Source organism: Sphingorhabdus sp. Alg239-R122 (assembly GCF_900537065.1).
Taxonomy (GTDB): Bacteria; Pseudomonadota; Alphaproteobacteria; order Sphingomonadales; family Sphingomonadaceae; genus Alg239-R122.
On sequence record NZ_UNRC01000002.1, the window covers coordinates 1 to 57671 of the forward strand.

General features: G+C 55.5%; 52 protein-coding genes. 24 read left to right on the forward strand and 28 right to left on the reverse strand.

Annotated features, from left to right (window positions below; genetic code table 11):
• Window positions 1-335 precede the first annotated feature (335 nt).
• Together G6Q15_RS01960 and hflK are read right to left on the reverse strand one after the other, a co-directional pair.
• On the reverse strand, window positions 336-1190 hold the full coding sequence (locus tag G6Q15_RS01960; RefSeq protein ID WP_164115112.1) for a protease modulator HflC: 855 nt from the start codon (window positions 1188-1190) through the stop codon (window positions 336-338).
• 2 nt (window positions 1191-1192) lie between these two features.
• Window positions 1193-2311 carry an FtsH protease activity modulator HflK gene (gene hflK / locus G6Q15_RS01965; protein WP_240330703.1) on the reverse strand — a complete coding sequence of 373 codons (1119 nt, stop codon included), beginning with the start codon at window positions 2309-2311 and terminating at the stop codon, window positions 1193-1195.
• A 133-nt stretch (window positions 2312-2444) separates the two neighbouring features.
• Between hflK and G6Q15_RS01970 the strand changes: the two genes are divergently transcribed.
• The 4 genes from G6Q15_RS01970 to G6Q15_RS01985 all read left to right on the forward strand — a co-directional run bounded on the left by G6Q15_RS01970 (window position 2445) and on the right by G6Q15_RS01985 (window position 8444).
• Complete coding sequence (locus G6Q15_RS01970) at window positions 2445-3434, forward strand: Mrp/NBP35 family ATP-binding protein (protein ID WP_164115114.1); 990 nt, start codon at window positions 2445-2447, stop codon at window positions 3432-3434.
• Window positions 3434-5707, forward strand: a complete 2274-nt coding sequence (locus G6Q15_RS01975) for a molybdopterin cofactor-binding domain-containing protein (RefSeq protein ID WP_164115116.1) — start codon at window positions 3434-3436, stop codon at window positions 5705-5707. The genes G6Q15_RS01970 and G6Q15_RS01975 overlap by 1 nt, the downstream gene beginning before the upstream one ends.
• A gap of 47 nt (window positions 5708-5754) precedes the next feature.
• Window positions 5755-6765, forward strand: a complete 1011-nt coding sequence (hemH, locus tag G6Q15_RS01980) for a ferrochelatase (RefSeq protein ID WP_164115811.1) — start codon at window positions 5755-5757, stop codon at window positions 6763-6765.
• A gap of 95 nt (window positions 6766-6860) precedes the next feature.
• Entirely contained in the window at window positions 6861-8444 is a 1584-nt protein-coding gene (locus G6Q15_RS01985; protein WP_164115118.1) for a helicase HerA-like domain-containing protein, read from the forward strand.
• A gap of 109 nt (window positions 8445-8553) precedes the next feature.
• Here the strand turns inward: G6Q15_RS01985 and G6Q15_RS01990 are convergent, their stop codons facing one another.
• The 3 genes from G6Q15_RS01990 to G6Q15_RS02000 form a co-directional block, all read right to left on the reverse strand.
• Window positions 8554-9156: a hypothetical protein gene (locus G6Q15_RS01990; protein WP_164115121.1), complete on the reverse strand. Its 603-nt coding sequence runs from the start codon at window positions 9154-9156 to the stop codon at window positions 8554-8556.
• Between the two features lie 3 nt (window positions 9157-9159).
• The gene (locus G6Q15_RS01995) at window positions 9160-9507 is read right to left on the reverse strand and encodes a TraR/DksA C4-type zinc finger protein (RefSeq protein ID WP_164115122.1); all 348 of its coding nucleotides are present in this window, start codon (window positions 9505-9507) and stop codon (window positions 9160-9162) included.
• A 130-nt stretch (window positions 9508-9637) separates the two neighbouring features.
• Window positions 9638-10186, reverse strand: coding sequence for a DUF3617 domain-containing protein (locus G6Q15_RS02000; RefSeq protein ID WP_164115124.1), 549 nt, complete (start codon window positions 10184-10186; stop codon window positions 9638-9640).
• Window positions 10187-10301: 115 nt separating this feature from the next.
• Here G6Q15_RS02000 and uvrB point away from each other — a divergent pair, with 115 nt between their 5' ends.
• Window positions 10302-12485, forward strand: a complete 2184-nt coding sequence (gene uvrB, locus G6Q15_RS02005) for an excinuclease ABC subunit UvrB (protein ID WP_164115126.1) — start codon at window positions 10302-10304, stop codon at window positions 12483-12485.
• Window positions 12486-12848: 363 nt separating this feature from the next.
• On the forward strand, window positions 12849-13640 hold the full coding sequence (locus G6Q15_RS02010) for a class I SAM-dependent methyltransferase (protein ID WP_164115128.1): 792 nt from the start codon (window positions 12849-12851) through the stop codon (window positions 13638-13640).
• A gap of 308 nt (window positions 13641-13948) precedes the next feature.
• Here the strand turns inward: G6Q15_RS02010 and G6Q15_RS02015 are convergent, their stop codons facing one another.
• The 5 genes from G6Q15_RS02015 to G6Q15_RS02035 all read right to left on the reverse strand — a co-directional run bounded on the left by G6Q15_RS02015 (window position 13949) and on the right by G6Q15_RS02035 (window position 19140).
• Window positions 13949-16096, reverse strand: a complete 2148-nt coding sequence (locus tag G6Q15_RS02015; protein WP_164115130.1) for a protein-disulfide reductase DsbD domain-containing protein — start codon at window positions 16094-16096, stop codon at window positions 13949-13951.
• 89 nt (window positions 16097-16185) lie between these two features.
• On the reverse strand, window positions 16186-17616 hold the full coding sequence (tldD, locus tag G6Q15_RS02020) for a metalloprotease TldD (RefSeq protein WP_164115132.1): 1431 nt from the start codon (window positions 17614-17616) through the stop codon (window positions 16186-16188).
• A 73-nt stretch (window positions 17617-17689) separates the two neighbouring features.
• On the reverse strand, window positions 17690-17887 hold the full coding sequence (locus tag G6Q15_RS02025) for a zinc-finger domain-containing protein (RefSeq protein ID WP_164115134.1): 198 nt from the start codon (window positions 17885-17887) through the stop codon (window positions 17690-17692).
• 84 nt (window positions 17888-17971) lie between these two features.
• Complete coding sequence (locus tag G6Q15_RS02030; protein ID WP_164115136.1) at window positions 17972-18466, reverse strand: DUF4402 domain-containing protein; 495 nt, start codon at window positions 18464-18466, stop codon at window positions 17972-17974.
• A 140-nt stretch (window positions 18467-18606) separates the two neighbouring features.
• Entirely contained in the window at window positions 18607-19140 is a 534-nt protein-coding gene (locus G6Q15_RS02035) for a DUF4402 domain-containing protein (RefSeq protein ID WP_164115138.1), read from the reverse strand.
• Between the two features lie 134 nt (window positions 19141-19274).
• Between G6Q15_RS02035 and G6Q15_RS02040 the strand changes: the two genes are divergently transcribed.
• Both G6Q15_RS02040 and nadB read left to right on the forward strand, forming a co-directional pair.
• A complete protein-coding gene (locus G6Q15_RS02040; protein WP_164115140.1) occupies window positions 19275-20210 on the forward strand; it encodes an ABC transporter ATP-binding protein in 936 nt (311 codons plus the stop codon).
• Window positions 20211-20214: 4 nt separating this feature from the next.
• Window positions 20215-21834, forward strand: coding sequence for an L-aspartate oxidase (gene nadB, locus G6Q15_RS02045; RefSeq protein ID WP_164115142.1), 1620 nt, complete (start codon window positions 20215-20217; stop codon window positions 21832-21834).
• Between the two features lie 5 nt (window positions 21835-21839).
• On the opposite strand, the gene G6Q15_RS02050 is transcribed toward nadB, so the two are convergent.
• Complete coding sequence (locus G6Q15_RS02050; RefSeq protein WP_164115144.1) at window positions 21840-22052, reverse strand: hypothetical protein; 213 nt, start codon at window positions 22050-22052, stop codon at window positions 21840-21842.
• Window positions 22053-22148: 96 nt separating this feature from the next.
• Entirely contained in the window at window positions 22149-22490 is a 342-nt protein-coding gene (locus G6Q15_RS02055; RefSeq protein ID WP_164115147.1) for a hypothetical protein, read from the reverse strand.
• Between the two features lie 219 nt (window positions 22491-22709).
• Here G6Q15_RS02055 and G6Q15_RS02060 point away from each other — a divergent pair, with 219 nt between their 5' ends.
• From G6Q15_RS02060 to G6Q15_RS02105, 10 genes are all read left to right on the forward strand, one after another.
• On the forward strand, window positions 22710-23732 hold the full coding sequence (locus G6Q15_RS02060; protein ID WP_164115150.1) for a metalloregulator ArsR/SmtB family transcription factor: 1023 nt from the start codon (window positions 22710-22712) through the stop codon (window positions 23730-23732).
• Window positions 23729-24661 carry a methylenetetrahydrofolate reductase gene (metF, locus tag G6Q15_RS02065; protein ID WP_164115152.1) on the forward strand — a complete coding sequence of 311 codons (933 nt, stop codon included), beginning with the start codon at window positions 23729-23731 and terminating at the stop codon, window positions 24659-24661. Before G6Q15_RS02060 ends, metF begins: the two co-directional genes overlap by 4 nt.
• Window positions 24658-25704 carry a homocysteine S-methyltransferase family protein gene (locus G6Q15_RS02070; protein WP_164115170.1) on the forward strand — a complete coding sequence of 349 codons (1047 nt, stop codon included), beginning with the start codon at window positions 24658-24660 and terminating at the stop codon, window positions 25702-25704. The genes metF and G6Q15_RS02070 overlap by 4 nt, the downstream gene beginning before the upstream one ends.
• 14 nt (window positions 25705-25718) lie before the next feature.
• Entirely contained in the window at window positions 25719-28322 is a 2604-nt protein-coding gene (metH, locus tag G6Q15_RS02075; RefSeq protein ID WP_164115172.1) for a methionine synthase, read from the forward strand.
• Window positions 28323-28529: 207 nt separating this feature from the next.
• Window positions 28530-29090, forward strand: a complete 561-nt coding sequence (locus G6Q15_RS02080; RefSeq protein ID WP_164115174.1) for a pyridoxamine 5'-phosphate oxidase family protein — start codon at window positions 28530-28532, stop codon at window positions 29088-29090.
• Complete coding sequence (locus G6Q15_RS02085; RefSeq protein ID WP_164115176.1) at window positions 29090-29308, forward strand: DUF2007 domain-containing protein; 219 nt, start codon at window positions 29090-29092, stop codon at window positions 29306-29308. Before G6Q15_RS02080 ends, G6Q15_RS02085 begins: the two co-directional genes overlap by 1 nt.
• A complete protein-coding gene (locus tag G6Q15_RS02090; RefSeq protein WP_164115178.1) occupies window positions 29305-30120 on the forward strand; it encodes a patatin-like phospholipase family protein in 816 nt (271 codons plus the stop codon). Before G6Q15_RS02085 ends, G6Q15_RS02090 begins: the two co-directional genes overlap by 4 nt.
• Window positions 30121-30304: 184 nt before the next feature.
• Entirely contained in the window at window positions 30305-30643 is a 339-nt protein-coding gene (locus tag G6Q15_RS02095; protein WP_164115180.1) for a P-II family nitrogen regulator, read from the forward strand.
• 26 nt (window positions 30644-30669) lie between these two features.
• Complete coding sequence (locus G6Q15_RS02100; RefSeq protein ID WP_164115182.1) at window positions 30670-32001, forward strand: ammonium transporter; 1332 nt, start codon at window positions 30670-30672, stop codon at window positions 31999-32001.
• A 310-nt stretch (window positions 32002-32311) separates the two neighbouring features.
• Window positions 32312-34651: a TonB-dependent receptor gene (locus G6Q15_RS02105; RefSeq protein ID WP_205518073.1), complete on the forward strand. Its 2340-nt coding sequence runs from the start codon at window positions 32312-32314 to the stop codon at window positions 34649-34651.
• Window positions 34652-34806: 155 nt separating this feature from the next.
• Here G6Q15_RS02105 and G6Q15_RS02110 read toward each other — a convergent pair whose 3' ends face one another.
• The 9 genes from G6Q15_RS02110 to G6Q15_RS02150 all read right to left on the reverse strand — a co-directional run bounded on the left by G6Q15_RS02110 (window position 34807) and on the right by G6Q15_RS02150 (window position 43597).
• On the reverse strand, window positions 34807-36402 hold the full coding sequence (locus G6Q15_RS02110) for a GMC family oxidoreductase N-terminal domain-containing protein (RefSeq protein WP_164115187.1): 1596 nt from the start codon (window positions 36400-36402) through the stop codon (window positions 34807-34809).
• Between the two features lie 35 nt (window positions 36403-36437).
• The gene (locus tag G6Q15_RS02115) at window positions 36438-36896 is read right to left on the reverse strand and encodes a GNAT family N-acetyltransferase (RefSeq protein WP_164115189.1); all 459 of its coding nucleotides are present in this window, start codon (window positions 36894-36896) and stop codon (window positions 36438-36440) included.
• 5 nt (window positions 36897-36901) lie between these two features.
• Window positions 36902-37840: a sterol desaturase family protein gene (locus tag G6Q15_RS02120; RefSeq protein ID WP_164115193.1), complete on the reverse strand. Its 939-nt coding sequence runs from the start codon at window positions 37838-37840 to the stop codon at window positions 36902-36904.
• 10 nt (window positions 37841-37850) lie between these two features.
• On the reverse strand, window positions 37851-38231 hold the full coding sequence (locus G6Q15_RS02125) for a hypothetical protein (protein WP_164115195.1): 381 nt from the start codon (window positions 38229-38231) through the stop codon (window positions 37851-37853).
• A 6-nt stretch (window positions 38232-38237) separates the two neighbouring features.
• Window positions 38238-38669, reverse strand: a complete 432-nt coding sequence (locus G6Q15_RS02130) for a TIGR01244 family sulfur transferase (RefSeq protein WP_164115812.1) — start codon at window positions 38667-38669, stop codon at window positions 38238-38240.
• A gap of 107 nt (window positions 38670-38776) precedes the next feature.
• Window positions 38777-39190, reverse strand: coding sequence for a hypothetical protein (locus tag G6Q15_RS02135; protein WP_164115197.1), 414 nt, complete (start codon window positions 39188-39190; stop codon window positions 38777-38779).
• Entirely contained in the window at window positions 39187-40956 is a 1770-nt protein-coding gene (gene recQ / locus G6Q15_RS02140; protein ID WP_164115199.1) for a DNA helicase RecQ, read from the reverse strand. Before recQ ends, G6Q15_RS02135 begins: the two co-directional genes overlap by 4 nt.
• A gap of 95 nt (window positions 40957-41051) precedes the next feature.
• Window positions 41052-42860, reverse strand: coding sequence for an ABC transporter ATP-binding protein/permease (locus G6Q15_RS02145; RefSeq protein WP_164115200.1), 1809 nt, complete (start codon window positions 42858-42860; stop codon window positions 41052-41054).
• Window positions 42861-42913: 53 nt separating this feature from the next.
• Entirely contained in the window at window positions 42914-43597 is a 684-nt protein-coding gene (locus G6Q15_RS02150; protein WP_240330704.1) for an HAD-IB family hydrolase, read from the reverse strand.
• A gap of 159 nt (window positions 43598-43756) precedes the next feature.
• Here G6Q15_RS02150 and G6Q15_RS02155 point away from each other — a divergent pair, with 159 nt between their 5' ends.
• From G6Q15_RS02155 to G6Q15_RS02170, 4 genes are all read left to right on the forward strand, one after another.
• Window positions 43757-44869 carry an MlaE family lipid ABC transporter permease subunit gene (locus tag G6Q15_RS02155; RefSeq protein ID WP_164115202.1) on the forward strand — a complete coding sequence of 371 codons (1113 nt, stop codon included), beginning with the start codon at window positions 43757-43759 and terminating at the stop codon, window positions 44867-44869.
• Between the two features lie 13 nt (window positions 44870-44882).
• Window positions 44883-45722, forward strand: coding sequence for an ABC transporter ATP-binding protein (locus G6Q15_RS02160; RefSeq protein WP_164115204.1), 840 nt, complete (start codon window positions 44883-44885; stop codon window positions 45720-45722).
• Between the two features lie 71 nt (window positions 45723-45793).
• On the forward strand, window positions 45794-46735 hold the full coding sequence (locus G6Q15_RS02165; RefSeq protein ID WP_164115206.1) for an MlaD family protein: 942 nt from the start codon (window positions 45794-45796) through the stop codon (window positions 46733-46735).
• 20 nt (window positions 46736-46755) lie between these two features.
• Window positions 46756-47346: an ABC-type transport auxiliary lipoprotein family protein gene (locus G6Q15_RS02170; RefSeq protein WP_164115208.1), complete on the forward strand. Its 591-nt coding sequence runs from the start codon at window positions 46756-46758 to the stop codon at window positions 47344-47346.
• 16 nt (window positions 47347-47362) lie between these two features.
• Here G6Q15_RS02170 and G6Q15_RS02175 read toward each other — a convergent pair whose 3' ends face one another.
• Both G6Q15_RS02175 and lgt read right to left on the reverse strand, forming a co-directional pair.
• Entirely contained in the window at window positions 47363-48343 is a 981-nt protein-coding gene (locus G6Q15_RS02175) for an SAM-dependent methyltransferase (protein WP_240330705.1), read from the reverse strand.
• Window positions 48344-48420: 77 nt separating this feature from the next.
• Window positions 48421-49281 carry a prolipoprotein diacylglyceryl transferase gene (gene lgt, locus G6Q15_RS02180; protein ID WP_164115212.1) on the reverse strand — a complete coding sequence of 287 codons (861 nt, stop codon included), beginning with the start codon at window positions 49279-49281 and terminating at the stop codon, window positions 48421-48423.
• Between the two features lie 68 nt (window positions 49282-49349).
• Between lgt and G6Q15_RS02185 the strand changes: the two genes are divergently transcribed.
• Complete coding sequence (locus G6Q15_RS02185; RefSeq protein WP_164115214.1) at window positions 49350-51053, forward strand: class I adenylate-forming enzyme family protein; 1704 nt, start codon at window positions 49350-49352, stop codon at window positions 51051-51053.
• A 21-nt stretch (window positions 51054-51074) separates the two neighbouring features.
• Window positions 51075-53837 (forward strand): [protein-PII] uridylyltransferase, encoded by a 2763-nt coding sequence (locus tag G6Q15_RS02190; RefSeq protein ID WP_164115215.1) that lies wholly within the window; start codon window positions 51075-51077, stop codon window positions 53835-53837.
• Between the two features lie 10 nt (window positions 53838-53847).
• On the opposite strand, the gene G6Q15_RS02195 is transcribed toward G6Q15_RS02190, so the two are convergent.
• From G6Q15_RS02195 to rpmG, 5 genes are all read right to left on the reverse strand, one after another.
• The gene (locus tag G6Q15_RS02195) at window positions 53848-54396 is read right to left on the reverse strand and encodes a L,D-transpeptidase family protein (protein ID WP_164115217.1); all 549 of its coding nucleotides are present in this window, start codon (window positions 54394-54396) and stop codon (window positions 53848-53850) included.
• Window positions 54393-55439: a GTP cyclohydrolase II gene (ribA, locus tag G6Q15_RS02200; RefSeq protein WP_164115219.1), complete on the reverse strand. Its 1047-nt coding sequence runs from the start codon at window positions 55437-55439 to the stop codon at window positions 54393-54395. Before ribA ends, G6Q15_RS02195 begins: the two co-directional genes overlap by 4 nt.
• Complete coding sequence (locus tag G6Q15_RS02205) at window positions 55439-56245, reverse strand: exodeoxyribonuclease III (protein WP_164115222.1); 807 nt, start codon at window positions 56243-56245, stop codon at window positions 55439-55441. The genes ribA and G6Q15_RS02205 overlap by 1 nt, the downstream gene beginning before the upstream one ends.
• A gap of 334 nt (window positions 56246-56579) precedes the next feature.
• On the reverse strand, window positions 56580-57230 hold the full coding sequence (locus tag G6Q15_RS02210) for an outer membrane lipoprotein carrier protein LolA (protein WP_164115223.1): 651 nt from the start codon (window positions 57228-57230) through the stop codon (window positions 56580-56582).
• A gap of 151 nt (window positions 57231-57381) precedes the next feature.
• Complete coding sequence (gene rpmG, locus G6Q15_RS02215; RefSeq protein WP_164115225.1) at window positions 57382-57549, reverse strand: 50S ribosomal protein L33; 168 nt, start codon at window positions 57547-57549, stop codon at window positions 57382-57384.
• Between the last annotated feature and the right edge of the window lie 122 nt (window positions 57550-57671).

The following is a 57671-nucleotide window of genomic DNA, read 5'->3' on the forward strand; positions in this document are numbered from 1 at the left end:
CTACACAAGGAGTATAGGCGGCAGCTTCAGATGTGTATACGGGACAGGCTGTGCGCATCGCATTTTCATCATTTTGCGCGACCTGTGCACCGAGTGGCTGCCCCGTGGCAAGCGCCACGGCACTGCCGCCGAGCAAAAGTGCAGATGTTATTCCATAGACATAACGCACGATATTCATCCTTCTCAACTAAACTTGTCATGGACATTCCGTTGGCACGGATGCCCAACATTAAATTTCAGATCGCATTTTTCAAATTCCGGCTGAACAGAAATTGAATGTCACGAGCTGTAAAGCTTACGCACCCCGGGCTTTTCTGCCAAATGGCGACAGCTTTCTACCGGCGTCCACGGAACTGACGCAGATAATCATTGTTGGGTGACAGAATCACCGAAGTGTCTCCATTGCCGTCACCATCATTGTTGAATGTGGTACGGTATGATTCCATGGCGCGGTAAAAATCATAGAAGTCCGGGTCTTTACCATAGCTTTCGGCATAGATGCGTGCCGCCTCGGCATCGGCTTCGGCTCGGATAACTTGGGCTTCCTTGCGACCCTCGGCATCAATAGCCACAGCTTCCTGATTACGCGCACTGCGCATCCGCTCATAGGCGGACGTCAGCGGGGTGCCTTCAGGAAGGTCAGCGCGCTTGATCCGTACATCAATGATTTCCGCGCCATATTTCCGCGCTTCACGGTTCAGAGCTGACTGGATATTATTCATCACCTGTCCGCGTTCGGGGCTTAGCAACGTAGCAAATTCGCGCTTGCCAAGCTCATTTCGCAGCGATGAACCCAAAATGGTGCGCAGCTGTTGTTTCAACCGATCTTCAGTACGGATCGAACGATACATGACCAGCGGATCAGTGACACGAAAGCGCGCAAATGCGTCGACCTGCAGCCGCAGCTGGTCGGTGGACAGCACTTCCTGACGTTCCATTTCCACGCCCAGTATACGCTTGTCGATCCAGGCCACCTGCTCGACAAAAGGGATACGGAAATGCAGACCTGCACCGGTATTGCCGAAAATCTCTTTTTCCTCATAGGCATTCCAGACGCGTTTCGGGTTGCCATAGCTGACAACAATGGCCTGTTTGTCTTCAGGCACGATGGTCATGGTCAGGCTTGCCAGAATGAGCGCTGCGACTGCCAACGCGCCCAGGACAATCGGATTTTTAAAGCTGAATGACATGGTTACTGCCCCCCTTCCTTGGCCTGCGCATTGGCGCGCGAACGCCTCTGTACTTCAGGCAGGGGCAGGTACGTCTGTACGCCGCCCGGCTCGACGATGGTCTTGTCCACCTTGCCCAGCACATTTTCCATTGTATCGTAATACATACGGCGGCGCGTCACTTCGGGGGCAAGCCGGTACTGTTCAAATACCTTGTCGAAAGCGGCGGTATCACCCTGTGCACGTTCAAGCACTTGCTGTGAATAAGCGCGGGCGTTGTTGATATAGCTTTCGCGGCGCTGCTGCGCGGCGTTCACTTCACGGAATGCGTCATTCACTTCCTGAGGCGGGTCGGATTGCCGAATGGCAATGCCCTGCACCGCGATACCGCTATTATACTGGTTCAGAAGCTCCTGCATACGGGTCTGTACCTGCGCTTCAATCTCACTACGCCCAGGGCCGATGGCGGAAATCAGTTCGAAGTTGGCCACTGCTGCGCGCATGGCGCTTTCGGCGACTTCGCGGATGGTTTCTTCAGGGTCCTGAATTTGGAAAAGATAGCGCTCTGGGTCGGAAATATTCCAGCGCACCTCATAAGCCATATCGATAATATTCTGGTCACTGGTCAGCACCAGGTTTTCCTTGCTGGCTTCGGTTGAACCAATTTGCAGTGTACGGATTTCCTGTACATTTACTTTCTGCATCTGCTCAAACGGTGCCGGGAAGGTCCAACGGATGCCGGATTCCACAGTGCGGTTATAGCCGCCGAGCTGTGTCACGACGCCGCGTTCCTGCAGGCCGACGCGGTGAAAGCTGGATAGGACCAGCCATGCGGCCACAACCGCTACAAGAATGATGGGAAGCCAGCTTTTGCCATTGGAGCGTTTGGGTAGGCCGGTAAAACCGCCGCCACCACCGCCGCCTTTGCCGCGACCTTTTTTAAACAGTTCCTCAATATTGGGACCGCTCCGACCGCCAGTGGGTTGCCCTGTAGGTTGCCACGGGTTGCGCGGACCGTTATCCGAACCGCCATTGCCAACACCACCTGAGTCACCGGAATCATCGCCGGATCCACTGCCCCAGGGGCTTTTGCCTGCCATTGCCAATATTCTTTGCGAAAATCGTGTGGTAAAATTCGTCATATTCCTCTTATAGGAATGGTTTTTGAGAAAAACAGTGCTTTTGCACCTGAATCTGCCTGCTAGGCAGAATTTCATGGGCATTTCGCAGAAAAAACCGCTACACAGACGTAAAAATACAGGAACGCATATCCCCATGGCCAGTCCGCCAACCCAATTGGAAATTCTCGTACAGACAAAAATCGCCGATATTGCCGGTAATCGCAGTTCTGCCGTGCGCGTGCAGGATGGTGTGGTATCGATGGTGCTGAATGTCGCTGAACTGGACAGGTCAGCGCGCGATAGGATGGAAGTCGCACTGAGAGGCGACCTGAGGCAAATTGATGGCGTTGAGGATGTGCGCATCGTGATGACAGCGGAAAAGATTCGCCGTCGGATCATAGCAATTGGCAGCGGCAAGGGCGGAGTTGGCAAATCCACATTTTCGGCAAATCTTGCCGTGGCGATGCAGCGGATGGGTCGCAAGGTCGGCCTGGTCGATGCCGATATATATGGCCCGTCACAACCACGTCTGTTTTCATGTGAAGGCGTAAAACCCAAGGTCGAAGAGCAAAAGCTGGTCCCTGTGCCCAATGCCTATGATGTGCCGATGCTGTCCATGGGGCATCTTGCCAAGCCGGGGCAGGCAATTGCCTGGCGCGGACCGATGGCGAGTAATGCGCTGGCGCAGCTGGTCGATGCGCATTGGGACATGGTAACCGATATTATTGTCGACCTGCCGCCCGGTACCGGTGACGTACAGATGTCTATGATGCAGAAGCACAAGCCTGATGGGGCATTGATAATATCGACGCCGCAGGACTTGGCGCTGATGGATGCGACACGCGCGATCAGCCTGTTTGATCAGGGCAAAGTCCCGGTTATCGGCATGGTGGAAAATATGGCGGGCTATCTTTGTCCGCACTGTAATGAGGTGAGCGATCCATTTGGTGTGGGCGGGGCTGAAGCCGCAGCTAAAACGATGAGCCTGCCATTTTTGGGCCGTGTGCCGCTTGACCCCGCGATCCGCAAATCGAGCGATGCGGGAATTCCGTTGGCTGCAGGCGATGGCCCGCAATCCGATGCTTTTGCCGTCATTGCTAAACGTGTGCTGACCTGGGTCGATAACCGTCAGGATTCAACCTGATGGCAGCGTTGACGCGGCGGCATGTACTGGCTGGCGGCGCGGCTGCGGCCGGGCTGGTGGTGGCGTGGCAGTTTATACCGCGCGAATATCCGAACCCCTTGCCGGTGGCAGATGGTGAGCGCGGTTTCGGCGCTTATCTGAAAATCGCAAAAGACGGCTCGGTCACTGTCGCTGTGCCGCAATGCGAAATGGGACAGGGTGTCACCACCGTCATTCCGCAGATAGTCGCGCAGGAACTGGGTGCGGACTGGCGTTCGGTTGCGGTCGAAGCTGCACCGGCAAGCGCTGTTTATGCCAATCACGTGCTAGCGCGTGAATGGGCGCAACTGTTGTGGCCTGCCGGACTGGACAGCATATTTGCAGATGATAATGCCATTGCCGCCCGTTACGGGGACGATGCGCGCTTCATGCTTACGGCGGGCAGTGCGACATTGGCGAATTACGAAATTCCTGCCCGCGAAGCGGGTGCTGCTGCCCGTGCCTTACTGTGCCAGGCAGCAGCGGCCCGGTGGGATGTGGCATGGGAAACGTGCCAAACCCGGGACGGTTTTGTCATCCATGATGACAAAAGGTTGCGCTTTGCCGAACTGGTTGATGAAGCCAAGACATTCGATGTGCCAGACCCTATCCCAGTGCGCGGCAGCATTGCCAGTGCGCTGGCACCAATTAACGAATCAGCGCAAACCCCCTATCCTCGGCTTGACCTGCCGGGCAAAGTTGATGGCAGCGTTACTTTTGCGGGCGATATCCGCCTGCCGGACATGCTTTATGCATCAGTGCGGCAGGGGCCGATTGGCAATAGCCGGCTAAAATCACTGGACCGTGGCAGTGCGGATAGCGTGACCGGCCTGATCGAAATCGTAAAGCATGAACGCTGGGTCGCGGCGGTGGCAAGCAATTGGTGGGCGGCCAATCAGGCGCTGAAGAAAATGAATGTCACATTTGAAACACGCGGGAATCTGGCCGATGACACCCTTGTTGAAAGCGGACTGGAATTGGCTTTTGACAGCGGCGCAGGCAAGCGGCTTTATGCTGTGGGTGATATCGGCCCCGCCTTTGCGGGAGGGACCAGCCATAGCGGGCAATATGATGTTGCTGCCATGCCGCACGCCACCATTGAAACGAGCGTGGCAACGGCGCGCTATGTCGATGGGCAGCTGGAATTATGGCTGGCGACCCAGTCACCCGAAATGGCACGTCGCGCGGCGGCGGGTGCGCTGGGCCTGAGCACGGATAACGTAGTGCTCTATCCGGTGATGGCGGGGGGGTCGTTTGACCGGCGGCTGGAAAATGAGGTTGCCGTGCAGGCGGCATTGCTGGCGCGCCACATGCAGCGGCCGGTGCAGCTTGTCTGGTCACGCGGTGAGGAAATGATTCATGACCCGGTGCGCGCACCGGTGCGCGCCAAACTGGCGGCAGTTACTGATGAGGCAGGCCGTGTGACTGCACTGTCAGTGAAAATCGCTGGGCCTGCCAGCGCCAGGGAATTTGCGCAGCGCCTGTTCGCGTTCAGCAAACCGCATGAAGCGATGCGTGAAGTGTCTGGTGAATATGATTATATGGCTGTGCATGGTGCGTTGGCACCTTATGCGATTGCCAATAAGACAGTCGACCATTATCCGGCAGACATAAGTGTACCCACGGGCTGTAGCCGCGCCAACGCTGATGGCTATACCTGCTTCTTCATCGAATCCTTTATTGACGAGCTGGCGCGCAAAGCGGGCAGCGAACCTTTATCCTATCGCATGCAGATGCTGGGCGGTCAGGCACGGCTGGCACGCTGTCTGAGCAATGCAGCCGTTCTGGGCGGTTGGAATGGCGGGCTCGACAATAGCGGCCAGGGTATAGCCTGTCACAAAATGGATGTAGCGGGGCGCAACGCACATATCGCAATAGTCGCCAATGCGCGGCAGGGGGATGGTGGTATTGAAGTCGAGCGGCTCAGCGCGGTTGTTGACATAGGCCGCATCATCAACCGCGATATCGTCCTGCAACAAATTGAGGGCGGCATGATATTCGGACTGGCAAGTGCGATGGGCTGTGCCACCGGATATGAAGCCGGTCTGACAACCGCGCGGCGGCTGCGCGATATGAACCTGCCGGTTCTTGGCAACACACCGGAAATTGAAATTGAATTGGTGGAAAACAATGAAGACCCAGTTGATCCCGGCGAAATTGGCGTTCCCGCTGTCGCACCCGCAATTGCCAATGCGCTGTTCTCTGCAAGTGGTCTGAGGGCGCGGGCACTGCCGCTGCTGGCAAACGGGTTATAGATATAATGGCGGATACGAAAAAAGAATTTGAAATCTCGCGGGCCAATATGATGCGCCCTGAAGAACACCTGGAGGTCAAGCCGCCACGCGTCGGTGTTCTGCTCACCAACCTGGGCACACCCGATGCGCCTGATCCGACTTCGGTGAAACGCTATCTGAAGGAATTCCTGTCCGACAAACGAGTGGTCGAAATACCGGGCCTTGTCTGGCAACCCATATTGCGCGGGGTGATCCTCAACACCCGTCCGAAAAAATCGGCCCATGCCTATTCGCTTGTATGGATGGAAGAAGGCTCTCCGTTGGCTGTCTATACCGCACGGCAGAGTGATAAGCTGCAGGTACGGCTGGGTGGCGGCGTGATGATCGATTACGCCATGCGCTATGGCAATCCGTCCATCGCCAGCAAGCTGGAAGCGATGAAGGCGGCAGGCTGCGAACGCATATTGCTCGCACCGCTTTATCCGCAATATTCGGGTGCCACGACAGCTACCGCCAATGACCGTGCATATGCAGTATTGCAGGATATGCGCTGGCAACCGGCCATCCGTACATTACCTGCCTATCATGACGACCCGGCCTATATTGATGCACTGGCAGCGCAGATCACGGCTGATATTGCAAAACTCGACTTCACCCCTGATGCACTGGTGGTGAGTTTCCATGGCATGCCCGAGCGGACATTGCATCTGGGAGACCCCTATCATTGCCAGTGCCGTAAGACAGCGCGGCTGCTTTCGGAAAAAATGGCAAAAAAAACCGGATGCGAAATTATCGTGTCGTTCCAGTCGCGCTTTGGCCGCGCCAAATGGCTGGAACCTGCCACTGATGACACGCTGGAGGCGCTGCCGGGCAAGGGTATGAAAAAAGTGGCTATAGTGGCACCCGGGTTTTCGGTTGATTGCCTGGAGACACTGGAAGAGCTGGCCATGCAGGGCCGTGGCCAGTTTATGGATGCAGGCGGAACCGACTTTGCCTATCTGCCCTGCCTGAATGATGGCGATGCGGGCATGGATATGCTGGAAACGCTGGTGCGGCGCGAACTAGGCGGCTGGATATAGCCCTGCCGAGTAACATTTTGTTGCGGGCCATTGACGGCGGTTGTGCGGCTGACCACTATTGATGGTAAGATATTCGAATTTTGAGGGAGCATGAAATGGGTGAAATTTTTCTGGGAAAAGCTGGTAATGAACGGCAGATGCTTGAATTGGGCCTTGCCAACCGCCACGGCTTGATTGCGGGTGCAACCGGCACCGGCAAGACCGTGACGCTACAGGGTATGGCAGAAAGTTTCTCCGCTAATGGTGTGCCGGTTTTTGTGGCAGATGTGAAAGGCGATCTGGCCGGGATTTCGATGGCAGGCTCCTCCACATTCAAACATGCGGACAAATTGGAAGCGCGCGCCAAGGAAATCGGCATGGACGATTATGCCTATAGCGATAATCCGGCAATATTCTGGGACCTGTTCGGTGAGCAAGGGCATCCGATTCGCACCACGATTTCGGAAATGGGGCCGCTCCTGCTCGCGCGGCTTATGGGGCTGAACGACACGCAGGAAGGCGTGCTCAATATCGCTTTCCGTTTTGCCGATGACGAAGGATTGCTGTTGCTTGATCTGGAAGATCTGCAGTCAATGCTTGCCTATACAGCAGAAAATTCCAAATCACTGTCCGCTAAATATGGTAATGTGTCGAAGGCAAGCGTGGGCGCGATCCAGCGGCAATTGCTGCAGCTGGAAAACCAAGGGGCGGACCAGTTTTTCGGCGAACCTGCACTTGAAATTGATGATTTCCTGAAAACCGATGACCAGGGCCGCGGCTATATCAACGTGCTGGCTGCGGACAAGCTGATGCGAAATCCGAAACTCTACGCGACATTCCTGCTCTGGCTGCTCAGCGAAATGTTTGAGACACTGCCTGAAGTGGGCGATCCTGAGAAACCGAAGCTGGTGTTCTTTTTTGATGAAGCACACCTATTGTTCGATGACGCGCCCAAGGCTTTGGAAGAGAAAGTCGAGCAGGTTGTCAAACTGATCCGCTCCAAGGGTGTCGGCGTCTATTTTGTCACGCAAAACCCGATTGATATTCCCGAGGATATTGCCGCACAGCTCGGCAACCGTGTGCAGCATGCCCTGCGTTCCTATACGCCGCGCGATCTGAAAGCGATCAAGGCAACGGCGGAAACGTTCCGGATCAATCCTGATCTTGATGTGGCGCAGGCGATTACTGACCTGAAAGTTGGTGAAGCACTGGTATCCGTCCTGGATGAAGAGGGCGCACCAACGGTTGTGAAGCGCACGCTCATCAAGCCGCCGCGCTCGCGGTTGGGCACGATTACTGCAAAAGAGCGCGCGATCATGCAGTCCATTTCCCCGTTTGAGGGCAAATATGACGACGAAATAGACCGCGAATCTGCCGAGGAAGTGCTGCTGCAGAAAATTGAAGATGCTGCCGAGACAGCCAAGGAAGTCGAGGAAACAAGCAAAGAAGAAGTTGCCAAGCGCCCGCGCAAGTCGACCTCACTCTGGCAAAAAGCAACCAAGGCGGCGGCCAGTGCTGCAGCGGCTTCGGTGGGCACTATACTTGCGGCGAAACTTACGGGGCGCAAGTCGCGCTCCAACCCGACCGCCCGCGCCAGCAGCGCGGCTGCGGGCACTATAGCCACCGAAATCGGCAAGTCGATCGGGGTGCCGGGGCTAGGCCGTTTTGCGCGCAACCTGATGGGCGGGTTGATGCGCTAAGGCGCCGCGCGTCAGTTTTTCCACCTACCCCGGCTTTTGGGTACGGGGTGGTGCCACTGCACCTTCTTGCCTAAAGGACGTTCGCATAGCCAGCACTGCGGTGTATCATTCATCGTTGACGAGCCTTGCTGCCGCGCCACCATGCGGTAATCCTGACGGCTAGCGCCGCCAGCATGACCGCTGTCAATGCCCTGCCTTCCGGATGATAGCCGGGATCTTCATGGAAAATGCGGCCCGCATAGCTGGCGGTAAAGATAAACCAGATATAGTGGATGCCGGTTTTGTGAATCCGCCTCCACCATTTTCCGAACTTCCTCACCGACCAGCTGTTGGACGTCAGCGCCATCACATAAATCATCGCATAGGCAAGGCTGCCTGCGACAAGTGTTTCGGGTTCACGGGGACGATAGAGGAGTATATTCACCAGCAGCGCGCCTAGATGGATGGTATGCGCTAATGCAAAGCCCAGGCCCCATTGCCTCCGTCGTTTCAGGATCGTTTTTGTGAGCGCGCCCGGCCATAGCCGCACCAGGCTGCTCGCCAGATAGGCTATGAGGAATAATGGCAGGGCAGCGCGTGCGGTCCAGCGCGCTGCCAGCAATGCCCGCTCTGATAGGCTATCTGCGAACGCAAAAGCCATGGCAATGGCAAAAAGTCCGGCAAAAAGCCCTGCCAGTATAGGCACCCAGCGATTATCAAGAAGCTTCAGCACCACCTATTTCGCACAGCCGATACACTGCGTTGCCATTGGGTCAATTTCCAGGCGTTTTGATGCAATCGCCTCACCGCAGCTTGCGCACCAGCCATATTCATCTTCGTCGATGCGTTTCAGTGCTGCTTCTATACGCGCCAGATCAGATGTGCGCCTCCGTGCTTCGGCTTCGGCCATTTGCTGTTGCTGCATCGCGTCCATGCGTGACAGGCGGCCTACGCTCTGCTGGTCCAATGTGACCGGTGCGCGCCAGGCGGATGTTTCAGCATCCTGTGCTTTCAGTTCTACCTGCAGCGCAAGCAGCCGGGTTTTCAAACCTACAATTTCTGCATCTGTCAGGCCATCTGCCATAAAGGTGCTCCACTATCCGCATAAAATGCAGTGAAGTTCAGGCTAGGCGCATTCATTGCCGCCCGCAAGCGGACCCAATAAAAAGGGCGGCCAGAAAGCTGGCCGCCCATATTTGCCCATGACCCCGTATTTATGACGGACAGTCACCGATGCGCTTGCCGGTGACTTTGGACGTAATGTTCATATTCATGCCCGTACCCGGCGCGGTCGCGACCATGTTCATATTCATGTCGTAACTGGTTTCGGCATAATCGCCATCCATTTTCATAGTCATCTTGCCTTCACCCTGTCCGGCAGGCGCGGCACAGCTCATTTCAGACTTGATTTTGCCTCCGCTGATATTGAATTCCTTTACATCGCAATTTGCGTCTTTTTGCGCTGCAAAAAATTCTGCTCCGGGATTGGCGGCTTTTTCTTCGGTAATGCATTGCTTGACCGAATTCTTGCGGCCCTTCATCATTTCGGCAATGCCCGCGGGTGCACCTTCGGGAAGGTTTTCGATTTTCACGTCGACAACTTCAACGGTGTTTTCCCACTCACCGGGCTGTAATTTCATTGTGTTCATTTCGGCTGCGACTTCTTCCGTGGAAATTTTGCCGTCGCCGTCTGTATCGGCACCCTTGTCGCTGCACCCGGCAAGCAGGCCGATCGCTGCGGCGGATAAAATAAGTTTCTTCATGGGAAAACCCTCCTGTAAATGATGCGGGTGAGCATACAGGCTCTCGTCGCTAAATCCAGAATATTTCTGACAGGCTGGGGGTGACAGTGCACCATGTACATTCCATATAAGCATTATGTCACAGCTCATCATCCGTCGCGGGCTGGAAGAGCCCGAAACAGATCGGGATTTTGTCCCGCACAAACCGGCGCGTCCGGAAAAGTCCGATGGTGGCCGGCGTTTTGAGCTGGTCAGCGATTATGAGCCGTCGGGGGACCAGCCGGCGGCCATCGCTGAAATTGTTGAAAGCATTGGGGATCAGGATCAGGATCAGGTGCTGCTCGGTGTCACTGGTTCAGGCAAAACATTCACTATGGCCAAGGTGATTGAACAGACCCAGCGTCCCGCGCTGGTGCTTGCGCCCAACAAGATATTGGCAGCACAGCTTTACGGCGAATTCAAAAGCTTTTTCCCGAATAATGCAGTCGAATATTTCGTCAGCTATTATGACTATTACCAGCCCGAAGCTTATGTGCCGCGCAGTGACACCTATATCGAAAAAGAATCGAGCGTGAATGAGGCGATTGACCGGATGCGTCATTCGGCGACACGGTCGCTGCTGGAGCGCGATGATGTGATTATCGTCGCGTCGGTGTCCTGTATTTACGGCATCGGTTCGGTTGAAACCTATTCAGCAATGATTTTCGACCTGAAAAAAGGTGAAAATGTCGACCAGCGCGAACTGATCCGCAAGCTGGTCGCATTGCAGTATAAACGTAATGACACTGCTTTTGCGCGTGGCAATTTCCGGGTGCGTGGTGACAGCCTGGAAATATTTCCTTCGCATTATGACGATATGGCGTGGCGCATTTCGTTTTTTGGCGATGAGGTGGAGGAGATTTCCGAATTCGACCCCCTTACAGGCAAGAAAAGTGGCAATCTGGATCGGATTCGCATCTATGCCAATTCGCACTATGTGACGCCCGGCCCGACCATGAAACAGGCAAGCGAAGCGATAAAGTTTGAACTTGCCGAACGGTTGAAAGAGCTGGAAGCTGAAGGGCGATTGCTCGAAGCGCAAAGGCTGGAGCAGCGCACGCATTTCGACCTGGAGATGATTGCTGCGACGGGCAGTTGTGCGGGGATTGAGAATTATTCACGGTTCCTGACCGGTCGCTTGCCGGGCGAGCCGCCGCCGACACTGTTTGAATATCTACCGGAAAATGCATTGCTGTTCGTCGATGAAAGCCACCAGACAATCCCGCAGATAGGTGCGATGTCAAAAGGCGATCACCGCCGCAAACTGACTTTGGCAGAGCATGGCTTTCGCCTGCCCAGCTGCATCGACAATCGCCCACTGCGTTTCAACGAATGGGATGCGATGCGGCCTCAGACGGTCAGTGTTTCAGCCACGCCCGGTAACTGGGAAATGGAACGTACGGACGGCGTGTTCAGTGAACAGGTAATCCGTCCCACGGGCCTGATTGATCCGCCTGTGGAAATCCGTCCGGTTGAGGAACAGGTTGATGATCTGATCAATGAATGCCGGAAAGTAGCAGAAGCGGGCTATCGTACGCTTGTCACCACGCTGACCAAGCGCATGGCCGAGGACCTGACCGAGTTTATGCATGAGGCGGGCATTAAGGTGCGTTATATGCACAGTGATGTCGAAACGCTGGAGCGGATCGAGCTGATCCGTGATTTGCGCATGGGTGTCTATGATGTGCTGATCGGCATCAACCTGCTGCGCGAAGGCCTTGATATTCCTGAATGCGGGCTAGTGGCGATACTGGACGCTGACAAGGAAGGCTTTCTGCGCAGTGAAACTTCGTTGATCCAGACCATTGGCCGTGCCGCGCGCAATGTCGATGGCCGTGTCATTCTCTACGCGGACCGGATGACAGGCTCGATGGAACGCGCGCTCAATGAAACGGACCGCCGCCGTGAAAAACAGCTCGCCTATAACAAGGAACACGGCATCACGCCCAAAACAATCAAGCGCAATATTGGTGATATTGTTGGCCATGTGACGCAGCGCGATGCCGTCACTGTGGATACAGGCAGTGATGATGCAGAACATATGGTCGGGCATAATCTGCGCGCGCATATTGAGGACCTGGAAAAACGCATGCGCGTCGCCGCAGCGGATCTGGAATTTGAGGAGGCTGGGCGTTTGCGCGACGAGATCCGTAAGCTTGAGGCTGAGGAGCTGGGTTTGCCCGCCGACGAACAGGTGGCCCGCCCAAAGGGCCGCGCCACCGAAGGCAAGCCTGGCACGCGCAAAATGCGCTATGGCCGTACGCAGCGAAAGATAAACTAGTATATACTGCCACTAAGTGCCATGTATTCAAAAGGCTTTATCGCCGCACTGCTTCGGGTCGCACCAACCGAAGGAGTATTATTATGGAAATTTCAGAACTGTCGAACACGCTGCCACCGTCACGCCAGCGGCTTATTCACTTTGGCCATGCTGAGGTCCGCTACGGGTTTAACCCAGATATACCTCTGCTGTAATTCGATCTTTCCGGAGGTTGTGAAAAAGACAAACCTTGTTGATGTTGTAAAAGGCTGGCCAGCTTTTCGACCAAGGCGCATTGTCCTTGGACATACTGGCCGGACTCCTCCTTGCCTTATCTGCACACAGGGCGCAAAATGGGGCGTATATCGCTTAGGGGAGAATATCATGCGTCATTCGATCAGGGCTGCACTGGCCGCAACTGTTTTTACCATCAGCTTGTCTGCGTGCGCCACATATGGTGATTCATCAGATATAGTCGCTGCACCGCCACCCGACTTTACTGCTGCCGTGAACAGCACAGGCCGGGCTGCGGATGATATCAAGCTTGATGAAAGCCGAAAACCGGCGCAAGTGCTAGGATTTTTGGGCCTTGAACGTGGCGACCATGCGCTCGATATTCTTGCCGGTGGCGGGTATTACAGTGAAATCATGGCGCGCGCCGTTGGTTCCGAAGGCAAGGTGACGGCACATAATGTGAAATTTTTTACCGAAGGTGAGAAAAACGAAGCTAAATGGGCTGGCGTGACATCGCGCAACTCCAATATATCGGTCTATCTCAAACCCTATAATGAATTTACGGCACCTGCCGGAAGTTATGATTTTGCGCTGTTCCATATGGTTTATCACGATGCATATTGGGAAAGCGAGCGGTTCAAATTCCCGCGGATGGAGCCCGCCACCCTTCTTGCAAACCTCTATGCTGCCATGAAGCCTGGCGGTATTGTCGGTGTGGTCGACCATGTCGCAGATCCGGGCGATACGCGACAGACAGTTGATAAACTGCACCGGATTGACCCCGCGGTTGTCAAAGCGGACTTTGCTGCGGCGGGATTTGTGCTGGACGATGAAAGCGCATTGCTTGCCAATGCAGACGATGACCACGCAAAGCTTGTCTTTGACCCTGCCGTGCGTGGAAAGACAGACCGGTTTATATTTAAATTCCGGAAGCCGGAGTGATTTTACATATAAATACGCTATAGAATCACATGTTTAAATAACGGCTGGTGCTGCGTCACCAGCCGTTCATCCCAGGTTTAGCTACACGCTCATATATGCCGATGGGCTTTGAGAACAGGCGCCTCTTGCGGGCGCCTTTGTTTTGGCTGCTCCGTTGCAAAGTGGCCGCACATTCTTTCAAGCCGAACAGTTTATGTGTTTCCACCGGAAACCCTCAGGGTCGCAACCGGTTGGATAGGGCGAGGGCAGCCAAGAGCTCCTGCATATAGGTCCTTTCGGGTCGACCTGCCTTCGCCCAACTTCCCTTGCTATTTTGCAAGGCCAGTCAGCATTCCCGGGGTCAGGATTTGCGGTAATATCTGCTGCTCGCCACCTGCGGGATAATAGACATAGAGCGGTACGCCCGACCGGCCATTGGCTTCAAGATAGCGGGTGATTTCGGCATCACGCCGTGTCCAGTCACCTTTCAGCACAGCAATATCGGCGTTTGCAAAGGCTTTTGCGGTTCCTTCGCGTTCTATCGCGGCGGCTTCATTCACTTTGCACGTCACGCACCAGTCAGCGGTGAAATAGGCAAAAACCGGACGGCCTTCAGCGCGCAATTCCGCCAGCCGTGCAGCGCTATAAGGCTCGCTGGGCAAAGTAGCGTCCGCACTTCGGGCCGCGCCAGGCCTGCCCGTATCCGTATCGCCTGCAAGATGTGACATGGCATATATGCCAGCCAGTACCAAACCAGCCAGTGGCACGGTAATCCAGAGTGCTGCGGCTTTGCCTTGACGCTGTCTTTGCCCTGCCCACCACAGGAAAAAGGCCAGTAGCATGGTCGCCATCAGCGCCAACACCAGCGCATTGGAGCCGGAAAGCTGCCCCATCAGCCATAAAAGAGCCAGCACAGTGAGGAACATGGGCAATGACATGATCTTGCGGAATGTTTCCATCCATGTGCCTGGTTTTGGTAACCGGCGCCGTAGCGCCGGGGTAAAGCCAAGTGCAAGGAAAGGTAGTGCCAACCCCAACCCCAACCCGGCAAAGACCAGCATGGCAGCAAGCGGGGGCAGCACCAGCGCACTGCCCATCGCGACTGCCATAAAAGGGCCGGTGCAGGGTGTTGCGACAAAAGCCGCAAGCGCACCAGTCCAAAATGCGCCCGATGTGCCGCCGCCTGCTGCCCGGTCATGCCCAATGGCGAGCGCGCCAATTTCAAATAACCCGGCAAGGTTGAACGCAATTACCGTAACGACCAACAGCAGCACGAACACCACGCGCGGGTCCTGTAACTGGAAAGCCCAGCCAACCTGTTCGCCCGCCGCGCGCAGGCCCAGCATCACTGCGCCCAGGGCCACGCATACCAGCATGATACCGACTGTATAGGCAATGGCCTCGCGCCGCGCGGCGACTTCATCTCCGCCGATTTTGGCGAGGCTTATCGCTTTCAAGCTGAGTATCGGAAAGACGCACGGCATGATGTTGAGCAGCAGTCCGCCCAGCACTGCGCCGCCCAGTGCGGCAACCAACAGGAGCAAGCTGGCTTCGCTGGTTCCGGCTGTGCTTTCGCCAGTATCCGATGTATATAATAGCTCACCGCCAGCAGGGACGCTGCCTTTGTCAGCCACAACGCTGAGCCCGAAACCAGGTGCAATTTTCAGAACGCCCTGAAGCATTTCCAGCTTGCCCAGCTGCGATGCCGGACCTGTATTGGCCTTGGCCTCTACAACAACATTTTGCCCATTGCGGTACACGCGCATGGGCGCGCCATAGTCAATGGCGCCTGTTGTGGCGGGGAAAAAATAGGGTACTTCCAGTTCTCCGCCCTCGGGATAAGGAATCGCAATGCGCACCGTGTTGCCATCAATCGCGAAGCGGCCAGTGCTGCCTAACGGGGCGGGTAACTTCTCGCGGAACGCGTCGAATTGTTCGCTGCGAACTACCCCCTCGCTGCTATCGCCGGTCACGATGCTGGTCTGGAATGTGCCTGTCTCGGGGACACATACTTTATCCGTACAAGCCAACCATTCCAGCTTCACAGCGATATCCAGATACTCGCCTGCGGCGATACTTGCGTCTATTTTCACCGGCACAAGAACAGCGTAATTTTCTTCAAAAACATAGTTCATCAGGCCAAAAGCAACCCAGGGTTTCGGGACCGGATATTGCAGCTCGCCTGCTGTTACGCCTTCTGGCAGGGCCCAGTCGGCCTGCATACCATAACCCGCATCACCCGGATTTTCCCAATATCCATGCCAGCCAGCTTCGGGCTGCATGATAAAGGCGAACATGACAGTTTCACCGGAGCGGACAACATCCATTTCCGGTTGCAACACAACCTTGATATTGGTCTGTTTTCCTGAGGCCGCGATGTGCGGCGCACTTTCGGCCACATTCTGCGTGGATGCGGCATAGGGTGCGCAGAGGATGAGCATGAGAAAAGCGCAGAAACTGTAAAATAGCGGCTTCATTTCAACACACCAGATCCGGTTTTCCCATATTTATCCTGTGCAACCACATGTGCCCATATATCCGGTAGCCCATGCGAAAGGTTACAATATCATGCTGCTGTGCCGCCGACGGTCAGGCCTTCAAGGAGCAGGGTCGGCTGGCCGACACCTGCCGGGACGCTTTGTCCGCCCTTGCCGCACATGCCAATGCCCTCATCGAGCGCCATATCATTGCCGATGCCAGTCACCTGTGTCAGCGCGGTCGGGCCATCACCGATCAGCGTCGCACCTTTAATGGGTGCGCCCAGCTTGCCATTTTCGACCTTGTAAGCCTCTGTACAGGAAAATACGAACTTGCCTGATACGATATCGACCTGCCCGCCGCCAAAGCTCTTGGCGAAAATGCCGTTCTTGACGCGGCTCATCAATTCTTCCGGATCGTCCTTGCCCGCACGCATAAAAGTATTGGTCATGCGCGGCATTGGTGCATGGGCATAGGATTGGCGGCGGCCATTACCTGTGGCGGGAACCCCCATAAGACGGGCATTGAGCCGGTCCTGCATATAGTTTTTGAGGATGCCATCTTCGATCAACACATTTTCCTGTGTCGGCGTGCCTTCATCATCAATGCTGAGCGAACCGCGGCGGTCGGCAATGCTGCCATCGTCAACGACGGTCACGCCCTTGGCTGCTACACGCTCACCTATGCGTCCGGAAAAGGCGCTGGTGCCCTTGCGATTGAAATCACCCTCCAACCCGTGCCCGACTGCTTCGTGAAGCAATACGCCAGGCCAGCCCGGGCCTAGCAGCACCGTCATTTCGCCCGCAGGTGCATCGACGCTTTCCAGATTGACAAGCGCCTGCGCCAGCGCTTCGTCAATGGCGCGGTTCCAGCTGGCTTCTTCAAACAGTTGGTCATAGAGATAGCGGCCACCCATGCCGAAACTGCCGGTTTCGCGGCGGCCATTTTGTTCGGCTACAATAGAGACATTGAGGCGTACCAGCGGGCGGATGTCACTGGCAATAAACCCATCGGCACGCACGATTTCCACTACTGACCAGACACCTGACAGGGCTGCCGTCACCTGTTTGACACGCGGGTCGCGTGCGCGGGCGGCGGCATCTATTTTTGCAAGCAGCTCAGTCTTGGCCGGGAAGTCAATTTCTTCGAGTGGATTGCCGTCAGTATAAAGATGCCGGTTGTTGTGGCGGGGCGGCGCGCTGGGCTCATCCTTGGCGACATCAAGCAGTCTGAGTGTTTCGGCGGCGCGGCGGATTGCGCCTTCGCTGATGTCGTTGGCATGGGCAAAGCCCGTCATTTCCCCCGATACACCGCGCAGGCCAAAGCCTGAATCGCTACTGTAATCAGCCGTTTTCAGCCGCCCATCGTCAAAGGCGAAACTTTCAGATGCATGATATTGCATGTACAGCTCACCATCATCGCAGCGTTGCAATGCATCGCGGGTGAGCTGGACAGCGCGTTCCGGGTCAAGTGCGCCGTCGCGATAAATAAAGGAGCGGGGATCTGGATGGTCTGTCATGCCATCAGATATAGGCGTTTGGCAGATATGTGCTAGTCAAATATCGCATATATCACCGGGTCTGGAGCGGATTTCAGCTTTCCGCGACGTCTGCTGGTCCACCGTTCAGTATAAAGCGGCGGTCACAATAACCGCATTCGACATAACCTTTTTCATCTATTTCCAGCCAGACGCGGGGATGGCCCAGCGCAGCGCCGCCAGGAATATTACTGGCGCCATCACAGGCGACACGGACGTTGGATGTGCGGACGGTTTCTGGTGCTTCAGTCATGAGTGCTGTGTAAACGCGGCACCATTTAAGTGCAAGATTGATATGCACCGCCAGCGGCAGTTTTTCACCTGCGCCGAATGCCCGTCATTCATATATGACAGTCATTACAAATGTACCTGTATATTCACCGGTTGGCTGATTGGCATTTACGAGCAGCCTGCCACCCACTGTTATGCTGAAGACTCCGGTCCTGGAAAGCCGCGCCCTGACGGAGGAGCCGAAATTTCTGTTCGCATTACCAATCGCCATCCTGTCAATGCGCATGCTGTCACTGCCAGTAGTGCGGTTGATCGTGACAGTTGAGGGTATGGAAATGCGCACAATCTGATTTACAGGACCGTTAATAAGGAAATCGGCCCGCGACGATGTGCCGCCACCCAATGTTACGCCACCGGCGGCTGTGCGGTTACCATTGCGCGTGTCGATGAAAACCGTACCTGCGGCTGGGCCCGCGATAATATTGCCGAAATCAAGGTCGGCAATTTTATAGACGGACAGTGGCTCCAGAATCCGGGCATCTGCATCTGCGTCGCTTGTTTGTGCATGGGCAGGGTTTGCGATAACCGCAAACCCTGCCATGGCGAATGTGCATATCCTGGTTAATATGCGCTTTGAAATTCTGGTCCCCATAAAGCTCTTTCTAATACGCAACAGGTAAATATTTGCTTGCCAGCAAGGTTAATTACATTAACTGCCGGAAAAAAATGGAATATGCCTGACTATGGGTAGTCGACAGTAAGGTTGAAGGTTCCGGTATAAACACCTGCTGCCTGGTCTGCATTCACTCTTATCTGGCCGCTTACATTAACCGTGGCTGCGCCGGCGCCATCCAGTCTTTGTCGGCGCCGCCCATCAATGCGCAGGCGGTTCATGCGGATACGCTCCGTTCCGCCGTTGCGTGTCAGGAAGATACGGCCCCGCTGCGCGCGTATAATAACGCGCTGGTCCGGTTCGCCGCTTATTGTGAAGCCTGCGCGTGATACAGTGCCGCCGGCCAGTATGGCATCACCGCGCACAACCCGTATGCCATCATTATTGCGCCGTACGCGGATAATCGACCTGCCAGTGCCGGGAATGATATTCCCAAACTGTAGCTCAGATGTATTGGTGATAATAATTGGCTGCATGACTTCGGCATGCGCTTCACCATCCTGCGCTGCGGCAGGCATGGCAATCGCGCTGCACGCTGCACTGGCAAGCAGGGCTAGGCCTCGGCGTGACTGGCTGGACATGATGATGAGCTGGTCCCTCATGTTTGTAAGTTATAATGCCCAACTGTCACAATCTAGTTGCCAGATATGGTTAAAAAATCCAAAATAACGGTCACATCTGTTGCTAAGCCACGAACTATTTGCGCGCACGCGGCTTACTGGTTATCCCATGCGGCATGAGTGATGCAGCTATTTCCATCCATAATGTCAGCAAGACATATGCCGGGACCAAGAACAACCCACCCAACCTGGCGCTTGACGACGTCAGCCTGGATATACCGCGCGGCAAGATATTCGGGTTGCTGGGTCCCAATGGTGCAGGCAAGTCGACGCTTATCAATATCCTGTCGGGGCTGGTCAATAAAAGCGCGGGGCATGCATCCATATGGGGGTTTGATATCGACCGTGACCCCCGCAATGCAAAAGCGTCTATCGGTATCGTACCGCAGGAAGTCATGTTCGACCCATTTTTTACACCGCTGGAAACGCTTGAGCTGCAGGCGGGCCTGTTCGGTGTGCCAAAAGCCATGCGGCGATCGGTGGAATTGCTGGAGGCGGTGCACCTTGCTGACAAGGCAAATGCCTATGCACGCACTTTGTCGGGCGGGATGAAGCGGCGGCTTATGGTGGCCAAAGCGATGGTGCATTCGCCGCCCATATTGGTGCTCGACGAACCGACAGCGGGTGTCGATATTGATCTGCGGCAGCAGCTTTGGCGTTATGTGCGCGGTTTGAATGATGCCGGTGTGACAATTGTGCTCACTACGCATTATCTGGAAGAGGCCGAGGAACTGTGTGACCGGATAGCCATAATCAACCATGGCAGGGTGATTGCTGACAAGACTACGCATGAGTTGGTGAGTATGGCGAGCGAAAAGCTGATAGTTCTGACACTGGACCGGGATATGGATGATATTCCCGATAACCCGCTGTTCAACAAAGTGGAGCGGATTGCACCGCGCGCTCTCGAAATCACCTATGACAAGGACAAAGCCAATGCAGGAAAAATCATGTCGGTAATGCGCGAGGCCGGATTTGATATAGAAGATGTCAGCACGCGGGAAGCTGACCTTGAAGATGTTTTCCTGGGCCTCACACGTGATGCGGCCTGATCCCATGACTTTACGCAATGACCATGATGTCCTGATAATCGGGTCCGGCGCCGCAGGCCTGACTGCCGCCATCCGCCTTGCCGAAACCAAACGTGTGCTGGTGCTGGCCAAGGGCGAGATTTCGGGCGGCTCAACCAGCTGGGCGCAGGGCGGCATTGCAGCTGTGCTGGAACCGGGTGATACGTTTGACAGCCATATCCAGGACACGATGGTGGCAGGCGCTGGCCTAAACCGCCGCGAAACGGTTGAGTTTGTGGTAGAAAATGCACCGGCAGAAATTGATTCGCTAATTAAAATGGGCGTGCCGTTCAATCGTGAGGCTGATGATGACCTGCACCTTACGCGTGAAGGTGGGCACAGCCACCGCCGGATTGTCCATGTCGATGATGCCACTGGCTGGGCGGTGCAGGAAGCGCTGCAGCGCACGGCGGCGGCCAACCCCAATATCACCATGTTGCCCGATATGGTGGCTATTGATCTGATTTCCGGACGCCATGTCGCGGGAGATAAGGGGGAGGCAGGGCGTATCTGGGGCGCCTATGCGCTGAACCGGGTCACGGGCGAAGTGGAAACCGTGACAGCGCGGGCGACAATACTGGCGACGGGGGGAGCGGGCCGTACGTACCTGTTTTCCACCAGTCCGCGCGGGGCGACAGGCGACGGTATAGCTATGGCCTGGCGCGCCGGTGCGCGTATTTCAAATATGGAATTCATGCAGTTCCACCCGACATGTTTGTATAATCTGGAGGTCAAGAATTTCCTGATTACCGAAGCCGTGCGCGGCGAAGGCGGGCATTTGCTTATCCCAGCCAAGGAAAAGGGCGAGCGCGGTTACCGTTTTATGGGTGATTTTGACGAACGGATGGAATTGGCGCCGCGCGACGTGGTGGCGCGTGCGATCGATCATGAAATCAAGCGTCTTGGCCTGGATTATGTACATCTGGATATCAGCCATCAGGAGCCGGAGTTTGTAAAAGGCCATTTCCCGACCATCTATGCCAAGCTGATGGGGCTGGGCATTGATATCACGCGTGAACCGATACCTGTTGTCCCGGCCCAGCATTATACATGCGGTGGTGTGCTCATAGACCTGAATGGCCGCACCGATCTAAAAGGACTCTATGCAGCAGGCGAAGTCAGCGAATCGGGACTGCACGGTGCCAACCGCCTTGCTTCAAACAGTTTGCTCGAATGCTTTGTATTTGGCGGCGCGGCGGCACAGGATATCCTCGACAGCTGGAATGAACTTGATGCGCCGCCCAATATCAACCCATGGGACGAAAGCCGTGTCACCGATTCCGATGAAGAGGTGGTGGTACAGCATAACTGGCGTGAAATCCGCCGTTTCATGTGGGATTATGTCGGCATTGTCCGCACTACCAAACGGTTGGAGCGCGCGCAGCATCGTGTCGAGCTGCTGCAACAGGAAGTGGATGAATATTACGGCAATTTCCGGGTGACGATGGACCTGATTGAGCTGCGTAACCTGATCGAAGTGGCATCGCTGATTGTCCGTTCGGCGCTGACGCGTACCGAAAGCCGGGGGCTGCATTATACCAGCGATTATCCTGAACGTGCCGATAGGGCGCGTGATACGGTGCTGGTGCCGCGAGTGCGTGATTAAAATCCTTATTGCGCCGACGCAGCGTCGGCAGGTGTCTCGGCGGGATCCGAATCCTTTGCCGCCTGCGGGCGCTGCACATCCAGCATCTCTTCGGCCTGTTTCAGCTCTTCACTTTCATCGGGCGTAACGGCCTCTGGTGGACTGACACTGCCTGAATTATCGCACGCGGCCAAGGCGCAGAGCGTGAGGAAAGACAATATAGCAGTGTATATTCGCATATGCCGATTATGGAGCGCCCGGCCGATAAGGCAATAAAAAACGGGTCGCAGCCAACGCGACTGCAACCCGTTCAATAGCTAAAGAAGGTGAGCGAATTACTCGCCGATTTCTTTCTTGGCGCGGTCAGCGGCAGCGTCGATCACGTCGTTGCCAGCTTTTTTCGCGGAGTCTTTAAGTGACTTTGCTGTTTCTTCAGCAGCTTTTTCGCCTTCTGCAACAGCGCCATCAACAGCAGCTTCAACTGAGTCAGCGCCTTCAGCAGCAGCTTCTTCAGCTGTGGCTGTGCCTTCTTCAGTAGCGCCTTCAGCAGCTTCCATTGTTTCGTCAGCAGCAGCTTCAACAGAATCGCCTTCTACAACGGTTTCTGTTTCTTCATTTGCACATGCTGAAAGACCAAGAGCGGCTACAGCGGCAAGCGCAACAGTAAATTTAGACATAATATCCCTCATAATAATCAAAAACTCAAAATTGCCGACCGACGGAAACTAGGCTCCATTAGGTGCGACCGGCGGTCCATACATGGGAATGTGAGGTTTGGCAAATATCTAGAGACCTGAAGACCTAAAACCGGGACAGGCCCGTTTTCCGGTTATCTCAAAACTAAGCGAAACTGCCGATTGACCACATATAAAGAATTCTTTATATGATGTTGTTCAATGAATATGCTTTCCATCTTTCGCGCGCTTGCGGACCCGTCACGGCTCCGCATCATGCTGTTATTACAGCAGATGGAGCTTGCAGTGGGTGAAATTGCCCTCGTGCTGGGCCAAAGCCAGCCGCGGGTATCGCGTCATGTGCGCATACTGGATGAAGCGGGCCTTGCCGAACGGCGCAAGGAAGGCAGCTGGGTATTTTTACGGCCTAACCTGGAATTGCATGGTGCGGGTGCTGAAGACGCATTGGCGCGATTGCTGAGCTCCGCAAGTGCGGGCGGTGATGAAGTGGCGCTGCAGACGCGCGAGGATATTGCTCGGCTGCAGGATGTGCGGGCACAGCGAGAAGCGCAGGCAGCAGAATATTTTGCCGCACATGCAGACAATTGGGATGCGATCCGCTCGCTTTATGTCGCCGAGGCACATGTCGAAGCAGCTTTAACCGATATGCTGGACGGAGAAGACCTGGGCCATTTGCTTGATGTTGGTACGGGCACGGGCCGGATGGTTGAATTGTTCGCGCCGCAAATCGTGAAAGCCACGGCGGTCGATAACAGTCCGGAAATGCTCCGTCTTGCCCGTGCGAAACTGCAGCATCTGGAGCAGGGACAAGTCAAACTGGTGCAGGGTGATTTCAATGACCTGCCACTGGAAAGTACGTCCTATGACACGATCTTGCTGCACCAGGTTCTCCATTATGCGCAAAACCCGGAACGTGTCATTGCCGAAACCGGCCGTGTTGCTGCTTCCGAAGGGCGCATTGTGATTGTCGATTTTGCGTCGCACGATATGGAAGAACTGCGGACAAAGGATGCGCATGCCCGGCTGGGCTTTTCCGACACACAAATTGAAAAACTTTTACGCGGGGGCGGCTTTGCCCTTGATCGGTCGCGCGAACTTTCCGGAGGCAAACTGACCGTAAAAATCTGGATCGGTGTGCGTAGCCGCTTTTCGCTGACGCCGCATGACCGCTCTGCTGTTCAATCACACTCCAATAAGCCAACCCCCAAAAAGGCCGCTGCATGACACCTTCTCTCTCGCAATTAAAAGAAGCCAAAACCGCGCTGGATGAACCGCTTTTTGCGGGCCTTTCCGATGATGCCGAAGTGTCGTTCGAATTTTTCCCGCCCAAGTCGGAAAAAATGGAACAGACGCTGTGGAACAGTGTCAAAACACTAGAGCCGCTGGACCCGCGCTTCGTGTCTGTCACCTATGGTGCGGGCGGTTCAACGCGTGAACGCACCCATGCGACCGTGGCACGTATCGTGAAAGAAACAAATATTCCGGCAGCTGCGCACCTGACCTGCGTTGAGGCGAGCAAGCAGGAAATCCGTGAAGTGGCCGAAGCCTATTGGGAAGCAGGCGTCCGGCATATCGTCGCCCTGCGCGGCGATCCGCCCGAAGCAGGGCAGGATTTTCAGCCGCATCCAGACGGCTATGCGAGTGCGGCTGATCTAGTTGCGGGCCTGAAAGATATTGCCGATTTTGAAATTTCGGTGGCGGCTTATCCCGAAACCCACCCCGAAGCGGGCTGTCCGCAGGATGATCTTGATAACCTGAAGCGCAAGCTGGATGCCGGTGCAACGCGCGCCATCACGCAGTTTTTCTTTAAGCCCGATGCCTATTTTCGCTTTCGTGATGAAGCGGCAACCTGCGGCATTGATGCGGAACTGGTGCCAGGAATTTTACCCGTTTCCAATGTGGCACAGACCCGCAAATTTGCGGGCATGTGCGGTGCGGCCATTCCGGCATGGATGGATGACCTGTTTGAAGGGCTGGATGACCATCCATCTGCGCGGCAGCTTATCGCTGCGACAATTTCTGCGGAAATGTGCCGCCGCCTTTACGCGGGCGGTGTCCGACAATTCCACTTTTATACGCTCAACCGGGCTGAGCTCAGCTACGCGATTTGCCACCTGCTTGGCCGCCGCCCTGCAAAGGAAGGTGCGGCATGAGCGTACGTGAAGCAATACTGGCAAAAGCGCAAAAGCGCATCATGCTGATTGACGGAGCCTATGGCACCGCGATTCAGAATTACAGGTTGCAAGAGGCCGATTACCGGGGTGATCTGGAGCTGACCGCGGACCAAAAGGGTAATAACGATATGCTCTCGCTGACGCGGCCGGATGTGGTGGAGGCGATTACGCTCGCATATCTAGAAGCGGGTAGCGACATTGTTGAAACCAATACGTTCAGCTCGACCAGCATCAGTCAGGCCGATTATAATGCAGAACATCTGGTACGGGAACTGAATCTCGCGTCGGTTGAAATTGCACGCCGCGCTTGTGACAGGGCTACAGCAATAGATGGTTGCCCGCGTTATGTGGCAGGCGCTATCGGCCCGACCAATAAAACGCTCTCTCTTTCTCCTGATGTAGAAGACCCCGGCTTCCGTGAGGTTGATTTTGACATGATGAAATCTGTCTACCGCGAACAGTGCGACGCGCTGGTGGAGGCGGGCGCGGACCTGATCCTGATCGAAACGATTTTCGACACACTTAATGCCAAAGCAGCGGCCATGGCAGCGCAGGAAGCCGCAGAATCAGCGGGCCGTGATGTCCCACTGATGATTTCCATGACCATCACCGATATGGCTGGACGCAATCTTTCGGGCCATACGGTGGAGGCTTTCTGGCATGCCATCCGCCATGTCAAACCGCTTACTATCGGGCTGAACTGTTCATTTGGTGCAGACCTGCTGCGACCACATTTGAAAGCATTGTCGCCTATCGCTGATACGCTGGTCATGGCCTATCCCAATGCGGGCCTGCCCAATGACCTGGGCGAATATGACGAAATGCCCGAAGATACGGCAGCGCAGGTTTCCGCATGGCTGGACGATGGCCTGGTGAATATTGTCGGCGGCTGTTGCGGCTCAACGCCTCAGCATATTGCTGCGCTGGCTAAATCGGCCGCCGGAAAGGCGCCGCGCACCATTCCGCAGGTGGAAACGCAGACACGGCTGGCCGGTCTTGAAGCTTTCACCTTGGCGGCCTGAGAAAAAGATATAAAATGACCATCAACAGCACAGCCCAATTCGTCAATATTGGCGAGCGCACTAATGTTACCGGCAGCGCGCGGTTCAAAAAGCTCATCATGAATGATGATTATGAGGCCGCGATTGAAGTCGCACGCCAACAGGTCGAAAACGGTGCGCAGATTATCGACATAAATATGGACGAAGGCCTACTCGATGCCGAAGCGGCGATGACGCGCTTCCTGAAACTGATCGCGGCGGAACCCGACATTGCCCGTGTGCCGGTGATGATCGATTCATCCAAATGGTCAGTGATTGAGGCAGGGCTGAAATGCGTGAGCGGCAAACCTGTCGTGAACTCGATTTCCATGAAGGAAGGCGAGGAAGAGTTCCTGAAACATGCGCGGCTGTGCATGGCTTATGGTGCAGCGGTTGTTGTCATGGCGTTTGATGAAACTGGACAGGCGGATACGAAACAACGCAAGATCGAAATTTGCGAGCGCGCTTATAAACTGCTCACCGGCATCGGCTTCCTGCCTGAAGATATTATTTTCGATCCCAATGTTTTTGCCGTGGCCACAGGCATTGACGAGCATAATAATTATGGTGTTGATTTTATCGAAGCGGTGCGCGAGATAAAAAAACGCTGTCCGCATGTCCATTTTTCGGGTGGGCTGTCCAACCTCTCATTCAGTTTCCGTGGTAACGAGCCTGTGCGCCGTGCCATGCATTCGATATTCCTCTATCACGCCATACCCGCTGGGCTCGACATGGCGATCGTCAATGCGGGGCAGCTCGATATTTATGACGAGATTGACCCGGCCCTGCGTGACGCATGTGAGGATGTTATTCTCAACCGGCATTCGGACGCGACCGAGAAGCTGATTGAGTTGGCCGAGAGTTTCAGAGGCAAGAGCAAGGCGGATGCAAAAGCGGCTGCAGAATGGCGCGGTTGGGATGTGGTGAAGCGGCTCGAACATGCGCTGGTCAAGGGCATTGATGCGCATATTGTCGCCGATACCGAGGAAGCGCGCCAGCTCAAGGATCGTCCGATCGAAGTCATCGAAGGCCCGCTGATGGACGGTATGAATGTGGTGGGTGACCTGTTCGGGTCAGGCAAGATGTTCCTGCCACAGGTGGTCAAATCCGCGCGTGTCATGAAAAAGGCCGTTGCGCATCTGCTGCCCTTTATTGAGGAAGAAAAAGACGGGAACGCGAAAGGCAAGGGCCGGATCATCATGGCTACGGTCAAGGGCGATGTGCACGATATCGGCAAGAATATCGTTGGCGTGGTGCTACAGTGCAATGGCTATGAAGTTATCGACATGGGCGTGATGGTGCCGTGGCAGGACATATTGGCGCGGGCCCTGGATGAAGATGCAGATATTATCGGTCTGTCGGGGCTGATCACGCCATCACTTGATGAAATGGTGACGGTGGCCGAGGAAATGCAGCGGTCCGAAATGGATATGCCACTGTTGATTGGTGGTGCGACAACGTCAAAGGTTCACACCGCACTGCGGATTGCACCTGCCTATAAGGGTCCTGTAATCCATGTGCTTGACGCCAGCCGTGCCGTGGGTGTCGCCTCTACGCTGGTCAGCGATACGCTGAAGGACGACTATGTCGCCAAAATTGCCGATGAATATGAACAAGTCCGCATCAAGCGTGCGAATAAAGGTCAGAGCAAGCTGATTTCGATTGAAGAAGCCCGCGCCAACGCATTTGAGGCTGATATGTCGCTGAAAGCGCCTAAGCCGAAACAGCCCGGGCTGCATGTCTATGACGACTGGGACCTGGCAGACCTGCGCGAATATATCGACTGGACGCCCTTCTTCCGCAGCTGGGAACTTGCGGGCAATTTTCCGGCGATTCTGGATGACGAAGTGGTCGGCGAAAGCGCAACCAGCCTCTATAATGATGCGCAGGCCATACTTGATAAGATCATCGACGAAAAATGGCTCACCGCAAAAGGCGTGGCTGGGCTCTGGCCGTGTCGGCGGGATGGGGATGATGCGCTGATCGATACGGGTGGCGGCGAGATGCGCATGCCTTTCCTGCGACAGCAGATTGCCAAGCGGGAGGGCCGCGCCAATATGTGCCTGGCCGATTTTGTTGACGGGGCAGATGACTGGATCGGTGGCTTTGCCGTTACGGCAGGGCATGGCATCGAAGAACATCTGGAACGCTTCAAAGCCGACCATGATGATTATTCGGATATCTTGCTGAAAGCGCTGGCCGACCGGCTGGCTGAGGCTTTTGCCGAACGGATGCACCAGCATGTCCGTGCCGAACTATGGGGCTATGCCGCCGGAGAACAGCTTACCAATGAGGCGCTTATCAAGGAAAGATATCGCGGCATCCGTCCGGCACCTGGCTATCCGGCCTGTCCCGACCATAGCCAGAAACCTTTATTGTTCGATATGCTGGATGCGAGCGCCAATACCGGCATCACGCTCACCGAAAGCTTTGCAATGGTGCCCACGGCTGCCGTCAGCGGATTTTACTTCGGCCACCCGCAATCCGAATATTTCGGCGTAGCAAGGGTTGGCGAGGATCAGCTCACCGAATATGCGGATCGCCGCGGTGTTGACATGGGCACGGCGCGGCGCTGGCTGCGCCCGAATTTGGATGGGTGAGAGTGGCTTGGTTGGCTCACTCTTGTTCGCACAGCTGTTCCATCTCGCTCTCTTACCCTACCTCTCGATAAAGTATAATACTATCAATAAATTAGATGGAAGAGTGGGATAGAACAGGCTTGTCGCCGTGAGGCGATCAAACAGACAGAACAAGCAGGATTCCAATTCCCGCTTCCCCCTCCGATGAAATTCCCATATGCTGTGAGTATGGCCGAATTTTTCGATATGCTGGATGAGAAACACTGCGATTTTATTGCGCAGCAGCCAATGTTTTCTGTTGCAACCGCAGCCGAAGATGCGCGCATCAACCTTAGCCCCAAAGGTTATGATGCGTTTCGCGTGATTGCGCCGAACCGTGTGGCCTATCTTGATTTGGGCGGGTCAGGCAATGAAACCCATGCACATGCCATTGCCGATGGCCGGATCACTGTGATGTTCTGCAATTTTGCAAATCCCGCGCTGATATTGCGCATCTATGGCCGAGCCGTTCCCGTGCTCCCGGACGATGCGAAATGGGAGGAGCTGTCCGCGCATTTTGAACTCCTTCCAGGCACACGGCAGATTTTCGATATTGCCGTGGAAAGCATACAGACGAGCTGCGGCTATGGCGTTCCGCACATGAAGCTGAAAGGCGAGCGCAGCACATTGGTGAAATACCATGCAGGAACTGATGCGGATGCCTGGACCCAAAAGATGAAAGGCCGAACGAAGAGCATTGACGGCTTGCCGGTTACGCCGCCTACACGTTATTTTGGACCGGACAGTTAATGGCTCTTGTCGAACTCGCGCGTTATCCAAATAATATGGAGGCCCATATCGTGCAGGGCCGGCTTGAAGCGGCAGGGGTGCACGCCGTCTGCTTCGATGCGGGCATGAATATCGCCGAAAGTGTCGGCATCATGATTCCGGTACGCGTCATGGTGCTGAATGAAGATCTGGAAGAGGCGCGCGCCATACTCGCCGAAGAAGCGGAGCCGCTGCCATGAAGATTACGCTGGCATTAGGCGGCGGTGCGGGCCTCGGCTGGGCGCATATCGGCGTTATCAAGACGCTTGAGGCAGCCGGTATAGAAATCGCTGCCATGTCGGGAACATCCATCGGTGCGATTACGGCCAGCTGCGTGGCGGCGGGCAAGATGGATGAATTGGAGAAAATGGCGCTTTCCACCAACTTGCGCCAGATGATAAAATTCATTGACCCCACCATTAGCCGCGGTGCTTTTTTTGGCGGCAAAATTGTCGAGAATGAACTGACAAAGCATCTGGGCGATATGACATTTTCGGACCTTCCCATACCGGTCTCTGTCGTGGCGGCCGACCTTATTACCGGCGATACGGTGATACTGGATGAAGGCCCCCTTGTGTCAGCTGTTCGGGCGTCGATGTCGCTGCCCGGCATATTCAAGCCAGTCAAAATCGGTGATAAATTGCTGGTCGATGGCGGTGCGGCGATTCCGGTACCGGTAACGCCCGCCAAAAAACTTGCGCCCGGATTGCCATGTGTCGCGATCAGCCTCCAGAATGATTATCTCAATCGCGCCCGCGGAGTGGGGATCGAGAAAGCCGATGCACCTTTGCCGGGCAGTATCTCGGTCGTGAAGGCATCGGTAGGCCTATCGCTCGCCAACCTTGCGGCCTATTCCATCGCACTTGATCCGCCCGAAGTGCTGCTCAACCTGCCCGTGGGCCATATTGATATCCAGAATTTTACCCGCGCGGAGGAACTTATCGAGATCGGCAACCGGGAAACGGAAAGGGCTTTGCCTGAAATCCAGACGGCCATTGCTGCAGCGCAATAAAACCTGCCTTGTTTTTATGCAGGCATATAATTTTGCCTAAAAAATAGGCGATCCAGGAATCTTTTACTATAATTTTATTACTTAAAATTGCCAATTTCCATGCTTTTCTATGGATTGGCACGCCCTTTGCTTTGCTTTGTTTGCCAGAAACGTAATCCGCCGTGCGGAACGCAAAGGGAGCAAGATGAAATATATCATTGCCATAATTAAGCCATTCCGGCTCGATGATGTGCGCGATGCACTCACCGGCCTGGGTGTAGCCGGGATGACTATATCAGAGGTTAAGGGCTTTGGTCGGCAAAAGGGCCAGACAGAAACATATCGCGGCGCAGAATACGCCACCAACATGGTGCCGAAAGTGAAGATTGAAGTCGCAGCCAGTGACGAACTTGCACCACAAATAATCGAAACAGTGACATCCGCAGCGCATAGCGGTGCGATTGGTGACGGAAAAATCTTCGTGCTGGATCTGGGCGCGGCGACACGTATCCGCACGGGTGAAAGTGACGACACCGCGCTTTAGGCGCTGGGCAGAAGAAGGAAATGAATATGCGAAAGCAAATGGGAATTTTAGCCATGGTTGGGGCCGCCGCTTTTACCGCTACACCTGCATGGGCTCAGGAAGCTGCGGAAGCGACAGCGCCCGTTGTTGACAAGGGCGATACTGCCTGGATGATGGTGGCCACGGTGCTGGTAATGGCGATGATCGTGCCTGGGCTGGCGCTCTTTTATGGCGGTATGGTGCGCACCAAAAACATGCTGTCCGTACTCACACAGATACTCGCCGTGGCGTCGCTGGCGATGGTGATCTGGATCCTTTATGGCTACAGCATCACATTTGGCGGTACGGGCAATGCTTTTTACGACGGCTTTGACAAGGCTTTCCTGAACGGTGTCGACAAGGATTCGCTGGCCGATACGTTCAGTGACGGTTTCAAGATACCCGAATATGTTTTCATCGCATTCCAGATGACCTTTGCGGCCATTACCGTGTCACTGGTCGTTGGCGGGCTTGTCGAGCGAATGAAGTTTTCCGCACTGATGGTGTTTGCTGCGGTCTGGCTCACCATAGTCTATTTCCCGATCGCGCATATGGTCTGGGATGGCGAAGGCTATATCCTGAGCCAATGGGAAGCGTTTGACTTTGCAGGCGGTACGGTGGTGCACATTAACGCAGGTGTGTCTGCGTTGGTCGGCGCGCTGATGATCGGCAAGCGCGTGGGGTATCAGAAAGATGTGATGGCCCCGCACTCACTCACCATGACCTTGATCGGCACAGGCCTGCTATGGGTGGGCTGGTTCGGCTTTAACGCCGGCTCCGCACTCGAAGCAAATGGTGACGCTGCGCTTGCTATGATCAACACATTCGCGGCAACCGCGGGCGGCGTGCTGTTCTGGATGCTGACTGAACGGGCTTTGGGGCACAAGGGTTCATTGCTTGGCGCATGTTCTGGCGCAATTGCGGGGCTGGTTGCGATCACGCCTGCTGCGGGCAATTCGGGACCCGCAGGCGCGATCCTGCTGGGCGGCATCGCAGCTATTGTCTGCTGCTGGTTCGTGATGCGTCTGAAGCCGAAAATGGGCTTTGACGACAGTCTGGATGCTTTTGGTATTCACGCTCTGGGCGGTATAATCGGTTCGGTCGGCGTCGCGGTTGTCAATCTGGGCGTATTGGGCGGCCAGGGGGATGAAAGCTATATGCTGGGTGACCAGTTTATCAGGCAGGTCGTATCCGTCATCATCGCCATTGTGTGGGCTGCGGTGGGTTCCGCTATCGCCTTTAGCATCGCCAAGCTGGTCACAGGACTGCGCGTTACCGAGGAAATCGAGCGTGAGGGACTGGATCTCGGCGAGCATGGTGAGCGCGCCTATAACTATTGACAAGATTGGATGGCGGGCCATGAGCGCCCGCATTTCTCAACAGGTTCCTCCTGCGAACTGACACCTAAGGCCGGGGCGGTGACGCTCCGGCCATTTTTTGTTTTTCGTGCAAGATGAAGGCGTTGATAAATATGCAACACAATGAAAAAATGTAAAATAATGTAAGTAATTAACCTTGATTAACGCCCAAATGGCGCACTAGCATCGGAGCACAGTTATGTAATATCGGGAGGAAATCGTTATGTTACAGCTACAAAAACGTCACCTGTTTGTGAAATCACTGGCCTTTTCCGGCGTTTCAGCACTGGCGATGACAGCTATGGCCGCACCTGCATATGCGCAGGATACGGATGCAGAGGCGGCAAATGATGATGACAATGTCATTATCGTGACTGCTACAAAACGCGATTCCTCCATCAAGGATGTACCTTTTTCCATCAATGCGCAGACACAGGAAGATATCCAGCGCAGTGGTTCCACCAATCTGGAAGATATTTCCCGCAATGTTGCCGGTCTTTCGATCCAGAATCTTGGGCCCGGCCAGAGCCAGGTGTCGGTACGCGGCGTTTCGGCGGGCCAGATTGTACGTGATCAACCCGGCGTGAAAGAACAGGTTGGCGTCTATCTGGATGAATCGGTTATCTCGCTTTCGCTATTTACGCCCGATCTTGACCTGTTTGACCTGAACCGCGTTGAAACACTACGCGGTCCGCAGGGCACGTTGTTTGGTTCGGGCTCTGTTGGCGGCACTGTGCGTTACATTACCAACCAACCGCAACTGGGCATTGTGGAAGGGTCAGTAGAAGGCAATGTAAACCTGGTTGATGGTGATGATTTCGGCGGCTCGCTCAAAGGCGCAGTCAACTTACCTCTCGGCGATAGCACGGCAGTACGCCTGGTCGGTTATTATACCCGTTATGGCGGCTTTATTGATGCGCTGGGTGAAGGCGGTTCTGTCAAGGAAGATGTCAATGATGGAGAACGCTATGGCGGCCGTATTGCCATCGCGTTCCAGGCGGCACCCGATGTCACCATCACACCGCGTCTCGTGTACCAGAAAATCAAGACCGGTGGTTTCAACCGTCAGGAAATATTCAACCTGTATGGCAATCCGTTTACCACGACCCGGCCGACGGTAAACTTCGAAGAAAGGCAGCAATATCTGTTGCTGGATGAATCGTTTGAAGACGAAACCATTATCGGCGACCTGACCATAAATGCGTCATGGGACGGCCTCGCCGCGACATCGGTGACAAGTTATACGGATCGTGACATTCTGGTCAGCCGCGATGCCAGCGCGCTGACTGGTTCGGTGTCAGTTGACCTTGGCTATCCCGATGCTGGGGTGCTTTTACCATCGAACTTGCGTGACGTAACCAAGGTGCAGTCGCTCACACAGGAAATTCGCCTGGCCTCCGATTATATTTCCCCCTTTCAATGGGTAATAGGCGGGTTTTATGCGAACACGCAGCGCGATTATGCACAAACGCTGCCGACACCGGGCTATGATGCCTTTACAGATGCAACATTGGGTGCAGGAACAGCGGCGGCAACCAATGGTAGTTTTGGACCGGATTCTCCATTCAATTCGGTTCTTCCATATGACTTGAAACAGCTCGCGATATTTGGTGAAGGCACATATGACCTGACCGACGCATTCCATGTGACGGTCGGCGCACGCTATTATGACTATGTGGAGGAACGCCGGTTTACCACTGGCGGGCTATTTTCCAATGGTGATGACCAGCGTGACAAGACCCGTTCAAATGGTGTCACGCCGCGCGTGTTGCTCGCCTATGATGTCAGCGATGATGTTACGGTAAACGCGCAGGCATCAAAGGGCTTCCGCCTTGGCGGTGTGAATGACCCGCTTAACCTACCTCTTTGTTCCGCTGCCGATGCTTCCATTTTTGGCGGTTTCCAGGATTATGGCGATGAAACGCTCTGGAACTATGAGGCCGGCGTGAAAGTGCAGAGCGGTAATTTCAGCTTTAACGCTGCCGGTTTTTATACCGATATAAGCAATCTGCAGGTAACACTGGATGCTGGATCCTGTTCTTCACGGGTCGTGTTCAATGTTCCCGAAGCGCATACAGTCGGGCTTGAATTTGAAACGACGGTATCACCGGCGGAAGGCTTGGCCTTTGGCGTTTCCGGCAGTTATGTCGAGGCAGAATTTGATTCCACCGTAGTTGACGGAACCGGCGCAGTACTGGGCGGTATTCGCGAAGGCAATCGCCTGCCATCGGTCCCGAAATTCCAGATTTCGGGCAATGCCTCCTACAGTTTCCCTGTTGGTGAGGGTGCGGAAGCCTATTTTGCGGGTTCCGTGCAACATGTAGGCAGCCGCTTTACACAGCCCAGCGATCAGGAAAATAACCCGCGCAGTTTTGTTTCCGGCCTGCCATTTGGCGGGGCTCCCGGAACTGATGCGACAGTGGTGGACCTGAAACTGCCTGCCTATCAGATTGTCAACCTGAGTGCGGGCATTGATTTTGACAGTGGGCTGTCTGTGATCGCCTATGTCAACAACCTGCTTGACGAAAATGCTCTGCTGTCATTTGACCGCGAACGTGGTGGCCGCGCAAGGCTCGCGTTCCGTACCAACCAGCCGCGCACATTTGGCCTGACTGTCCGTCAGGATTTTTAAGAACGCTTGCATATGAACAAGGAAAAAGCCGGGGTGAAAACTCCGGCTTTTGTTTGCGCTTGCTTACATTTTGGCACCGGCTCGCTCTTCATGTAACCTCTTGGCAAGGTACAACGTCATAGAGAGGCTAGGCAAAGGGTGGGCACAGACATGCATCATGGTCTGAGATGCTCTTTCACGAAATCGGCACATCGTTCGCCGATCATGATGCTCGGCGCGTTGGTGTTTCCGCTGACGATCTTTGGCATGATGCTGGCATCGGCGACGTACAGTCCCTCCAAGCCGCGCACGCGTAGCTGCGGGTCGACTACACTCATATCATCGCCGCCCATGCGGCAGGTGCCGACGGGGTGATATACAGTATCGGCCCGGGCACGAATGATTGCATCCAGTGCGGTGTCATCGTGAAGGTCGACCGGGTGGCGGTCGCGGGCGTGATAATCCGAGAGGGGCGGTGTGTCGAAAATACGGTACATCTGCCGCACCCCCGCACGCATTACCGCCATATCGCGTTCGTCGTCCAGGAAATTGGGGTCGATGCGCGGTGGTGCGGCAGGATCAGGACTATTCAGGCCGACCGTGCCGCTGCTTTCCGGACGCAGCACGCAGACATGGCAGCTGAAACCATGTCCTTTCACTTTTTCGCGGCCATGGTCTTCAAGCATCGCAGGCACGAAATGATATTGTACATCAGGGGCAGGCAGTACCGGGTCTGTGCGCCAAAAACCACCTGCTTCGGCATAAGGTGTTGTAAAGATGCCAGTTTTTTTAAACCGGTGCTCCAGCATCGCTTTCGCCATGCGGGTCGTGCCGGCCAGTGAATCACCGATCAGGTCTTTGGAATCGGTTTCCAGGCTGGCTACATAATCCAGATGGTCCTGCAGATTCTGTCCAACCTCAGGCATGTCGTGGATGGCGGCAATGCCATGGTCCTGCAGATGCGCGGCGGGGCCAATGCCCGACAGCATCAATATCTGCGGGCTGTTAAATGCGCCTGCTGACAGGATGACTGCCCTGTTTGCGCGCAATTCTTCATGGCGACCAAAACTTTTCTTCAACCGCACGCCAACCGCGCGCCTGCCTTTGACCAGTATCTTTTCGACCAGCGCGCCGGTGCGAATATCAAGGTTGGTGCGCGCCTCATGATGCGGTTCGACATAGGCGCGCGCGGAGCTCCAGCGTTCACCGTCTTTTTGCGTTACCTGATACAGGCCAAAGCCGTCCTGGCTTTCGCCGTTAAAATCATCATTCAGCGGAAGCTGTAACTGGGCCGCAGCCTCGATAAAAGCATTGCTGCCGGGGTTGGGCCATTTCTGGTCACTGACATGCAGCGGGCCATTATCGCCGTGATAGTCATCACTGCCGCGCTCATTATTTTCCGCGCGTTTGAAATAGGGCAGCACGTCGTTATAGGACCAGCCGGGTGCGCCCATAGCGGCCCAGTTATCGTAATCCCATTTGCTGCCGCGGATATAAACCATCGCATTGATTGCGGAGGAGCCGCCCAGGCCGCGGCCGCGTGGTTGATATCCGACACGTCCGTTCAGTCCTTTTTGCGGGATGGTATCGAATTTATAGTTTGCGCTGTTCCGGATGAAAGGCATCATGCCCGGTGTCTTGATGATCCAGTTATCGTTGCGCCCGCCTGCTTCGAGCAGGCAGACTTTCAGCTTCGGGTCTKCGCTGAGCMGCCCGGCCACTGCGCTTCCGGCGGACCCGCCCCCTATAACGATGATATCATATTCTGCCATGCGCTATCCTCTCACCGCAAGGTTTAACCGAGTGATTAAACAAGCGCAATCCGCTGCGTGATAACGGGGCGACCGGCGCCGTCAATTTCATGTCCGACAATGGAAAAGCCGCTTTTCAGGTTGCGGATAATCATCGCGTTGTTGCTGGCCCGTGTGCGGGTTTCGATATGGGTGTAATCATGCGCTTGCGCCCATTGATGCTGCGCCAGCATCAGCTCACCGGCAATGCCCAGCCGCCGTGCGCCGGGTACGACACCGCCCAGCCATGAATAGAACAGCGTAGGGCTGCGTTGATAACCCAGTTTGAAACCGAGCGGTTCTTCTTCATTACCTGTTATCAGGTGCAACGCAGGGTAAACAAGACCGGGCAGCCTGTCTGTAAGGTAGGCCGGGTCAAAATCATCGAAAACCGCGCCGCATAAATCAGCCAGCATATCGGCCTTATCCTTAACGGCATCATCAGTGATGGTCACGACTTTGCGGGTATGCGCCATGCCTTCTATTCAGCCGGTTCGGCAAATTCAGCCCGGAGCCGTGCCTTGCTTTCCTGCATGGTTTTTGCGCGCCAGCGGTCCTTGATGATGTCGCTGGTGTCACGGCTGCCATCATGGCTCCACCCGGGCGGTTGAATAAGGTAGTTCCACTTGTTTTTCAGACCCGGCGCGTTCCAGACATCTTTTGCAATACCCACCCACTCATGGAATGCTGCCCAGAGCAGATTGAAGCTGCCCAGCTGTTTGACAATCCCGTACCGGATTTCTTCTTCATCGGTTTCCGGCACAAACGTTCCGAACATCCTGTCCCAGATGATGAAGACACCGGCATAATTGCTGTCAAGATAACGCGGATTGGTGGCATGATGCACGCGGTGATGGCTTGGCGTGTTCATCACCGCCTCAAACCAGCGCGGCATTTTGTCTATGGCTTCAGTGTGGATCCAGAACTGATAGACAAGATTGATGCCTGCGACAAAAGCAACCAGCAGGGGATGAAAGCCGAGCAGGAACAGAGGCAGGCTGATGATAAAACCGGGTGTCAGGATGTTGGTCCATGTCTGGCGCAGCGCGGTCGAGAGATTATAATGCTGGCTCGAATGGTGGATCACATGCGCGGCCCACATCCAGCGCATGCGGTGGCCCAGCCGGTGTTTGATATAATAGGCAAAATCGTCGACCACAAAGGCGAGTGGCCATGCCCACCAAACAAAGCTGAAATCGAAAATCCGATACTGGTACACCCACATCGCAATGGCAAACATAATACCGGCGGTGAGCGCGCCCGCAATGGTCGAACCCAGACCCAGCAGAAGTGAGGTCAGCGTATCCCGCGCTTCATAGCTGCGCCGGTTGCGCGCGCGGATGATGAATATCTCAAGGAGTATCAGGATAATAAATCCTGGCACTGCAAGTTCGGTAGGGCTGGGTAGATTCGGTTCCATAAGCGCTTGCTTACATCAATGTCAGCAACTTGTCAGCATCTTCTTCCGTGAGCATGAAAGAGACGCGTCCAAAACTGAGTTCGCCGCTGTCCACCATGTGGGCATTTCCGTCCTGGACAATTCTGAGTGGCCGCACGACCTTGCGCAGTGCGAACTGTGCCCCGTGGCGTTTGACAAGTGCGATGTCATCGTCTGCACCGTGCACGACTGCCGCGGCGCCATCGGTTGACAATATCGCCCAGCTGGCTTCGAAACCGGACAGGTTGTCTTCGGCCAATCGCATGGCGTGTGCGGAATCTCTCAGTGCCGCTTCCCCGAGCCGAAGATAATGGACAAGCGCCGCTACGGCAAAAATCGCGATCAAAGAACCTGCAAGTACGAGCCAGTCCATCGGGCGTCAGCTGCCGCCTGCTGCCAATGCGTCGAGCATCGGACGGACCGGGCTCAGGTCATAGCCTGCCTTGGCCGCATCGGCGGAAAGGCGGGCCGGATTTGCGCCCTGCTTTGCCTGAGACAGCGCCCATAACAGCGTTGAGCGTGTGCCGGAACGGCAATAGGCAAGCACCCTGCCTTCACTTTTTTCAAGCGCATCAATCATCGCATCCACCTGCGGCATTGAAAAACCGCTATGCGTGACCGGAATGGCGACATAGTCGATGCCCGCTGCTTTTGCCGCGGCTTCTATATCCGCACCCGGTGTCTGGTCCTCGGCTTCGCCATCGGGACGATTGTTGATGATCAGCGTAACGCCGTCTTCCTTGGCAGCGGCCACCTGATCCAGGGTGATTTGCGGAGACACGCGCATGGTGTCAGTGAGCGGTCTGAACATTGTCGTTTCCTTTTGCGTCTCGGCTGGTTGTTCTGTCTGTTCGGGCGCATTGCCCTGACATGCTGTCAGCGTTGCACATATCGCAATGGCCATAGCAAGGCTTTTCTTCATGGCACCGTCTCCGCTTCGCCCATAATCTCCCATACTTCGGATATGGCCGTCAGCAGTGGCGTGTTTCCGGCATAGCTGCGGCGTAATGCCGCATGTGCATCGGGCAACCCTGTACAGTTTTCATCTATCATTTTGCGCAGGAATGCGCCGCGTTCAGTATCATAGGGCTCTTCGCCGCTAAAATGCCCGCACGCCTGTGTTTTGGTGATGAACACGCGGATATCGTGTGGAATGCCGGGGTTGCGTGTGTCGTTGTAGAAATCTTTCCATGGCCCGGCCCTGGTTATGCCGCTGTCATTCCCGTCTGCGACAGGTGATGGCGCTATATCGGCCTTGTCCGCTGTCTGGCAGGCGGCAAGCAGCATCAGGCTGGTCAGCGCCGCATATCTGAATTTGCGAGAATGTTTCATGCCCCATGCTCCAGAATTACTTCCAGAAACGCTGTACCATAATTTTCGAGCTTGCGCGCGCCAATGCCGGGAAGTTCCGATAGTGCGCTGAGCGTCTGCGGCTTGAAGCCCGTCATATCGCGCAATACGCTGTCGTGGAAAACCACATAGGGCGGCACGCCTTGCTCTTGCGCCAGCTGCGTTCTGAGCGCGCGCAATGCATCGAACAGCGGATCGCCCACGGGATTGGGAGAGCTGCCGCGAGGACGCTTTTTGCTTTTGCGCTTTGGCGGCTCGATAATGGCCACCTCTGCCTCGCCTTTCAAAATGGCACGAGCCCCGGGGCCGAACATCAACCCGCCATGCTCGGTATTGCGCAGCGCATCGCGCATCAGCAGCGAGCGTGACACCGGTTTGATAAGCGGAGCGTCCTCTGCGCCAACAATATCATAGACAGATAGCTGGTCGTGGCGGCGGCTCAGGATTTTTTCATCCTGCCGCCCGGTCAGCACCGCTTCAAGATAATTGACGCCATAGCTTTCGCCCGTGCGGTAAACGGCGGAGAGGAACTTACGCGACAATTCGGTAACATCGCGTGTTTCGGGTGCGCTAAGGCAATTGTCGCAATTGCCGCACGTGGTGGGCGGATCTTCGCCAAAATGCCTGAGCAGGACAGCGCGCCGACATGTGGCCGTTTCCACCAGCGCGCCGAGTGTAGACAGGCGTGTGCGCTCGTTCTTCTGGCGCGTATCGTCCACTTCACTGAGCCGTTGCCTTGCGCGCGCGAAATCTTCCGCGCCCCAGAAAAGATGCGCTTCGGCAGGGTCGCCGTCACGGCCAGCACGGCCTGTTTCCTGGTAATAGGCCTCGATCGATTTGGGCAGGCCTGCGTGTGCGACAAAGCGCACATCGGGTTTGTCGATGCCCATGCCGAACGCGATAGTGGCCACCATCACCATATCTTCGGACGCGACAAAGTCGGCTTGATTCTGCGCACGGATTTCAGGGGCCAGCCCGGCATGATAAGCCCGGGCATTGCGGCCTGTTTTTGCGATCTGCGCCGCCATTTTTTCGGTGGCCGCGCGGGTGGGCGCATAGATGATTCCAGGGCCGGTATTGCTGGCTACCAGATCGCCAATCTGCCGCGTCAGCCCCTGCCGCGGGCTGATGGTATAACGGATATTGGGGCGGTCGAAACCGGCAATGACCAGGCCGTCTTCTTCTATGCCCAGCTGTTTCAATATATCGCCGCGTGTATGTGCGTTGGCCGTGGCCGTTAGCGCGAGGCGCGGAACATCCGCAAACTGGTCGAGCAGCGGGCGCAGCAGGCGGTAGTCCGGGCGAAAGTCATGCCCCCATTCGGATACGCAATGTGCTTCATCAATTGCGAACAGCGCTACTTTCGTGCTCGCCAGAAGGTTGCGGAAACTGTCCTGGGAAGCGCGCTCGGGCGCAGCGTAAAGCAGGTCGAGTTCACCTGCGCGCAGCCGCGCGATGGTTTCCTCGCGGTTACTGTCGGCGGATGTAAGCGTTGCGGCGTGAATGCCGACTGCTTCGGCGCTCCGTAGCTGGTCATGCATCAAAGCGATCAGCGGCGATATGACCACCACCGTTCCGTTGAGTGCGGTCGCGGGCAGCTGATAACATAGCGATTTGCCCGCACCGGTCGGCATGATGGTGAGTGTGTTTTTTCCCGTCATGACACGGCCCAGCACATCCGCTTGCCGCCCGCGAAAGCTGTCATAGCCGAAAGTGGATTTAAGAAGGGGAAGCAGGTCGGAAGTCACGCCCGGTTGGTAGCGGGGTGAAGCGGCAGGGTGAAGGGGGAATATGGGCTGTGCAAAAATAATCCCGTGCAAGCATTAGCAGGCGGTGACAGAAATCAGGCTTCCGCCGCTTCCTGCGCCTGTCTTTCCCACATTTCGGTATACAACCCGTTTTCGCCAAGCAGGTCGCGGTGGGTGCCGCGCTCGGCCACTGCGCCGTCTTTCAGCACCAGTATCTCATCGGCATGGGTAATGGTGGATAGCCTGTGCGCGATAGTGATGGTGGTGCGACCCTCTGCGACGCCGCGCAGAGTGGTCAGGATTTCGGCTTCGGTGCGACTGTCAAGCGCGGAAGTTGCCTCGTCCAGTATCAATATGGGCGGATCTTTCACTAATGTCCGCGCGATCGCCACGCGTTGTTTTTCACCACCCGAAAGCTTGAGCCCGCGCTCACCCACCTGTGTATCATATCCTTGTGGCAGTGCCTGTATGAAGCCTGCTATCGCCGCGCCCTGTGCGCCGCGTTCAATGTCTGATGACCCTGCACCGGCGCGGCCATAGGCGATATTATAGCCGATAGAGTCATTGAACAGCACTGTATCCTGCGGCACGATGCCAATGGCGGAGCGCAGGCTTTGCTGCGTGACATGGCCAATATCCTGCCCGTCAATTTCGATGCGTCCCTGCTGCGGGTCATAAAAGCGGTAGAGCAATCGCGCGATCGTCGATTTGCCTGCGCCCGATGGCCCGACAATAGCCAGCGTTTTGCCTGCGGGTACTTCGAAACTCAGGCCGTTGAGAATCTGGCGTTCATCATTATAGCCAAAATGCACATCGGTGAAGCGGATGGCAGGGCTGTCTATGCTGAGCGGCTTTGCATCCGGTGCATCGACCACTTCGGAATCGGTATCGATCAGGTCAAACATCGCCTGCATGTCGACCACGCCCTGCCGGATCATCCGGTACACCATGCCGAGCAGGTCAAGCGGCCGGAACAACTGCATCAGCAATGTGTTGATAAGCACCAGGTCACCCACGGTGAAGCGTCCCTCTGACCAGCCCCAGACCGAATAGGCCATGGCGGCGAACATCATGAGATTGGTGATGAGTGACTGACCTATATTGAGGAGGGCGAGCGAATTTTCTGACTTTATGGCGGCCTGTGCATATTCGCGTGCGGCTGTGTCATAGCGCTGTGCTTCACGGTCTTCCGCACCAAAATATTTGACGGTTTCATAGTTGAGCAACGAGTCGACCGCGCGGCCCAATGCCTGCCCGTCCATACTATTCATTTCGGCGCGCAGTGCATTGCGCCAGTCGGTCACGCGCTGGGTAAATATGATATAGGCCGCCACCATCACCAAAGTGGCCACCACCAGTCCGGCGCCAAATTTCACGCCGAAAATTACGAGTACGGCGGTCAGTTCGATCGCGGTGGGGGCAATGTTGAAAAGCAGGAAATAGAGCATGGTATCGATGCTTTTCGTGCCGCGTTCGATAATCTTGGTAATCTCACCCGTACGCCGTGACAGGTGGAAACGCAGCGACAAGCGGTGGAGGCGGCGGAACACATGCGATGCAAGGTTCTGTGTTGCGGTTTGGCCCACTTTTTCAAAGGCGATATTGCGAATATTGTCCGACAGTACGGCGGCAAACCGTGCGCCTGCATAGGCGGCAACAAAGGCAAAAAGCAACGCTAGCGCTGCCTGCGCTCCCTCAGTCATATTGTCGACCACGGCCTTATAGGCGAATGGCATTGTGAGGATAATCGCCTTGCTCACCAGCACCAACGCCAGCGCGATGATGATGCGGATACGCAGCGCCGCCGCGTCCTTTGGCCATAAATAGGGCAGGAAGCGCCTCAGCGTTGGCCAGATATTATCGGGCAGCTTTGTGTCTTTGGGGCTGTTTTCCTGAGGCGGCATTTGCCTTTAATGGGGTTTTCATATGCAGCTGCCAAGTGCGCCCATAATATTATTCAGTTCCAGTCATGGATGGGCCAGCCGCGTGAGACGGCTTCGCGTCGCAGCGCCGCCGAAGGATTGGTGGCAACCGGATGGTCGGCAAATTCGAGCATCGGCATATCGGAAATATGGTCGCTATAGGCGCGAATATCGCAATTTTCACGCACCAGCTCCTCGCGATCCATCCACGCCCTTATTTTGCGCAGTTTGGCTTCATCATAGCAGTTTTCGTTTATGATACGCGCCACGACCTGTGTACCATCCTGTTCAAGTTCGGTGGCGATCACATCATCAAAGCCAAGCCGGGCGGCAATGGCATCTACATAAAGATGATAGCTGGCCGTCGCCAACACCAGCCGATATCCATTCTCCCGGTCAGTTTCGATCTGTGCTATCGCTTCGGCATAGCTGTTATCTGCAATGGTACGCGCAGAGTATTCATCAATCTGCTGCTCGACATCACGCCTGTCGAACCGCCCGCCGATCAGCAGCGTGAGATTAAGCTCTTTCAGCTTCGCGCGTGAAATGATCTTGAGCGCGTAGAGGCTCATCCACAACAGGGCGAGCGGTGCAAGCACAAGCCGCCAGGGTGCTTTACGCAACGCGGCAAACATCAAAAATGGTGTGTAGGTGCCTGACCGCGTGATGGTTCGGTCCATATCGTAAATTGCGATTTTCTGCATAAAGCCTTTTTGCATTGCGGTGCAGGCCTGACAATCTGTTTCTGATCGTCATGCGATATGCGCGGCTTTTATATTGAAAGCGCATTGCACAAGGTTTGTGGCCAGGGGTCGGTGGTGAAGGGCCGGTGGTGAAGGGGTTGTGGTTATGCGCGTTTTACCGCAAAGGTATATGCCATGGGTAGAGCAGCCGATTTTACTATTGATACGCTGGATGACGGCACCCAGCGCGTGCTGTTTTCAGGCGATCTGGATATCGCGGATATTGGCGGCCTTTCCCAGCAATTGGATGCAATTGAGGGGCCCGTAACCGAAGTTGATATTTCCGGTGTGGAGAAAATGGACACGGTCGGTGCCTGGCTTTGCTACCGGCTTGCCCGCGACCATGGCGCAACCATTGCCGGCGAAGACAATGACCAGGGCCGCCTGATCGAAGCAGTGGGCAACGCCGATAATGGCGGGACAATTCGTGAAAAACGGCCAATCCCCCCGATTTACGCCATGAAAAAAACCGGCGAGGCCGTGCTTTTGGCACTGACGACCTTTGTCGGGATGATCAGCTTTTTCGGTGGGCTTGTGCGTTCGTTTTTCGCTGTATTGTTGCACCCAGGCCGCTTCCGGTTCAAGGCGCTGGTGCGGCAGTTTGAGCTGGTGGGCGTTAGCGCACTGGGCATTATCGGGCTGATGAGCTTCCTGATCGGCATCGTGATCGCGCAACAGGGCGCGGTGCAACTCAGGCAGTTTGGCGCGGAAGTCTATACCATCAATCTGGTGGGCCGCCTGACCCTGCGCGAACTGGGCGTGTTGATGACCGCGATCATGGTGGCGGGTCGTTCGGGATCGGCGTTTGCGGCGCAGCTTGGCACGATGAAGCTGACCGAGGAAGTCGATGCGATGCGCACTATTGGCGTCTCACCGATGGAAGCGCTGGTGCTGCCACGCTTTCTGGCAAGCGTACTCATGATGCCGCTTCTGGGGTTTTATGCGTGTATAATGGCAATGATTGGCGGCGGACTCTTAAGCTGGATTTCGCTGGATATTCCGCCTGCGACGTTTGTGCAGCGTATCCGTGAAGTCGTTCCACTCTATGATGTTTGGGTCGGCCTTATAAAGGCACCCGTATTTGGCGCGATCATCGCGCTCTCGGGTTGTTTTCAGGGGATGCAGGTTAAGGGCAATGCCGAGGAAGTCGGCCTTAGGACCACGGCAGCGGTGGTGCAGGCGATCTTCATGGTGATCGTGCTTGATGCGTTTTTTGCGGTATTCTTTACCTGGGTCGGCTGGGCATAGGGGTGATCTGGGCATGAGCGAAGAGCAAGATGAACTACAGGAAGCCAAGGAGCTGGTTGAGCAGGCCGATTATGCCGTGCGGATATCGGGTCTTCGCAATGCGTTTGGCGACCAGGTGATTCATGACGATCTGTCACTGGATGTGCACAAAGGGGAAATCCTGGGTGTAGTCGGCGGATCCGGTACGGGCAAATCGGTCATGATGCGCTCGATTATCGGCCTGCAAAAACCGCAGGCGGGCACGATTGAAGTTTTTGGCACGCATGTGCTGGACGAAGAAGTATCCGATGGTAGCGTGCGTTCTCGCTGGGGCATATTGTTTCAGGGCGGAGCGCTGTTTTCGACGCTTACCGTCGCTGAAAATGTGCAGGTTCCGCTCAAGGAATTCTATCCCGACATGGATGCCAAGCTGCTTGATGAGATTGCGCTTTACAAAATCGCTTTGAGCGGCCTTCCGCCCGAGGCTGCGGCCAAATACCCCTCTGAACTGTCGGGAGGCATGCGTAAGCGTGCCGGGCTGGCGCGCGCGCTGGCGCTCGACCCCGACCTGTTATTCCTTGATGAGCCTACAGCAGGCCTGGACCCGATTGGCGCGGCGGCATTTGATGAACTTACAAAAAAACTACAACAAACACTTGGCCTTACGGTATTCCTGATCACTCATGACCTCGACACACTTTACGAGATTTGTGACCGTGTTGCAGTGCTCGCCGACCGGCAGGTGATTGCAGTGGGGACGATTGACGAGCTGCTGGCAACGGATCATCCGTGGATACAGCAGTATTTCAATGGCCCGCGCGGGCGCGCTGCCATCGCATCGCAAAAGCGCAAGGAGGCGCGTGAAAATGCCTGATTTCACTTGTAATGTTGGGCCTTGCCGCAAGGCCATGGACAGATGTGGTTTGAAAGGGGCATAACGGCTTTATGGAAACGCGTGCAAATCACATATGGGTAGGCGCAGTGACGCTGGCATTGCTGGCCGCGCTGGCGCTGTTCATTGTCTGGATCGTCCAGTTTGGCAATTCGAGCCAGAAAGAATATGATATATTTTTCAAACAATCGGTGAGCGGCCTCGCCAAAGGGTCGGGCGTTTCCTATTCGGGGGTGCCGGCCGGGCAGGTGGAGGAAATCGCGCTATGGCAGAAAGACCCGCAGTTTGTCCGTGTACGCATTGTGGTGGATGAAAGTATTCCGGTTCTGCAGGGGACAACCGCCACCATCCAGAATGTCAGCTTTACCGCGCCGCCTGTCATACAGCTGGAGGGTGCGATACAGGGCGCACCCGAAATTGTCGAACTGGGTCCGGAAGGTGTGCCGGTCATTCCCACCAAGCCAGGCGCACTGGGTGAATTGCTGAACAGCGCACCGGTATTGATTGAACGGTTGGCGACGCTCACTGAGCAGCTGACAAAAGTGCTTAATGATGACAATCAGGAAACAATCAGCGGGATGCTTAAGAATACCGAGCGATTGACCGGAAATCTCGCGAACCAGGCACCCGAAATCAGCCGCACCATGCAGCAGTTGCAGTTGACGCTTAAGAATGCAGACCAGACCTTGGCCGAATTCAGCAAGTTGTCCGGTTCGGCGCAAAACCTGCTGGACAATGAAGGCAGGCCATTGGCGGCGGATCTGCGCAAAACTTTGGACGCAGCTCAGAAAAGCGCAGCAGAGCTTAGCCAGACACTCGCCGAAACACGGCCCGTGATGCAGCAGGTGCGCACCACGACCTTGCCTGAAGCTGAAGCGCTGATGCGTGAGCTTCAGGAAATGAGCAATTCGCTGACCGCCATTACAGAGCGGCTGGACCAGGAGGGGGCGGGGTCGCTGCTCGCGTCACCCAAATTGCCGGATTATGAACCATGAGCCATTCAGGTGGAAAACGCATGAGACAGATTTTCAAATCTTTGACCATTCCCGCACTGGCGGCGGTCACGCTGGCGGGCTGTGTCAGTTTTGGGAGCGAGCCGCCGCCATCGCTGCTGACACTTACGCCCGATAGTGAAATCGCGGCAGGCACATCGCGCAGTGGCCCTGTGGCCAGTGCGATCATCGTCGATATGCCGACTACAGAACGCAAGCTGGATAATTTGCGTGTGCCGGTGCAGATTGACGATAGTTCGATTGCCTATCTGAAAGAAGCGGTCTGGGTAGACCGGCCCAGCCGGCTGTTCCGCACATTATTGTCCGAAACCATTGCTGCGCGTTCGGGGCGACTGGTGCTCGACAAGGTGGAAATATCGGGACAGAGTTCCTCGCGCATTTCCGGCACGCTGGTTGATTTCGGCTATGATGCACGCACGGCCCAGGCAGTGGTAGCGTTTGACGCGATCCGTCGCTCAGGCGCGGGCGAAGTTGAAAAACGGCGTTTCGAAGCACGCGAAAATGTGTCTGCGCCCGAAGCCGGTCCTGTTGGGACGGCGCTCAACCGTGCGGCCAACCGTGTTGCGGTGGAAATATCCGACTGGGTAGGCTGATTTGGCCTGAACGGGCTTAGCTGCCCGCAAAACCTTCCGGTTTTGGCCAGTCTGTAGCGGTATAGGCCAGCACCTTGAAAAGCTCCCCCATTTCTTCGGGCGATGTCAGTCGGTGATGCGCTGCGTCCACTTCATCTGCTGCGTCTGGATGCTGGGTTTTCAGTGCGGCGGCGCGCTGATCGATACCGAGCGCGCGAAGCCATGCACCTTGTGTGGTTGGCCCCATTATGCGTGCGCTTTGTCCTTTGCCGGCCTGCGCAATCTCTTCAAAATTCACATGTGCGGTCAGGTCGATCTGACCAGGGCGGGTAAATGGATCGATTTTTTCGTGTGCAGCCACCGCCTGCAAAGTGCTACCGCTCCGGGTTTCGGTATAGCCGTAATCGATAAACAGTGCGGCTCCCCCCTGCTGTTGCAATCGCCGCGCAATCTCTGCCGCAATGGCCATGGCCGCCGGGCAACTTTCCAATATGGTGCCAGGTTGTGACTGGGCGAATTTTTTAGGGACTGCTCCATCCATTGGTCGCGCGCCCGGTAGCGGCATGAATTTTTGCCCATCGCGTGCCACCACCCGTTCGCGCCATCCCGAATGAGTGGCGATAATCTGGTGAATCGGGAGCGCGTCGAAAAACTCATTGGCGACGACCAGCAGTGGGCCATTATCGGGCAGATTCTCCATGCCATCATGGAAAACAGCCTGTGGATGGACATCTTTCTGTTTGGCGCGCAGTGCAGGGCTGGTTTCCACACAATGTATGTCAGGGACCAGCCCGAATTTCCGCATTGCCCGCAAGGCATCGCTGGCCAGTGTCCCGCGCCCGGGGCCAAATTCCACATAATGGCAATGTTCCGGCTTTCCGGCACGCAGCCATAGGTCCGCAAGCCAGAGCCCGACGAGTTCACCGAACATCTGGCTGACTTCTGGCGCGGTGATGAAATCACCGTCCGCGCCCAGCGGATCGCCGGATGCATAATAATGGGCGTTCGATTCGGCCATGTATTGCGCTACCGGAATTGGACCGGTTGCTTCAATTGTTCGCATCAGGCGCTGGGCAAGACCGCTGGGAGCGAGCATTATCCGGTGACCATATCCTTGCTGGCAGGTGTGCGGCGCAGCGCGGTGAAAACGAGCACAAGCCCGATCAGGATCATCGGAACAGTGAGCCACTGCCCCATGCTCAATCCCGTATTTTGTGCAAATTCGGTAAGGTGCGCATCAGGCTGGCGGAAATATTCGACGAAAAACCGGCTGAAGCCATAGATGAGTGCCGCCGTACCGAACAGCAGGCCCGGCTTATAGCGCGCGCCTGTTTTCCAGAACAGGAAAGCCATGATGGCAAACATCAGCAGGCCTTCAAGCCCCGCTTCGTAAAGCTGGCTGGGGTGGCGCGGCTGTGCACCGCCGCCAGTTGTGTCGAAAATAATCGCCCAAGGCACATCCGTGACACGGCCCCACAGCTCGCCATTGACGAAATTGGCAAGGCGGCCAAAGAAAAGCCCAAACGGGATCACGCAGGCAATATAGTCGCAGATGCGCAGGAAGCTAAGGCTGTTGCGCCGCGCCATGAACCATATGGCGAGGATCACACCCAATGTGCCGCCGTGCAGCGACATGCCGCCTTCCCATAGCTTGAGAATATCGACCGGATTTTGCAGAATTTCCGGTTGGTAGAAAAAGATATAGCCAAGCCTGCCGCCCACTATGATGCCAAGAGTCGCATAAAGTATGAAATCATCGGCGTGCCGCTGCGCCATGGGCGCGCCGGGCTGGGCAATCAGCTTGGTCAGATACCAGTAGCCGATGAGAATCCCGGCGAGATATGCCATGGAATACCATTTCAGGCTGAATCCACCGATTGTGAATATGTCAGGAGACAGTCCAAGGTCAGAAAATTGCGTAAATTCACCCGCGGATGACAATAATGTTAGTATCAACTCTTTTCTCCATAGGTTTTACTCTCCATAGTAGGGGAAAACGAGAAGACCAATAGGAGAGATAAAATATGCCGACAGAGCTCGATGTAATGCTGGACCAGGTTATGGATGCATTGACAGCCGAAGGCGCGCCGCTGACCACTGTTGATGTGGAGCGCGGCGGCGCGAAAATGCCGATGCTAGCGGCTGCACCCCCCGCACTGCCGCACTATTTCGCGCATTTCTGTCTCGGCGATAACAAGGACAAGGAATTTCTGGTTGATGGTGATTTACGCCTGACCTTTGGTGAGGTCTATATGGCGGCTGACCGGGTGGCCAAGGCACTGGCATCAGGCTGCGGTGTCGAAAAAGGGGATCGAATCGGTATTGCTGCGCGTAATTCGGCAAACTGGATTGTTGCGCATATGGCGATTTTGATGGCGGGCGGCGTGTCGTCACTGCTCAACGGCTGGTGGCAGGGCGCGGAATTGGCCGCAGGTATTAACAGCGTTGGATGCAAACTGGTACTGGCGGACCCGCAGCGCGCGGCCCGGCTGGACGGTGAGGATATAGGCGGCGCGGAAATTATCCTGTTCGATCATGACTGCCAGCCCGATGAAGGGCTGAAAAATGTGCTGACGCGCGGGACTGCCGATGCTGCCCTGCCCGAAATTGGCCCTGATGATCTGGCGACAATCCTGTTCACATCGGGATCAACCGGTCAGTCCAAGGGCGCCTATAGCGACCATCGCGGCGTTGTGCAGGGTGTGTTCAACTATATTTCGCAGACGATGATGGCGCTGCAGCTGCTGACCATGAAAGGCGAAGCGCCGACAAGCCAGCCAGCGACATTGCTCAATGTACCGCTTTTCCATGTGACTGCTGAAATCCCTGTGTTGTTGCAAAGCATCGGCATTGGCCGCAAGCTGGTGCTGATGCCGAAATGGGATGCCGAAGAGGCAATGCGGCTTATCGAGAAGGAAAAAGTCACCTATTTTGTGGGCGTGCCCTTGATGAGTTTCGAAATGGCGACGCATCCCGATCGCGGTAAATATGACCTGACGACATGCACAGCCTTTGCCGCAGGCGGCGCACCGCGCCCTGTTGAGCATGTGAAGAAAATCAAAAAGGAAATGGATTGGGCCTTCCCGCTGCTGGGCTATGGCCTCACGGAAACCAACGCTGTTGGCTGCGGTAATTTCAACGAAAACTATCTGGCTAAACCGAACAGCACGGGTACGGCTTCGCGGCCGCTGGTGGACCTTGCCATACTGGATGACGACGGAAAGCCGCTGCCACAAGGTGAGGTGGGCGAAGTGTGCATCCGTTCGGTCTGTAATTTCCTGGGCTATTGGGAAAATGATGCGGCGACCAGGGAGGCGATCACCGACGACATGTATTTCCGCACCGGTGATCTCGGCTATCTCGATGCGGATGATTATCTTTATATTGTCGACCGCAAGAAGGATATCATCATCCGCGGCGGTGAGAATATTAGCTGTGTTGAGGTGGAAGCGGCGCTGTATGAACATCCTGAAGTATCAGAAGCGAGCGTGTTTGGTCTTCCTGATGAGCGTTTTGGCGAAGTGCCGGGCGCAGTATTCTATACCAAGAGCGGCGCGCAGGTAAGCGATGCGGACATGGCAGCTTTCCTGTCGGAAAAACTGGCGGCTTTCAAAGTGCCCTGCCGGTACTGGCAGACTGATAATCCGCTGCCAAAGCTGGGCACGGCGAAAATCGACAAGGTTGGCCTGCGCAAGAAATATCAGGCCGTCGCTGCGGCGGAAGGGTGAGCATAGGGACATGCCGGTCATATGATGAGGATTCCGCGTCAGCGCGACATTATTGACCGGCGCGCCCTATGGAGCGAAATACGAATGGCGGCGGATGCGGATGGCATGCAAAGCCGTCCCGTCGTGCTCGAAAAACTGCGCGCCGCACTTGAGCAAGGGCGCACGGAAATTGCCTCGCGGCTGATGGCGAAGCCGTCTGCTGGCTATGAATGCAACCGGGCGCAGGCTTTCCTGGTCGATCAGCTGGTACGCATCATTCATGACTATATCGTCAGATACCAGTATCCGCCCGGCAATCGCAGCGCCGCGCAGCGGCTCACTATTATGGCGGTGGGCGGATATGGCCGTGCTGAAATGGCACCACATAGTGATGTTGATATCGCGTTTCTGACACCGATGAAAAAGAAAAGCTGGCCCGAACAGGTGGTCGAGGCGATGCTTTATTTCCTTTGGGATCTGGGCCTGAAGGTCGGACATAGCAGCCGTTCGCTCGATGAAATGGTGCGCATGGCCAAAGCTGACGTAACCATTCGTACGGCGCTGCTTGAAGGGCGCTATGTCTGGGGCGATGAAGATATCTATGCCGAAGCAGCCGAGCGGTTCCAGAAGGAGGTGGTGAGCGGCACCGCCCGCGATTTCGTGGCCCAGAAGCTGGCCGAGCGCGATGCCCGCCACATGCGTATGGGCGACAGCCGCTATGTTGTCGAACCCAATGTGAAGGACGGCAAAGGCGGGCTGCGTGATCTGCAGACACTCTACTGGATTGGCAAATATGTGCATGACGTCCGTGTGGCCGCGGATCTTGTTGAGGCTGGGTTACTCACAACCACTGAATATCGCGGCTTTCGCCGTGCTGAAAATTTCCTGCTCGCGGTGCGTAGCCATTTGCACATGATTACCGGCCGCGCTGAGGACCGCCTGACTTTTGATCTGCAGCGTGAGGTGGCGACACGCATGCAGTTTGCCGATCGTCCCGGCAAGTCGGCGGTCGAACGGTTCATGCAATATTATTTCCTGAATGCGAAAAAAGTGGGTGACCTGACCGGGGTTTTCCTGGCGCAGCTGGATGAGAAGTTTGCGGCGCGTGGCCGACGTTTCCTGCCCAGCATCACACGGCGGCCGCGCAAGCTGAAAGGGTTCAAACTTGATCGCGGACGTCTCAGCGTACCGGGCGATGATTTCTTTGCCAAGGAGCCGTTGCGGTTGATGCAGATGTTCCAGCTGGCCGACAGGTATGAACTGGAAATCCATCCGGCGGCAATGCGGTTGGCGGGGCGTGATGCCAAATTGATTGATTCAGAACTGCGTAATGATGCAGAGGCAAACAAGATGTTCATGCATGTGCTGACCAGTCCGCGCGACCCTGAAATCGTGTTGCGCTGGATGAACGAAGCGGGGATATTCGGGCGCTTTGTGCCTGATTTTGGCCGTGTAGTCGCGCAGATGCAGTTCGACATGTACCACCACTATACGGTCGATGAGCATACCATTCGTGCCATTGGCCTGCTGTCAAAAATAGAAGCAGGCAGGCTGGAGGACGATCATCCACTCAGTCATGCAATCCTGAAGAAACTGGCATCGCGCCGGGTGCTTTATGTGGCCACATTGCTGCACGATATTGCCAAGGGCCGAAAGGGAGATCACAGTATATTGGGGGCGGAGGTGGCGATGAAACTTTGTCCACGCCTGGGTCTTAGCCAGGCAGAGACTGAGCTGGCCGCATGGCTGGTGCGCAACCATCTTTTGATGTCGGCGACCGCATTCAAGCGCGATCTTGCCGATTATAAGACAATAGCCGATTTTGCAGCACAGGTGAAAAGTCCCGAACGGCTCAAACTGCTGCTTGTACTCACCATTGTTGACATCCGTGCTGTGGGGCCGGGTGTGTGGAACAGCTGGAAGCGGCAATTGCTGCGCACATTGTTTGAAGCGACCGAAGAAGTGCTGCGGCTGGGGCATAAGGAACATGGCCGCAAAGAGAAAATTGCTGCGAAAAAAGCTGATGTGGCGGCGATGACCGATCTGCCGAAAACTGTTTTTGCCAAACTGGCGCGGCAGCTGACAGACCCATACTGGATTGCTGAGCCGGAGGATATCATCGCGCGCAATATCCGGCACATGCGCGGGGTCGGCGATACCGAACTGTCGATTGAAGCCGAGTTTTACGAAGCGCGCGGCGCGACGCTGGTGACTGTCTATGCCGCCGATCATCCGGGTTTGTTTTACCGTATTGCTGGCGGCATCCACCTTGCCGGCGGCAATATTATCGATGCGCGCATTCACACCACCAAAAGGGGCATGGCGCTCGACAATTTCCTGGTGCAGGACCCGCAAGGACGGCCCTTCAATGAAGCCGATCAGATAGAGCGGCTCAAAGTGGCAATTACTGATGCACTCGCCAATCGGCATCTGCTGGTCGAGAAACTGGATGCACGGCCGCTGGCGCATCCGCGCTCGGAAGCATTCCATATTTCCCCCATGGCGATCATCGATAATGAGGCGTCCAACCGCTTCACGGTGATAGAGGTCAATGCCCATGATCGCCCCGCCTTGTTGAGCAGGTTGGCGCGCACTTTGTTTGACCTGAAACTGATTGTGCACAGCGCGCATATTTCCACCTATGGCGAGCGTGCAGTCGATACCTTTTACGTCACCGATCTTCTGGGTGCGAAAATAGAAAGCAAGGCGCGGCTGAGAACACTGGAGAAAAAGTTGGTCGAGGCGGCCAGCGATCTGCCTGACGATCTTGCTGAAACCGCAGAAAAAATCCGCGAGACCGCCTAGATAATTTCCCCTAGCTAATTTTCATCGCCATGCCCGGCTCCAATGCTGGCAATATCCGCATCATATCGTCGCGCGATATCGCTACGCAGCCTTCGGTTGTACGCTCTTGTGGCGGCTTTTCCTCATTCCACAGATGAAAGAATATCGCGCTGCCCATGCCCGGCACGGGCGGCGACATATTATGATCCAGCACTATGATGATGTCATACAGCATATCGCCGCGCTGCAGGGTTTCCGCGCTGAAAGCATGGGGCAGCCGCACGGGCCGGTTATAGGCTGCATCTTCCGGTGCATCGGACCAGCCATCGCTGGGCAATATCCAGCGCCAGGGCAGTGTAATGCCCTGCGGCGGTGCACTGCGTCCATGCCGGAACATTGCGGCGCGTATTGGCCAGCTTCCCAGCGGCGTGCAGCCATCGCCTTCCTGTTTGGCATTCGCCATACATGTGCCGCCGCGCCCTATGGCGCATGGTACAGCGAGGTCGCCGAGTGATAGCATGCCTGCGGCCGTATCCACTTTCACAATACCCTCTGGCACGATACTGCCTGCCGCATTCATAGCTGATGCCCGGTGCGTGTCTTCTTGGTGTTCAGATAACGGGCATTGTGGCGATTGGCGTTGATTTTCAGCGGCTTGCGCTCGGCAACGTCAACGCCGTGCGTGCGCAGCGACTCTACTTTTTCCGGATTGTTGGTGAGCAGGTTGATAGTGTCTACATGCAGCAGTTTCAGCATCTCAGCGGCGATCGCAAAATCACGTGCTTCGGTCGGCAGACCGAGACGGTTATTGGCATCGACAGTATCAAAGCCCTGATCCTGCAGCGCATAGGCGCGCAATTTGTTGATGAGGCCAATGCCGCGGCCTTCCTGCCGCAGATAGAGCAAAATACCCCAGCCGGTATCTGTCATTTCAGCCATGGCTTCATGCAGTTGCGGTCCGCAGTCGCATTTGAGCGACCCCAGTATATCACCGGTAAGGCATTCGCTATGTAGCCGCACCAGCGGCGTGCTTTCATCGCGGGTGCCAATAATCAGTGCAACATGTTCGCGCAGGTCGTTGGTGCTGCGAAAAGCAATGATTTGCGCATTTTCATGCGCCTCTACCGGTAATGCGGCATGGCTTGCAATCTGCAGGTGTACAGGATCCGCATAGTCGGCAATGTCTGCGGCGTTCAATGTCAGCGTATCTTCATCCGCCGCATTCAATATGTAGAAAGCGGGCAAAATTCCCGCTCTGCGCGCCAGGTCGAGCGCGGCAACGGCAGCGGAACTGTCACAGGGCGTCTCTGCCACAAACGGCCCCTTCATAGGGTGGCGCATATCAAGCACGGGGTCTGCTATTGCGCGGGCAAGGTCCCCTGAAAGGCCACCTGTAACCGACATGCATACGGGTGCATCCGGGCCACTCGCGGCTGCGGCCTGGTTGGTGAGTTTGAGCGTATCGGCACGTGCGGCAGAGATCAGCAGCCGCTGACTGCCCGGAGCCGACAGCGCGGTCTCAACAGGGAGCAGGTGCAAAATATCATCGCTACCGGCAACAGATATAGCCCAGCCATGCCGCAGCGCATCAATCGCCTGCGCGGTGCGACGCGGTGCCGACATTAGAGCGCAAACTCGCTGACAAGTGGCGCGTGGTCGGATGGTTTCGTCCACCCGCGGACCGGTTCCAGAACCTTGTGGCCCAGCACATTGTTTTCCAATTCGGGCGAGACCCAGATATGGTCGAGCCGGCGGCCTTTGTCTGATTTGGCCCAATCGCGTGCACGGTAGCTCCACCAGCTATACAGTCGCTCTGGCGCCGGAATGAATTTGCGGCCAACATCGATCCAGCCGTGTGCATCGCGCAGTTCGTACAACCGGTCGATTTCAATCTGTGTATGGCTGACTGTATTGATAAGCTGCTTATGGCTCCACACATCGCATTCCAGCGGGGCAATGTTGAAGTCGCCCAACAATATAGTGGGGTCTTTCAGTTCTTTGGCCCATTCGATCATGCGCCCGTAAAAGTCCATTTTCTGGCCGAATTTCGGGTTCACTTCCCGGTCTGCCACTTCGCCGCCTGCGGGAATATAGACATTTTCCAGCCGCACCGATTTGCCGCTTGCGCCTTTTATTTCGACGCCGACATGGCGTGCCTCGCCATTGGCCTGCCAGTCATTTCGCGTGATATTATGCAGTGGTATACGGCTGAGTGTAGCCACACCATGATGCATCGGCTGTCCGTTAAGTGCCTGATGGTTATAACCCAGTTGACGAAACGCCCCCTCGGGAAATTTGTCGTCAGCAACCTTGGTTTCCTGCAAACACAGAATATCCGGTTTTTCTTCTTTCAGGAAGCGTTGCACGGTTTCAATGCGAAAGCGCACGCTATTTATATTCCAGGTCACGATCTTGATGTTTGCAGTCATGGCACTGCTCTAGCCGCGCTTCGCGCCAAACCCAAGCCCCAAGGTAAGGCAGATAACAAAAAACCCTCGCTCCGGGGGCATTTGGAACGAGGGTTCTGTTGCGTTCGTCACGCTATATATAAGGAGAGGCTTTATAAACCGGACAACAGGGGGGAAACCCGGTTCGCTTCCTTACAAGTTTGGTTATACGCCCGCTTTCCTGTCATTTAACTGAACACATTTTACAAATTTTGGCATTTTGCCGACTGAAAGGGGCATTCTGTCGGGATAATGCCCGGTCTTGCAGGAATATTGTTCAGGAACGACAGAAAGAATGCATGTGCACTAAGTTTGTTTAGCGACGCGGTCCACCCTTGCGCCGTGGATCTTTCCATTTGAAGGCACTGTTCGACACTGCAGCGCCATATTTGTGATTCGACAGGCGAATCGTCGTGCGCTTGTTTTGCGAATCGAGTGCAACCCATCCGGACAACTCAATACCACCAGGGGCAGATGCCTTGCGCGTGAAGATGAGTGTGATGACGCCATATTCAGGACGTTTGGGGTCTTTCACCCGAACGCTCAGTACATTGGGATTATCAGTGGGGACCACTTTGCCATATTTGGCAAGGTCACGGTCGGGGTCCAGCAAGGCGCCTAGCGGACTGTTCCTGATCGGCCAGCGCTGCACCTGGTTCACCTCATAATCAATCAGGGTCAGTGCCTTGCCATCGCTGACAATCAGCAGGGGCACATCTTTCTGGTACTGAAAACGGATTCTGCCTGGCTGTTTCCAGGTCAGTTTCCCGCTAACAGTCTGATTGGTGCGGTCGGTTTGTGTAAAATTGGCTGTCAGCGTGGTTACCGTTTTGAGATGGCGGCTGACACGGTCCAGATCGGCAGTGGTGGATTGTGCGGCCACCGGTATGGCTGGCAGGGTTGCCGCCAACGGTGTCAGAGCCGTTATGGCCAGCGCAGTAAGCAGGAAAGGGCGCTTTATCAGCATATAATTCTCCAATTCAGTGGCTTATCTCAATACCCGGAATCGATTGAACGCCTGCTGAACTATGATGTCAGCAAGCGTCCATTTGATCATATCTGATACATATGTGTCTGTGTTCATTCTCCGCATTTCATGGCGGAGCGAAAACGCAAGATTACTTGATCTTGGCTTCCTTGAACTCAACATGCTTGCGCGCAACCGGGTCATATTTGCGGAACACAAGCTTTTCGGTCAGGTTGCGGGGGTTCTTTTTCGTCACATAGAAAAAGCCCGTATCTGCGGTGCTGACCAGTTTGATTTTTACATTGGCTGGTTTCGCCATGTCTTATGTCCTTCGTTCAATTTACTCGCATGACGCGTTCGTGCTGGGCAGCGACCCGGCAGAAAACGGCCAAAAATCCAAAAAATAAAGCGGCCAGGCGATTATTTGTGAATCGGGCCGCA

Coding starts and splice junctions, on each gene's coding strand:
- G6Q15_RS01960 (WP_164115112.1), bottom strand. CDS start 1,190: ATGTCATTCAGCTTTAAAAATCCGATTGTCCTGGGCGCGTTGGCAGTC.
- hflK (WP_240330703.1), bottom strand. CDS start 2,311: ATGACGAATTTTACCACACGATTTTCGCAAAGAATATTGGCAATGGCA.
- G6Q15_RS01970 (WP_164115114.1), top strand. CDS start 2,445: ATGGCCAGTCCGCCAACCCAATTGGAAATTCTCGTACAGACAAAAATC.
- G6Q15_RS01975 (WP_164115116.1), top strand. CDS start 3,434: ATGGCAGCGTTGACGCGGCGGCATGTACTGGCTGGCGGCGCGGCTGCG.
- hemH (WP_164115811.1), top strand. CDS start 5,755: ATGATGCGCCCTGAAGAACACCTGGAGGTCAAGCCGCCACGCGTCGGT.
- G6Q15_RS01985 (WP_164115118.1), top strand. CDS start 6,861: ATGGGTGAAATTTTTCTGGGAAAAGCTGGTAATGAACGGCAGATGCTT.
- G6Q15_RS01995 (WP_164115122.1), bottom strand. CDS start 9,507: ATGGCAGATGGCCTGACAGATGCAGAAATTGTAGGTTTGAAAACCCGG.
- G6Q15_RS02000 (WP_164115124.1), bottom strand. CDS start 10,186: ATGAAGAAACTTATTTTATCCGCCGCAGCGATCGGCCTGCTTGCCGGG.
- uvrB (WP_164115126.1), top strand. CDS start 10,302: ATGTCACAGCTCATCATCCGTCGCGGGCTGGAAGAGCCCGAAACAGAT.
- G6Q15_RS02010 (WP_164115128.1), top strand. CDS start 12,849: ATGCGTCATTCGATCAGGGCTGCACTGGCCGCAACTGTTTTTACCATC.
- G6Q15_RS02015 (WP_164115130.1), bottom strand. CDS start 16,096: ATGAAGCCGCTATTTTACAGTTTCTGCGCTTTTCTCATGCTCATCCTC.
- tldD (WP_164115132.1), bottom strand. CDS start 17,616: ATGACAGACCATCCAGATCCCCGCTCCTTTATTTATCGCGACGGCGCA.
- G6Q15_RS02025 (WP_164115134.1), bottom strand. CDS start 17,887: ATGACTGAAGCACCAGAAACCGTCCGCACATCCAACGTCCGTGTCGCC.
- G6Q15_RS02030 (WP_164115136.1), bottom strand. CDS start 18,466: ATGGCAGGGTTTGCGGTTATCGCAAACCCTGCCCATGCACAAACAAGC.
- G6Q15_RS02035 (WP_164115138.1), bottom strand. CDS start 19,140: ATGAGGGACCAGCTCATCATCATGTCCAGCCAGTCACGCCGAGGCCTA.
- G6Q15_RS02040 (WP_164115140.1), top strand. CDS start 19,275: ATGAGTGATGCAGCTATTTCCATCCATAATGTCAGCAAGACATATGCC.
- nadB (WP_164115142.1), top strand. CDS start 20,215: ATGACTTTACGCAATGACCATGATGTCCTGATAATCGGGTCCGGCGCC.
- G6Q15_RS02050 (WP_164115144.1), bottom strand. CDS start 22,052: ATGCGAATATACACTGCTATATTGTCTTTCCTCACGCTCTGCGCCTTG.
- G6Q15_RS02055 (WP_164115147.1), bottom strand. CDS start 22,490: ATGTCTAAATTTACTGTTGCGCTTGCCGCTGTAGCCGCTCTTGGTCTT.
- G6Q15_RS02060 (WP_164115150.1), top strand. CDS start 22,710: ATGAATATGCTTTCCATCTTTCGCGCGCTTGCGGACCCGTCACGGCTC.
- metF (WP_164115152.1), top strand. CDS start 23,729: ATGACACCTTCTCTCTCGCAATTAAAAGAAGCCAAAACCGCGCTGGAT.
- G6Q15_RS02070 (WP_164115170.1), top strand. CDS start 24,658: ATGAGCGTACGTGAAGCAATACTGGCAAAAGCGCAAAAGCGCATCATG.
- metH (WP_164115172.1), top strand. CDS start 25,719: ATGACCATCAACAGCACAGCCCAATTCGTCAATATTGGCGAGCGCACT.
- G6Q15_RS02080 (WP_164115174.1), top strand. CDS start 28,530: ATGGCCGAATTTTTCGATATGCTGGATGAGAAACACTGCGATTTTATT.
- G6Q15_RS02085 (WP_164115176.1), top strand. CDS start 29,090: ATGGCTCTTGTCGAACTCGCGCGTTATCCAAATAATATGGAGGCCCAT.
- G6Q15_RS02090 (WP_164115178.1), top strand. CDS start 29,305: ATGAAGATTACGCTGGCATTAGGCGGCGGTGCGGGCCTCGGCTGGGCG.
- G6Q15_RS02095 (WP_164115180.1), top strand. CDS start 30,305: ATGAAATATATCATTGCCATAATTAAGCCATTCCGGCTCGATGATGTG.
- G6Q15_RS02100 (WP_164115182.1), top strand. CDS start 30,670: ATGCGAAAGCAAATGGGAATTTTAGCCATGGTTGGGGCCGCCGCTTTT.
- G6Q15_RS02105 (WP_205518073.1), top strand. CDS start 32,312: ATGACAGCTATGGCCGCACCTGCATATGCGCAGGATACGGATGCAGAG.
- G6Q15_RS02115 (WP_164115189.1), bottom strand. CDS start 36,896: ATGGCGCATACCCGCAAAGTCGTGACCATCACTGATGATGCCGTTAAG.
- G6Q15_RS02120 (WP_164115193.1), bottom strand. CDS start 37,840: ATGGAACCGAATCTACCCAGCCCTACCGAACTTGCAGTGCCAGGATTT.
- G6Q15_RS02125 (WP_164115195.1), bottom strand. CDS start 38,231: ATGGACTGGCTCGTACTTGCAGGTTCTTTGATCGCGATTTTTGCCGTA.
- G6Q15_RS02130 (WP_164115812.1), bottom strand. CDS start 38,669: ATGTTCAGACCGCTCACTGACACCATGCGCGTGTCTCCGCAAATCACC.
- G6Q15_RS02135 (WP_164115197.1), bottom strand. CDS start 39,190: ATGAAACATTCTCGCAAATTCAGATATGCGGCGCTGACCAGCCTGATG.
- G6Q15_RS02145 (WP_164115200.1), bottom strand. CDS start 42,860: ATGCCGCCTCAGGAAAACAGCCCCAAAGACACAAAGCTGCCCGATAAT.
- G6Q15_RS02150 (WP_240330704.1), bottom strand. CDS start 43,597: ATGCAAAAAGGCTTTATGCAGAAAATCGCAATTTACGATATGGACCGA.
- G6Q15_RS02155 (WP_164115202.1), top strand. CDS start 43,757: ATGGGTAGAGCAGCCGATTTTACTATTGATACGCTGGATGACGGCACC.
- G6Q15_RS02160 (WP_164115204.1), top strand. CDS start 44,883: ATGAGCGAAGAGCAAGATGAACTACAGGAAGCCAAGGAGCTGGTTGAG.
- G6Q15_RS02165 (WP_164115206.1), top strand. CDS start 45,794: ATGGAAACGCGTGCAAATCACATATGGGTAGGCGCAGTGACGCTGGCA.
- G6Q15_RS02170 (WP_164115208.1), top strand. CDS start 46,756: ATGAGACAGATTTTCAAATCTTTGACCATTCCCGCACTGGCGGCGGTC.
- G6Q15_RS02175 (WP_240330705.1), bottom strand. CDS start 48,343: ATGGCCGAATCGAACGCCCATTATTATGCATCCGGCGATCCGCTGGGC.
- G6Q15_RS02185 (WP_164115214.1), top strand. CDS start 49,350: ATGCCGACAGAGCTCGATGTAATGCTGGACCAGGTTATGGATGCATTG.
- G6Q15_RS02190 (WP_164115215.1), top strand. CDS start 51,075: ATGATGAGGATTCCGCGTCAGCGCGACATTATTGACCGGCGCGCCCTA.
- G6Q15_RS02195 (WP_164115217.1), bottom strand. CDS start 54,396: ATGAATGCGGCAGGCAGTATCGTGCCAGAGGGTATTGTGAAAGTGGAT.
- ribA (WP_164115219.1), bottom strand. CDS start 55,439: ATGTCGGCACCGCGTCGCACCGCGCAGGCGATTGATGCGCTGCGGCAT.
- G6Q15_RS02205 (WP_164115222.1), bottom strand. CDS start 56,245: ATGACTGCAAACATCAAGATCGTGACCTGGAATATAAATAGCGTGCGC.
- G6Q15_RS02210 (WP_164115223.1), bottom strand. CDS start 57,230: ATGCTGATAAAGCGCCCTTTCCTGCTTACTGCGCTGGCCATAACGGCT.
- rpmG (WP_164115225.1), bottom strand. CDS start 57,549: ATGGCGAAACCAGCCAATGTAAAAATCAAACTGGTCAGCACCGCAGAT.